This is a genomic window from Sunxiuqinia elliptica (assembly GCF_900113005.1).
Classification (GTDB): domain Bacteria; phylum Bacteroidota; class Bacteroidia; order Bacteroidales; family Prolixibacteraceae; genus Sunxiuqinia; species Sunxiuqinia elliptica.
In genome coordinates this window covers 115344-155961 of sequence record NZ_FONW01000011.1, presented here as the reverse complement: position 1 = coordinate 155961, position 40618 = coordinate 115344, and the positions used below count along the sequence as shown (strand labels likewise).

Genomic DNA, 40618 nt, shown 5'->3' with positions numbered 1-40618 from the left:
TGGAGTGATACTTCTTCGCCAAGCCATTTCATAAACCGTTTTGACCAGTGGGAGCCTGACTTTTCGAATTGAGGGGGAAATGGAATTCCATAAAAATACAAGAATGATTTTATTCGTTGCTTGAATCTTACCATGTCCTTAACCATTGTGGCCCGTATACGGACAAGTGACCGGTCTTCCAATGTCGATTGGGCAGGAACATATATTGCCGTCAATTCGCCGGCCCGTAACGAATGGGCAAGTTTCCGGCTGTCTGTCGGGTCATCTTTTTGCAACTGTTCCTTTTGTGAAGTCGGAACATCCGCAGGGTTAGTAACCATGTTATTTATTCCCATTGACTTTAATTGATAATGAGTCCAAAAACCACTATAGCCAGCTTCATAAACCGAATGGTAATCCGCTTGGGGGAAATTACGATGCAGATAATTACACAATGTCTCAGCACAAGCTGGCTGCGTAAACGTTTTGTGCATTAGAGAATCCGTTAGTATTGTGACCGTCCAGCTTTTCAGATGAACATCAATTCCGACAAAAATATTTTGTCCCTTAAAATCTAATCCCGTCTTTTGTGTTAGCATAAGTCTCTGAGTTTTATTGGTTATCACTAAATCAAAAATAATACTCATTGGCTTATGCTTCCTTTTTGGAAGCACGAATTACAAACATAGGGACTCGTCTTAGCGAAGTAGTGACGAAGGGCAGACCGGATTTTTATTGCGTTGAGTTTTTTCTACACTAAACGACTTATTTATAGTACTAAAATAATTGGGCTAAAGCCCGTTTGCCGGAGATTCTATTTATTACCCCGGCTTTAAAGCCGGGGCTATGCATACCCTATAAAAACCTGGGCTTTAGCCCAATTTTCAATTTTTTTCACGAACAGTAATAAATAAAAACCTAAAAAATTAACTTATGACCATTATGTCTTTCCTTCCGATTATCGTTACTGCGATTGTTTATTTGTCCCTAATTGTTGGAATCCTTTATTTGATTTACCGCTGGGTGAGTAAGTTTATCGCCTTAAGAGAAGAGCAAAATGACTTGTTGCGGGAAATTATCAATAAATTGGAATCGAAATAAACAAGCAGTCCCCGCTCGCCGCTGGCGCGGTTTTGTAAACCGTGCCTTGCTTGTAAAAGCAAGAAGTTATTTGTTGAAGGGCAAGGCGCAAATTGCAAATTTGCGCCAGCGGAGGATTAAAAGAGCGAGTGAATGAATGCTCTTGAATTTAACCGGACATAATTTTTTATTTGAAAATACTGGTTGAAGCGATAAAATAGGCGATCTTTGTCACTCGTATATTAAACCTAAAAAAAACACCATGATTTACCGATTCCAGAACTATCTACTATTCGCCTTGTTGGTCTTTGTTGTTTCTTGCACTGAAAAAAAGCAGCCGCCCTTTTCGTTTGTTCAGCTATGCGACACCCAGCTGGGGTTTGACGCTGATGGGTATGAACAGGATGTGAAAAAATTCAAACAGGCGGTGAAGCAAATCAATGAGCTCAATCCTGATTTTGTCGTGATATGCGGCGACCTTGTTAACACGCCTAACGACAGTTCCTTTTCCGACTTTAAAGACATTATGGGTGGTTTTACAATGCCCTGCTATCTTACTCCCGGAAACCATGACATTACAAACACGCCCGACAGTACAAGCCTGAGTTATTACCGGGAAACGATCGGAAAAGATTATTTCGAATTTGAGCATAAAGGCTATTCATTTATTGTCACCAATTCGCAGTTGTGGAAAGCAAAGGTGGAAAATGAATCTGAAAAGCACGACCGTTGGTTTAAAGAAACCTTGAAAAACCAAGGCCTTAAAAAGCAACCGGTGGTAGTTGTCGGGCATTATCCGTTATACACCAAAACGCCCGAAGAAGAGGAAGCTTATTTCAATTTTTCATTGGAAAAAAGACAGGAGTTGCTAGCCTTGTTTCAGCAAAACAACGTTCGGGCTTACCTGTCGGGGCACACGCACCAGTTAACCATTAACCAGTACGACAATATGCAATTGGTTAGTGGTGAAACAACCAGCAAAAATTTTGACCAAAGGCCTTTCGGCTTCAGGCTTTGGCTGGCTACCCCCGATACCTTAACACAAGGTTTTGTTCCCTTGCAAGCTGAACTTGCGCAATAGGATAGGCGGGCTGATCCTTTACTTTATAGCCTTGAGGAAAGCTTCCATTTTTAGCTAAGCCTAAAAAAGAAGCCATGTAATATAGCAATGAGGTGAGTCGTGCGATAGAACTCAAACTTGGTTTGATTACGCATGACTCACCTCATTGTTGTTGCCCCTTATGCCAATCAGGCTTAAAGGGTGGGGTGGAGCTTATTCCACGATTACTTCATCAATAAAAATAAATACGCCCTGATTTTTGACCCTTTGGTAAGGGGCTTTCACCCGAATGTACTGGCATTCGGTTGGTTCAAAGTCCAGTGTAAAGGTTTCTGTTTTAATATCGGGCGTTTTCGGAATGCTTGCTTCTCGTTTATTTTTCCAGGTTTTTAGCGTTTTGAAGTTTTTTCCATCGGTCGATACGGCTACTTCCATTCCTGCGGGGAAATAGATTCCGGCTCCGGTTTCTTCAATACAGCTCATGGCAACTTTCGAGATGCTAGCGGTTTCTTTCAGGTTGATGGTGGCCGAAAAGTCGCGGCCTAAAATACCCAGCCATTTGCCATTGCCCCATTTATCGCCGCCAAAGTCGGCATCCACCAAGGTGTAACCACCCTGTGCTTTGTAGTTGCCATAAGGCTCAGAATCCAGCGTGACATCGGCACCACATGCTTTGTGCAAAATAGCGTCCTTGGTTTCTGTGCTGACCATTTTGTTGCCATCCTTTACGGCAATCGCTTTTACCGGCGTCGATTGGTCAAGCGTAAAGGCTTGCGTGTAGTGCGTCGCCGTTTGCTGATCTGGCTCAGAGCCATCAAGGGTGTAATAAATATCAGCATGGAGCTCAGTCTCCAGTTCAACGTTTAGCTTTTTAGACTCTTGATCCAGCTGAAACTTAATCTCAGGACGGTAGGCACTGGGTGCATAGTTTACACCCATGGCATTGTAGCGTTCTACCATCCGATCCATTTTGTTCCGAAACTGTGTCCAGTCTTTCTTGTTTGGAGCTTGCCAGGCAATTTCCGACAAGGCCGCGATACGTGGGAACAGCATATATTCCACCTGATTTTCATCCGGCATGTATTCGGTCCAGAGGTTTGCCTGCACACCCAGTATCCGTGCTCGGGTTTCGGCATTGGCTTCCGCAGGGACCGGTTCGTAGTTATACACTTTCTTTAGCGGTGCATAACCTCCAAATGCTTTGGGCTCGTTTTGGCTTAAGCTTTGGTAATGATCAAAATATAAGATTGAGCCGGTTGTCAGTACCATGGGGTGTCCTTTTTCTAAGCTGGCAGTAACTCCTGCTTCTCCTCCCCAGTACATAATGGTAGCCGATGGCGATAATTCCCCTTCCAAAATTTCGTGCCAGCCAATCAATTTCCGGCCTTTCGATTTGAGGTATTCATCAAAGTGGTTGACAAAATGGCTTTGAAGTTCGTGAGGCGTATAGCCATTTTTCTTCATCGTGGCCTGACATTGGGCACAGGCTTTCCAGTTGCTTTTGCCAACTTCATCGCCTCCAATATGGATGTATTCTGAAGGAAACAATTCAAGCACTTCATCCAAAACATCTTCCAGTAGTTGGTAACTATCCTGATTGCTGGCACAGTAAACACCGATGTTTTTAAGGCTTTTGCCGTGTTTGTCCTTGCAAAGTAAATCGGGGTAGCATTGCATAACCACTTCCGAGTGGCCGGGCAATTCGATTTCGGGCAACACAGTAATTTGTCTTTCTTTAGCATAGGCAACAAGCTCTTTAATTTCTTGTTGCGTGTAGTAGCCGCCGTATTTGGGCCTTGAATCTCCGGTCTTCCAAACCTCAAAATCTTGCCAGGGTTTTTTACCCTCTTTTACAACCCGCCAGGCGCCGATATCGGTTAGTTCCGGATGCGATTTTATTTCAATCCGCCAGCCAATGCCGTCAACCAAATGCCAGTGAAATACATTTAATTTATGCATGGCCAGGTAATCGATGTATTCTTTCACAAAATCCAAGGGCATAAAATGCCTTGAAACATCGAGGTGGACACCACGCCAGCCAAAGCGAGGACTGTCGATGATGTTGGCAGCAGGCACGGCCAATTGCTGAAGTGTCTCTGCCTCCAGTTCTTCCGGGAGTAGTTGGCGTAAGGTTTGCACAGCATAAAATAATCCCTGAGGACCGGCTGAGCGGATCCCAATTTCATTTTTAGTGATTTGAAGCTGGTAACCTTCCTGGCTTAAAGAGTCGAGTCCGGCATCGTACTCAAAAACAACGGCCGATTTTGGTTGGCTGTTTTTGTCCCAAACAACTGCTAATTCTTTATGGAGAATTTCCTGTAACAGGCTTACGGCAGGCAGCATGGTCGAATCGTTGATAACGATAGTTGTTTTCTCCTTGAAAACAAAAGCTGGCTGATCCTCGGTTTGTATCGATAGCGGCTCAGGAATAACTTGAACCGGTTGAGTTTTGATCTCTTCTTGGCAACTATACAGAAGAAGCATAATTGCAAGAATAAAGAAGGGTTTTGTAGTAATCATAGTCGTATCTTATCGTGTGAATTTGTAGACCGAAGTTCTTTTGGCACAAAAGAATGGAATTTATTTCAAATTAGGAAACGTGAGAAAAGTACTTGTCTTGGCTCCTTAATCAATAAGCATTGCAAGAGGATTCTAAGCGGTCCGACGAATCGAATACGCTTCGTTAGAGCTACTTTTGAGTATGCGTTTTGGGCTGTGTTAGCAAAACGTTTTGAATGGATAACTCAGTAGATTCATCCGAAAGTCACTCAAAATAATTGCTAACTTTGTGGCTCGAAAAACTAAAGATATGGACTTGAATTTATTGACTGCTATTTCACCGGTTGATGGCCGGTACCGTAACAAAGTTGAAAAACTGGCTGAGTATTTCTCAGAGTTTGCTTTAATCCGATACCGGGTTTTCGTTGAAATCGAGTATTTTATCGCTCTTTGTGAGTTGCCACTGGAACAACTCAAGGCTTTTGATGCCGGGCAATTCCCTGCATTGCGCAAGCTTTATGAAGACTTTAGCGTTGAAGATGCACAACGAATTAAAGACATCGAGAAAGTGACCAATCATGATGTCAAGGCCGTAGAATATTTCATCAAAGAAGAATTCGACAAACTGGGACTTCAGGCATTTAAAGAGTTTATTCATTTTGGACTGACGTCACAGGATATTAACAATACTGCTGTGCCAAAATCGGTGCAGGATGCAATTGAAAAAGAATATTACCCAGCCATGGACGAATTGTTGGCTAAGTTGGATGCTCTGGCTACCGACTGGAAAGCTGTTCCGATGTTGGCTAAAACACACGGACAACCAGCAAGTCCAACGAACTTAGGTAAAGAAATCCGGGTGTTTATTGAACGGATTCAAATTCAGCTGGAGCAGTTGAAACAACTGGCTTGCGATGCGAAGTTTGGAGGTGCAACCGGAAACTTCAATGCGCACCACCTGGCTTATCCTGCCATTGACTGGGCTGCTTTTGGTAACAAATTTTTGAAAGACTACCTGGGATTGGAGCGTGCGCAGTACACTACTCAAATTACACATTACGATAATCATGCTGCAATTTTCGATGCTTTGAAACGGATCAACAATGTTATCCTGGATCTGAACCGCGATATGTGGACTTATATTTCCATGGATTACTTCAAGCAAAAAATTAAAGCAGGCGAGGTGGGTTCATCAGCTATGCCACACAAAGTAAATCCAATTGACTTTGAAAATTCGGAAGGAAACATCGGATTGGCGAATGCCGTTTTTGAGCACCTGGCAGCTAAATTGCCTGTGTCTCGTTTGCAACGTGACCTGACCGATTCCACTGTGATCCGGAATATTGGTGTACCCATGGGACATACGTTGATTGCCGTTCATTCAACATTGAAAGGTTTAAGCAAGTTGTTGATCAATATGGACGCAATTGATGCTGATTTGGAGAAGAACTGGGCGGTGGTTGCCGAAGCAATTCAAACCATTCTGCGTCGCGAAGCCTATCCAAATCCATACGAGGCCTTGCGTAACCTGACACGGACCAATAAAAAGATGAGCCGCGAGGTAATACACGAGTTTATTGATACGTTAGAAATCAGTGATTCATTAAAAGAAGAATTGAAAGCAATTTCGCCACAAAATTATACCGGAATTTATAGCTAATTCCGGTTTATCTGATAAATAGCCACTCTTTATGAAAGACCTTTTTGGACTGCTCAAACGATTTGTCCCACCATACAAAGGGAAAGTAATTCTGAATATGGTTTTCAACTTTCTGGGAGCTTTGTTTGGTGCATTTTCATTTGCCATGTTGATTCCTGCCTTGGGAATTCTTTTCAATACCCAGGAATTGGTTACTCAAAAGCCTGAAATCAGCTCTTTGAACCTGGATCATATCCTTGAACTATTCAATTATTACATCAGTCAAGTGGTGATTAATTCGGGTAATGAACGGGCATTGATTTATATTGGGGGCTTCATTATTGTTATGGTTATGCTGAAAGTTGGCTTCACTTATTTTGCCAGCTTCGTCATGGTTTACCTACGGAATGGGGTGGTGCGTGATATTCGCGGCCAAATGTACCAGAAGATCCTTCAACTCCCTTTGGGCTTCTTTTCTGACGAACGAAAAGGAGATATCATTGCCCGGATGACTGGAGATGTTCAGGAGGTGGAGAATTCGGTGATGAACTCCTTGGAGATGTTGTTCAAAAACCCGGTGATCATTATCATCTCGTTAGCTGCCATGTTGTATATGAGTTGGTCGTTGACCCTTTTCGTTTTTGTTTTGCTGCCAGTTGCTGGTTTTGTAATTGGCCGAATTGGTAAAAGCTTGAAAAAGACGAGTATGAGAGGGCAGAATAAGATGGGGGATATTTTGTCGATTACCGAAGAAGATATTTCTGGTTTGCGTGTGATTAAAGCGTTTAATGCTGAGGAGAAAGCTTACCAGCGTTTTGATCGCGAAAATGAGTCCTACCTGCACATTATGAACAAGCTGATGTGGCGTCGTTTCTTGGCTCATCCCATGAGCGAGCTTTTGGGAACTACGGTGATTATCATTGTACTTTGGTACGGTGGAGCCTTGGTGCTTAAAAATGAAAGTTCGCTATCAGCACAAGCATTTATTGGCTACCTGGTTTTCTTTTACAACATTATCAATCCAGCGAAAGCCTTTTCTACCGCGCTGTACAGCGTTGAAAAAGGTTTGGCATCGATGAACAGGATTGATCGTATTCTAAGCCAGGAAAACACCATTAAAGATGGGGCCAATGCTCGTTCTATAGAAAGTTTTGAAGAGTCGGTGACCTATGAAAATGTCAGCTTTCGCTATGTTAGCGAGAATGTATTGGATCAGGTGAATCTGACTATTAAGAAAGGGCAAACTATTGCTTTTGTCGGAAAATCGGGCTCGGGCAAAACAACTTTGGTTGACTTGTTACCCCGCTTCTGGGATGTGTCAGAAGGACGAATCAAGATTGATGGTACGGATATTCGGGATATTCGTTTGCATGATTTACGTAATTTGATGGGCAATGTGAATCAGGAACCAATTCTATTTAATGATACCTTCTACAATAACATCGCTTTTGGTGTTGAAAATGCAACGGAAGAGGATGTGATTCATGCGGCCAAAATTGCCAATGCACACGAGTTCATCATGAATACAGAGCATGGTTATCGAACCAATATTGGCGATCGTGGAGACAAGCTTTCCGGAGGACAGAAGCAGCGGATTTCCATTGCACGGGCAATTTTGAAAAATCCACCAATCTTAATTTTGGATGAGGCTACCTCGGCCTTGGATACCGAATCGGAGAAATTGGTTCAGGAAGCGCTGGAGAACCTGATGAAAAACCGGACTTCCTTGGTGATTGCCCATCGCTTATCAACCATTAAGAATGCAGATGTTATTTGCGTGCTGCATAAAGGAAAAATTGTGGAGCATGGAACGCATCAGGAATTGATTGATAAGAAAGGACGCTATTACAAACTGCATCAAATGCAAGTCTTTTAATCATTCTGTCGAAATCATACTTCCCCGAAAGTAAGCAAGATTGAATTCGGGGTTTAAATATTAGGTGAATGAAACAGCTTAAATTATTATTGACCGGCTGTTTGCTTGTACTAGTAGCCACAATGGTTAGCGGACAAGAAACAGTGACCTATAAAACGGTAAATGAAATTGTTTATCGGGAAGGGGAGAACCTGACTGATTACATGAAAGAACGTTGTCATTTGGATTTGTATTATCCTGAAAACAAGTCGGGGTACACGACTATCGTATGGTTTCATGGTGGTGGAATTACAGGTGGCGAGAAGTTTATTCCGGAACAATGGATGGAAAAAGGTTTGGCCGTGGTTGCCGTAAATTATCGGTTAAGTCCAAAAGTAAAAAGCCCCGAATATATTGAGGATGCTGCAGCGGCAGTTGCCTGGGTGTTTAAGCATATCGAAGAATATGGAGGCTCAAAGGATGAGATTGTCGTTTCCGGACATTCCGCCGGTGGTTACTTGGCAGCAATGATTGGGATGGACAAGAGTTACTTGAATGATTACGATATTGATGCGGATCAGATTGCAGCTTTGGTCCCATTTAGCGGACATACCATCACGCATTTTACAATCCGCAGTGAGCAAGGTATTCCCGGGACTCAGCCAATTATTGATCGTTTTGCTCCTTTGTATCATGTTCGTGATGATGCGCCTCCGCTTTTTTTAATTACCGGTGATCGCGAGGTGGAGATTCTGGGGCGTTATGAAGAAAATGCCTACATGTATCGAATGATGAAGGTAGCGGGACACCAAAGTACATACTTGTACGAATTGGATGGTTTTGATCATGGTGGCATGGCAATTCCTGCGTTTGAATTGACTTTACGAATATTGAATGAAATGGGCTTAAATTAAGCTTTTCAACTTGATAGGAAAAAGGCAGGAGTGTTCATCTCCTGCCTTTTTTTGCTTACTCTTCGTATTTCTTAAATACTGAAACAGCAATGTGTCCTCCAAAGCCAAACGTATTGTTGAGGGCAACTTGAACCTCTTTAGATACCGCTTTATTGAGTGTTAATTGCAAATTAGGATCAATCTCCGGATCGAGATTTTCCAGGTTGATTGTTGGAGGAATGAGACTGTTTTCAATGGCCTTGATGCAGGCAATTGCCTCGATAGCACCGGCAGCACCAAGCAGGTGCCCGGTCATTGATTTGGTGGCACTGACATGGACGCGGTCAAGTGATTGCGAGAAAAGCTTACTGATGGCTTTGCATTCGCTTAAATCACCAACTGGAGTTGAGGTTGCATGGGCGTTGATGTAATCTACATGCTCCGGTTTTATTTCGGCTTCGGCTAATGCTTCGCGCATGGCTTGCTCGGCACCGACTCCTTCCGGGTGAGATGCAGTAATGTGATAAGCGTCGGAGGCACAACCGCAGCCTGTTAATTCGGCATAAATTTTGGCACCACGAGCCTTGGCGTGTTCTAGTTCTTCCAGCATTAATGCACCGGCTCCTTCACCCATCACAAAACCATCACGCGATTGATCAAACGGGCGAGAGGCTGTTAAATAATTTTCATTATTGGTTGACAGTGCCTTGGAAGCATTGAAGCCACCAACAGCTGTGCGGGTAATGGGAGCTTCTGATCCTCCGGTTAGAATGGCTTTGGCTTTGCCTAACCGAATAAAGTTAAATGCATCGGCAATGGCGTTGTTGGAGGAGGTACAGGCCGAAACGGTGGCATAACTAACTCCTCTCAATCCATAGCGAATGGATAGTTGTCCAGCTGCCATATTCGGAATCATTTTGGTAATAAAGAAGGGATTAAATCTTGGCTGTTCAGGGTTTTTCGCAAAGTTGATCAATTCTTCTTCAAAGGTATGGATGCCTCCAATTCCTGAAGCCCAAATTACGCCTACTTTGCTGGTGTCCCAGTTTTCATCGAAACTGCAATCCTGCATGCAAGCATCGGCTGCTCCTACGGCAAGCTGAGTATAATCATCCATTTTGCGAGCTTCTTTTTTAGGAAGGTACGCTTCAATATCAAAATCCTCAACCTCGCAGGCAAACTTGGTTTTGAAGTTTTGAGGATCAAATTTGGTGATGAGCTTAGCACCACTTTTTCCTTCAGTCAGATGCTTCCAAAAAGTATCCACTGAGTTTCCAAGGGGCGTTATCGCTCCCAATCCTGTAATAACAACTCTTTTCATATGATTAAACTATTTGTTATTTTAATGTAATGGCTGAAATAGCAAGCAACTTAAACCTGCAAGGTGCAGATTTAAAAGACTACTTTTTCAGTATTGAAACAATATATGTACTTACTAATAGGTAAGTTTTTGCGATAAAAAAATGTTAGGCTATTAAATCGTCGATAAGCGATTGATGAATATCTTTAAACGCTTGTTTATCCAAGACACGAGCCATTTGCAGGCTGGCGATCATCGTTGAAAGAACTAGTAGCGCACGGTTGTGCGCATCTCCTTTGAAAGCAAAAACACCATTGTATCGTCCAGTTTCCAATAGTTTGGTGAGCCAGTCAATAATCCGGTTAGTCATTTTTTGAAGTTCTTTCTGAGAGGCTTCAGGGAGTGTATTAAAATCGGGGCCAAGCGATCCGATAACACATATTTTTTGTTCTCGGGCACTTTTAACATAAACCCTGAGAAAAGATTCCAATTGTTTAACTTCATCAAACTTGCGAATGTCCATATTTTCAATCATTTCTTCAAAGCGAAGAAAATTGTTTTTGACAATACTGGTTCCCAAGTTGGCTTTTGATGGGAAATAATAATGGATGGCAGCATTTTTAATGCCCAGTTCAGAAGAGATGTCCTGGTAACTGAAAGCATTATATCCCTTGGTGAGGATAAGTTCTTCGGCCAGTTCCATTATTCGTTCACGGGTTACAGACATAAATAATGCAATTTTAAAGGATCAAATATACTTACTAATTAGTAAGTATGCAACTCTATTCAGATAAACTTATTTAGGCTCTGATGGTTTGTCGGTAGAGTTTAGTGATCTTTTGTGCTGTATCTTCCCATTTGATTTTACTGGATTCTTGCTTGGCATATCGGATCATCATTTTCGATAGTGAAGGATAGGTGAGCAGTGCATGAACGGCATCAGCCATTGCATGGATATCCCAGAAATCAACCTTAATCGTGTGTTTTACGACCTCCGAGACTCCTGATTGTTTCGAGATAATGGTTGGGACATGGTGTTGCATGGCCTCTAGCGGGCAGATGCCAAAAGGTTCGGAGATGGAAGGCATGATAAAAATATCGGAGAGGGAGAGTAATTGACATACTTCATTTCCTTTTAAAAAGCCAGTAAATAGGAAGCGATCAGCAATGTGTGATTGGGCTACCTGGCAGATTGTTTTTTCATAAAGGTCACCATTGCCTGCCATGCAAAAATAGACGTTGGTCATTTTCTTTAGAATGAGTGAAGCTAGTTTTATAAAGTACTCAGGACCTTTTTGTGACGTAATTCGTCCAAGAAAAGTAACCAGCTTGGCGTTGTGGGTAAGGTGTTTTGGAAATGTGGATGTATCGGCATTCGAAAATTCAACACCGTTGTGAACGGTTTGACATTTGTCCGCCGAGATTTGATAATTATTGATAACGATTTGCCTCGTTCGATTACTGACACATATGATGCTGTCAGCTGCGAGCATTCCTTGCTGTTCAATTTCAAAAACTTGCGGATTGACACGGTTGTGGCTTCGGTCAAATTCAGTCGCATGAACATGGATGACTAGCGGTTTGCCTGACATTTTCTTAGCAGCAATTCCAGCGGGGAAGGTGAGCCAATCATGAGCATGAATTAGATCAAAATCAGTTTGTGAAGCCAGGTATTCAGCAATAACTGAAAAGTTATGAATTTCTTGCATCAGGTTTGGTCCATAAGCTCCAGAAAAAGGAATCTTTCGTTGCTGAGACGTGTTTGTTATTTTTCCTTTTGGCTTTTTCCTTTGGGTGTGATGAAATAACTCAGGAGAGGTGTATGGGCTTATTCCCGATTCTATCGCATAGCAGCGGATTGGAAACTGAAGCCGTTCCTGGTGTATTTTACTTTTAATCAAGTCTACGTTATTGGCACCCACCAAGTGAACCTCCCCTTTAGGCTCGTTGCCATATGCCTTGGGAATAACGAAGGTAATTTGAACATCCTGGGTATTGCTCAAGCTTTTAGTAATCCCATAACAGGCCGTACCCAAGCCTCCTGATATATGAGGTGGAAATTCCCAACCAAACATTAATACCTTCATGTATCATCGTTTGTAAAGTCTTAATAAAAGTCTGACTTTTTTGCTCCTGTTCTTTCCCTCAAAAATCCTTGAAAGCAGACCTGGAATGGTTTTTTACCAAAAACCTTAAATGAAGAGATGGGGTAATAATTAAAATAGTCGCTTTTTAAAGCGACCTGACTTTCTAAGTTAGTGCGGAAGCATTTTCTTCTTCATGAATTTCCCATTCAACAACATAATTGAACTGATTGCCTTCGCAATGCAATCCTCTTTGGCTGGGAATCGGTTTATACTGGCGTTTGTAAACCGACTTAGATTCAGATTTTTTGACATCAGTGTTTATTTCATGGGGTAGTTGCGGTGTTTTAAATGCTCGTGTTTTCATCGGACCAAATTTTGCTGATAACAAGTGTTCTTTTTGAAATACAGAATGGGAAATTGTGGCTTACAGGCATGAAAACCACGGGAGACCCAACGCTGAGAGATTTAGGAGCATAACCTTTCAGTATCGCAGTTAGACGATACTGGATTAAGAACTACGCAAACACGAAGAAATGGTTATTGAAAAGAAGTTAAATTTACAATTTTTAACAAAATTTTAATAGTGACATCCTCATTTATTCCCAACCACTGGCTAAAATATCGGCGATGTGAATAGGCTGAATAGGAAGCTTATTCTTTTTAATATAGCCCTCCAAATTGAGTAGGCACGAAGACTCAGTTGAGATAATGTACTCGGCTCCGGTGTTCAAGGCATGTTCCACTTTTTGCTCAGTCATGGCTGATGAAATCGCTTGAAACTTAGTGACAAAAGTTCCTCCAAAGCCACAGCAAGTATCGGTTTCTTCCATCTCAACCAACTCTAATCCTTCAACTTTTGAAAGGAGTTCTCGGGGCTCTTTTCGAATACCGTACTCACGGAGTGCTGTGCAGGCATCGTGGTAACAAACTTTATGTGGGAAGCGTGCCCCAAAATCGGTGAACTTAATTTTATTGACCAAAAAGTCTGTTAATTCAAATAGCCGTTTTTGAAGCTTCAAATGAAGTTCGTAGTCTTGATCTTCTTTGGTAAATAAATTGGAATAGTAGTTTTTTATAAATCCGGTACAAGAGGCTGATGGACTTACGATCAGTTGTTCCCCGGGAAAATCAGCTACAAATTTGTGGGCTAACTTACGTGTTTCATCCCAGTATCCGCTGTTGTATGCCGGTTGGCCACAGCAGGTTTGTTCTGGGTTATAATTAACGTCAATACCTGCTTTTTTTAGCAGTTTAATCATATTGAATGCTGTATCCGGATAAAGCTGATCAATAAAGCACGGGATAAATAAATCTACTGTCATTGTTGTGAATAGGGTTTAGGCAAATATAGCAGCTTTCTATTTACAAAAAAAGGGTTCTCGAAAAGAGAACCCTTTGCACGGGAGGAGCGACTCGAACGCCCGACACCTGGTTTTGGAGACCAGTGCTCTACCAACTGAGCTACACCCGTATTTGAATGCGTGTGCAAATATAGTAATTCCTGAAAAACTACCTAGCAAAAATGAGCTGATTCGTTAAAAAAAAGTTTTCAAAGGGCTAAAGCTCTAGAATCATTTCACTTAACTTTTCGTCATGTTCAAGGTTCATTTTCTTTCTTAGTCTGTAACGGTGATTTTCTACGCCGCGTACTGATATTCCAAGGAGTGGAGCAATCTCTTTTGATGATAAGTTCATGCGTAAGTAGGCACACAAACGAAGGTCTTTTGAGCTTAGCTCAGGATGCTGTTCTTTGAGTTTCTTCAAAAACTGTTCATGTGCTCGCTCAAAGTTGGTTTCAAAAAGCTGCCAATCATCGTCACTCGAAATATTCTGATCAATTTTCTTTGTCAGATGGTTGTAATATTTATCTGGAAAGCGCGATCCCAATTGTTCTTTCTGGTTATCAATGATGTTTTTTAAATCCATAAGGAACTCATTCTTTTTTAGCATTGACATGGTGGAGTTGGCTAACTCTTTGCTTTTATGTTGAATCTCATCGCGTAGTTTTTCGTTGCGTAAGCGGATTAGCTCTTGCTCGCGCTTTTCTTTCTCTTCTTTTTCTTTGCGCCGGGTTTGCCTTATTCCCCATGCTCTAAATCCCAGAAGAATGGCAATGAACGCAAGCAGGTAAAGGGTTCGGGCATAATTGCTTAGGTACCATGGAGGCATTACTTCGATCGTAAGTGTATTGATTTGGCTTTCGTTTCCCCATTGATCAATGGCTTTTACTTGTAGTTGGTACTTCCCAACGGGCAGACGGTCGAAATTAAATCGGGGAGTGGTTGAACGCTCTGACCAGTTTTGATCCAAGCCTTTCAGGTAGGATTGAAAGTAAATTGGATGATGCGTAAATAAAGGAAATGAGTATCGTAATTGAAGGTTGTGGTATTTGAACTGTAATTTAACCTCTTCCTGAGACGTTGGCTTGAATGTTTTTTCGCCTCGGTTGTCCGTTAGCTGCAACTCGCGCAGTTGAGGTTTGAACCCAACAATTTCGGAGAGGGAATCGGGAATGGCGGCGTCGAGCTGGGCAATTCCATTTTCAAGACAAACAATGGCTTTCGAATTCGTTATAGGTAATATGTTTTCAAAATCATCAATCAGCTCATTGTTGGCAAACAAGGTCCGCGGATAATCTTTTTTAAAGATGACTTCATTGTTAAAAATGTAGAATAAGCCAATTCGTTCTTTTGTAATAAACCAGTAGTGATGATCGGGGGCTGCTATAATTCGGTTCGCGGTTACAAATTCACCAAGGTTGTCATTTAGAAATGAGTAACTGGTAATGGAATCATTCAAATCGTCGTAGGTGAATAGCTTTTCTTCTGTGGTAAAAACAATTCGGTTTTCAACTTTAAAAACATGAATGGAGTTATCTTTTTGAAATACCGAATTGGCCCCAAAGTAAGTCGAAGAAATTACACTGTCGCGCTTGTCGTTGAGTTGTAGCTTATAAACGCCCCGGTGCATATGGCTAGCCCAAATGGCTCCCAAGTGATCAATTTCAATGTAACGGATTAAATCGAAAAAACCTTTGATTGTGCCGTCTTGAATATAAGTATTCCCTTGTTTTTTAATCCGGGTAATGTTGGAGTAAGTTGACTCAATCAGGTAGTCCGGACGATGTGGGTCTTTGCGAATGGAAAAACCTCCTGATTGTCTGGATACAAATTGTTGCTGATCATCTTTTATTACCAGTGTTCCTTCATTGTGACCAACAAACAGGTGATCGCCAATTACACGGCAATACCAAACTTGATTTTGAGTTTCGGGCACAAGTTCATAGCTTGAGTTCGGATCATAGAGCTGTTTTCTGAAAAGCCCTTGATTTGTGCCAAGGTAGATTTTGTTTTCAAAAATAGCGGCGTCATAAACGGCTCCAATGCCTGGGATTGTCTCGATCTTGAAGCCATGATTTTGGTCGTTTGAGATAAAGTCAATCCCGCTGTCGAGGGCAAGCCATATGTTATTGAAACGATCAGAGGAAATGCCTAATACGGTGTTGTTTTGTAAGCCATTTTGGTTGTTGTACTTAGCTATTTCTTCTCCTTTCGGATTGAAAATGACAATGCCGTCAAGGATGGTGCCAATAATCAAACTTCCTTTTGGGGTGAAATAACCACGGTTGATTTCATTTTCTCTGAAATAATCATTCCATGCCGGATTCCATTGGCTAAGTTTTTGGCCATCCCAAATAAAAATTCCGTTTGAGTTGGTCCCAATCATGAGTTTATCTCCTTGGTATGGAAGAATAAATCGGGGGATTGTTCCTTTTAATTCTTTGGAGGTAATAACGGGCGTGGTTTCTGTGCCGTGAATCTTAAAGATGCCATATTCGCGTGAGGCCAGGTAAATTTCATTGCCAACACGGTGCATGGTGTTGGTGAATCCAGGAAGGTTTACCCGATTGATCTGGCCGTTTTCATAGATCAGAATATTGCTGAACGAATGAAAATAAGCCTTGTCGTCAAGTATGGCAATATTCCAAAATTCCTCGTTGCTGGAAAAATAGCTTTCGGCTAAGTGGTTTAAGGAATGGTAAACTAGCTGACCATTTGCATTGGGTTTCCAAAAGCCTAATTCGCGATATCCGCTGGTATAAATTAGTGAGTCGGAAGCAACCATGACCGAACGCATAATGGTTTCGTTGGGTAGCGGGTGCAATTTCCAGGTGATTCCATCAAACTCGAGCAAACCACTGTGGTTGGCGAAATACATAAAACCATTAGGGCTGTGAGCTATCGACCAATTCTGGTTTGAAGCTTGGTAATTGTTCTTGGTAAAGTTGATGATGTTGGAAATGGGCTTTTGGGCATTAACTACCCAACAAGACAGCACGAGCTGCAATAAAATCAGCAGGCCATATAATAATGTGGTCGCAAAGCGTTTTCTCATTCCTTCTCTTGTTTGTGTAAGTGCAGCAGCAAGTTTAAACCTGTTCGTGTATCAGAATCATCTAATGGCTTGTTTAATGTTATAAAGTCATCCCAGTTTGCTGGCTGAAAAATAGCAATTCTAAGTGTCTTAACCATTTTTTTCTTGCGTAAGGAGTTGTTGTTGGACCTTATTGAAAGGGTATATTTGTTCGTTTTTAGTAAAAACATGTTTTATATCATATTCTTCGAAAGAGAATAAATGTTAAAAATAGGTCTTGTTTAAATGATTGCTTAATAGTGTGTTATTGTTTGTTTGAGCTCATGTGATGAGGTTTTGGTGAGGTGTGAAAATGACTTCATCATGTTACGAGAATTAGAAGTGTATATGAATTTTTCCTTAAGGTTTACTTCTCGTCTAGATTAGCTGCTCAAACTGACTCTAAAAAGTGTACGATGAAAAAACTAATGTTTCTATTTTACTTGATTTTTTCGGTTACTTCAGTTTTTGCGCAACAAAAAAGTGCAGTGACGGGACTAGTAACTGAAGCCGCAACGGGAGAACCGATTCCCGGGGTAAGTGTAATAATAAAAGATACCAATACAGGAACGATTACTGACTTTGACGGAAAGTATACAATTCAAGCAGCGGGAACCGATGTGCTTGTGTTTAGTTTCGTCGGGTTGGAATCAAAAGAGGCGCCTATCAACAATCGGACAACGATTGATGTGAGCCTAGAAGAATCAACGGAATTTGTTGATGAGGTTGTCGTTGTTGGTTATGGACAATTAAAAGTGAAAGACTTAACATCTTCAATTTCGACTGTCGATTCAGAAGAGTTAGGACGGACACCAACCGGACAAGCCATGCAAGCCTTACAAGGAAAGGTTGCTGGGATGCAAGTGGTGAGCAGTGGTGCTCCTGGAGATTCTCCGACAATTCGTGTTCGTGGTATTGGATCGTATCCGGGAAGCGATAACGAAGCTCCGCTTTATGTCGTTGATGGAATGTTCTTTGATAACATCGATTTCTTAAACACATCGGATATTGAATCAATCTCGGTATTGAAAGATGCTTCGGCTGCCGCCATTTATGGTGTACGTGCAGCGAATGGTGTCGTGTTGATTGAAACAAAATCAGGGAAGAACAATCAAAAGTCTGAGATCATTTATGATGGGTATTATGGAATGCAAGTTGCTCAGAATGTACTTAAAATGGCCAATGCCGAGCAGTACACAACCATGACAATGGAATCTGGATCTCAAGCTTCTATTGATAATATTTATAAGGCGATGCAACGCTATGGACGGAGCCGCATTAATCCTAACGTACCTGATGTGAACACTGACTGGTATGACGAAATCATACGTATTGCTCCTATTCAAAATCATAGTTTGAGTGTTGCTGGAGGAAGCGAGAAAGCAACTTATTCATTGGGTACTAGTTATTTCGGACAAGAAGGTGTTCTGGATATGGAAAACGAGTATGAGCGTTTTAACCTTCGTTCTAAGGTTGATTTTAAAGCAACCGACTGGTTTACTATTGGAGGTAATATGATTTTTAGTAATGCCACAAAGTACAGCCAGGAATCAAGTGCTTGGAGTATGGCGTATTGGGCAGTTCCAATTCTTCCTGTTTATGATGAAATGAATACCGATGCTTGGCCAAACAACTACGCAAGTGCTGAGGATATCGGTTATCGTGGAGGACAGAACCCGTTTTCTGCTATTGACTACAATAACAGACGGATGAAGATCCGTAAAGTCTTAGCTAACTTTTATGCGAAGGTGGATTTGATTCCGAAAAAGCTATCATTTAAAACAACTTATAACCACAATTTTACTTCCTTGAATAACAGGGACGTAGCTTTGCCTTATTTTATAAGTACCAACTTTAAGCGGGTTGATGCAACGCTGACTAAGCGAAGTGAAACCTATTCAAATCAAATCTGGGACAATGTGTTGACTTACGATGACAGCTATGGAAAGCACAAGTGGACAGTTATGGCAGGTACTTCTTTTCGCGATGAAGCTTATGATATGTTGACGGCTCAAGGGGTAAACTTCCCAGTAGATCAGGAAGAAGCTTGGTACATTAGCCAATCGGACTTAGCCAATATTCCAACGACTGCTGTTCGTGATGGTGGTAGCAGACAATACGGAATTTCTTACTTCAGCCGTATTTCATACAACTTTGACGACCGTTATTTATTGTATGGAACCATGCGTGCTGATGGAAGTTCTAAATACCAAGAGAAGTGGGGATATTTCCCAACTGTAGGTGCCGGATGGGTACTTTCAGAAGAGAGCTTTATGAGTGACGTTGATGTGGTTAATTTTCTGAAATTACGTGCCAGTTGGGGACAATTAGGAAACGATAAAATTAGACCAAGTGATGGGGCAACAACGACTGATGTTGTAACAACTGCTTTTGGCGATGTATTATACAGCGGATCAACAACTGCAAGTACGTTCTCTTCACTGGAATGGGAGGTTACTGAAGAAACAAACGTTGGTTTTTCTTCTCGTTTATTTGATAGCCGCTTATCTGTTGAGGCAGACTATTATATGCGTGATACCAAGAATGCAGCTATTAGTGTGAAGATTCCATCAACCGGAAGCAGTGTATTGCGTAACGTAGGGGTGGTTCGTAACTCCGGTTTTGAATTGGCCATGAATTGGAGTGATCAAATCAACAAAGATTTTAGTTACTCAATTGGAGCCAACATTTCAACCTTGAAAAATGAGGTTCGCGATTTATATGGACAGCCATACATCGATGGTGGTTCGGCAGAGTTCCGTCAACGTTCAATTGTAGGGGAGCCTTTGTTGGCATTCTATGGTTATGAAGTAGCCGGGGTTTATCAGAACGAAGAGCAAATTCAAGCGGATCCAATTGCTGTTGCGAATGAGCTTGTTCCTGGAGATTTTATTTACCGCGACCAAAATGGGGATGATGTGATTAATGATGATGACCGTGTGGGCTTGGGCTCATACTTCCCTAATTTTATGTATGGAGCAAACTTAGGGCTTACGTATAAAAACATTGAATTTACTACAAGTATCGTTGGTCAATCAGGCAACAAAATCCTGAACCGCAAACGAGGTGAAGTAATCTGGACTCCAGATTTGAACATGGATGCTGACTTGGCCAATAACCGTTGGCATGGTGAAGGAACAACGAATTCATATCCTTCTTCTGCGGCATTAAGAAAAGGATGGAACCAAAAGTTAAGTTCATTTTTCATTGAAGACGGATCGTTTTGGCGTATTCAGAACATTCAGCTTGCCTACAACTTGAACGGTAAAGACTTTTTCGGGGCAAAAATCCCTGACACCAAAATTACCTTCACTGCTGACCGTCCGCTAACGGTATTTAGCTACAACGGCTTTAATCCTGAAGTTGCAGATGGAATTGATCGTCAGACTTATCCAATTCCAGCAACTTATACCATTGGGTTGAATGTTAAATTTTAATCGATTTAAAAACGAAGAACTATGAAATTTAAAAAATATAGTATCAAGCTAGTTGTATTGGGGGCTGTGTTGTTCGGAGCTTCAGCTTGTCATGATTTACTAGATGAACCGGCAGAAAATAAATCCTTTACAGGAGAAACAGATTATACCAATTCAGAGGACATGATCAAGCCTTTGATTGGTGCCTATGCTGAGTTCTATCAACGAGGCTGGGAGGATTTTCCACTAATCTCTGTTCGAGGAGACGATGTGAATGCAGGAGGCTTGGGTGATCAGCAGGATTTTGCAGAAACCGATAAGTTCAAGTATAACAAGGACTACTGGATGTATAACTCAACTTGGCAAAACTTTTACGCCGATATTTTTGATGCGCATTCAGCAATCGAACAAATAGACCTTTACAAGGAATATGCTGCAAACAAATCAACAGCAGACCAGTATCAAGCAGAAGTAAAAGTATTGCGTGGATGGTTATTGTTCCAGGTTTCTCGTGTTTGGGGCGATGTATTTATCACAACAAGTTCAGACCCTTCTGATTTGTTGGTTGCAGAATTGTCTCCAAAGGCTGAAGTTATGCAACACATTTCAGATCAGATGGATGAAGCCATTGCTAATTTGCCGGCCAAGCATCCTAATGAGCGGACCGATATTCCTGGAGGAGTGACAAAATATACTGCTTTAGCCATTAAAGCTTTGGCTAATCTGGAACTAAATAACTTCCAGAAAGTAGCAGATGCAACTTCGCAAATTATTAGTTCAGGAAAGTTCTCATTGGAAGAGGATTATTACAACTTGTTTAAAATTCCTGGAAAATTGAGTGACGAAAACTTGTTGGAGATCCAAACTTCTGATTTTGGGCAAGGCACAGGTGACTTGGTTTATTATGAGTTTGCTGCTTTAGGACCACAGGGTTGGTCGCCAAAAGTGAAAGATGCTGATAGTGGTTGGGGATTTTATGAACCAAGTTTAAAGTGGATCAAATTCATGTTGGATCGTGGTGAAGAAACTCGTTTAGAAACCAGTGTACTGTTTACTAATCGTGGGATTGCTGAAATCAAAAAAGATCCGAACTATGCAACCCTTCCAGCATGGATTTCAAATACAACACCTTCAGGTGATGTGATCAACGATTTTTCGCGTGCCATGTTCTCCAGTGGAAAACACTATTTGCCATCAGATCAGTTGACTCCGGGACGTAAAAAATATGGGGCGAACAAAAATATGATTGTGATTCGTTATGCGGAAATTCTATTGATGCATGCGGAAGCACTTACAGAAGGAGCTTCTAGTTCAGCAATGACGGCTGATGCTGCAGTAAATGCTGTGCGCGACCGTGCTGGGTTATCGCCAATTTCAGGCGTTACATTAGAGCAGGTGATGGATGAAAAATTTGCCGAGCTTGGCATGGAGTGGGGAACACGTTACTACGATATGCTTCGTCAAGGGAATGCCACTGCTTTAAGTTATGAGGGCAGAACCTTCTCGAATGACAAGGCGTATTTACCTTACCCGCAAAACCAGGTAGATTTGTTGCCTCCTTTGGCAGCAGCTGCAAATAACTAACTGATCACTAAAAAATGAAGAAAATGAAAACATTAAGATTTTTATTAATAGCAGCAGTGGCCGGTTTGTTTGCTGTTAGCTGCAACGAAGGAATTGACCCAATAAGTCATGTTGCTCCGGGTGAAGATACCGAAGCTCCTGTTATACAGATCAATTATCCTTCGGATGATATTATCATTCCTTTCACAGATGAAGAAACGGATATCGCGTTTAAGTTCGAAGTAACTGATGATATTGAATTGCAATCATTTGTGGTTTCCTTAAACGGGACTCAAATAGGTGAATTCAGTGGATTTAAAGATTACCGTCGCGCCTTGGAAACATTGGCTCAGGAAGATGTAGCTGTTGGTGATTATACGCTGGAAGTGGTTGCTGTTGACTTGGCCGGAAAGACAACGACTGAGACTTTCGATTTCATAGTGAGCAATAAATATACTGCCAAATACGAAGGCGAAACATTGTATATGCCTTTTGAAGGTGGTTTCTATATGAACTTGCTAAATGAGGTAAGTGCCACCGTTGTTGGAACTCCTTCATTTGTTGAAGGAAAATCAGGAAATGCTTATGCTGGAGATTCAGCAGCCTACTTAACATTTCCTGCGGCAGAGCTGCAAGGAAATGAGTTTAGTGCAGTGTTCTGGATGAAGGTAAATGCTATTCCTGACCGTGCTGGTATTTTGGTTATGGGCCCTGAAGATACGGCTAATGCTGGTTATCCTGATACGCAAAATAACCGCAAAAATGGCTTCCGCTTCTTCCGTGAAGATGCTGGCGGAAAACAACGCTTTAAGCTGAATACCGGAAACGGTGAGGCTGACACTTGGTTTGACGGTGGTGCAGCAGCAGATGTTGACCCTGTTACTGGAGATTGGGTGCATTTAGCTTTCACAATTTCAGATGCAGAATGTGTAATCTACATCAACGGAGAAGTTGCTAAGCAAGGCGATTTCACTGGAATCGACTGGACTGGATGTGATGTGCTTTCAATTATGTCTGGAGCTCCACGCTTTAACGAATGGGGTCATAACTCTGACGAGAGTTTACTGGACGAACTTCGCTTATTCAATAAAGCACTGACTCAGACTCAGGTTCAGGAGATTATGGAGAACGAGAAATAAGGGGAAGGAATATAGTTTAGTTAGTTTTTTTGAGAACCAAAAGGCTGCTTGGAAAGTATCCGGGCAGCCTTTACTTCAACACTCAAAAAGATAGAAAATTTTTTGAGAGAGAAAAGGTCATTCAGAGTTTCAAATTCTGGATGAAAGATGAAGCGGGCCTGGCAAACCAATTGTTCTTTCAGGTCATTTTAAAATTGTATACTTTGCATTAGGCTCGCTTCTTCTTATAAGTTGAATGATTAGATAATTACCAAAATGAGATATTTAATTATTAGCAGCCTGTTACTTTTTTTTACGGTGGGCTGTTCCAATACCAGCAATAGAGCAACATCGTCAAGTCAAAAATCATGGAAAGATTTGACGGATCAGCAATTGTTGGACACCTTGCAATACCAAACTTTTCGATATTTCTGGGAAGGTGCAGAACCAAACTCAGGATTGGCCCGTGAGCGAATTCATATGGACGGAGTTTATCCACAAAACGATCAGGATGTGGTTACCTTGGGTGGATCAGGCTTTGGCGTAATGGCTGTTCTGGTGGGGATTGAGCGTGGCTACATCACGCGCGAACAAGCCTTGGAGCGTTTCCAGAAAAATGTTGATTTCCTGGCAAACGCTGACCGCTTTCACGGGGCGTGGCCTCACTGGTTGGACGGACCTACTGGAAAAGTAAAGCCATTCAGTAAAAAAGATAATGGTGGTGATTTGGTTGAAACAGCTTTTATGATTCAGGGACTTTTGACTGTTGCTGAGTATTTTAAAGGCGGTAATGAAGAAGAAAAGCAGTTGGTTGCCGACATCAATAAATTGTGGGAAGAGGTTGAATGGGATTGGTATACCAAAGGCGAGGATGTACTTTATTGGCACTGGTCTCCATCCTATGGTTGGGAGATGAACTTCCCTATTGGTGGTTACAATGAGTGTCTGATTATGTATGTTTTGGCAGCATCTTCACCAACTCATGCCATTGCACCTGAAGCTTACCATAAAGGCTGGGCACAGAATGGAGACATTGCCAACGATACAGTGTATTACGGATTAAATTCGGTTCTGAACTTCTATGGAAATGAAAATGAACCAACCGGACCAATGTTTTGGGCTCATTATTCTTACTTGGGATTGAATCCAAAAGGATTGTCTGATCGTTATGCCGACTACTGGAAGTTGAATACCAACCAGGCCTTAATGCATTATCGCTATGCAATCGATAATCCGAAGAACTATGCAGGGTATGGTGAAAAGCAATGGGGAATGACCTCTAGCTATTCCGTGAATGGTTATGCCGGACATCATCCTGGCGAGCTGGATTTAGGAGTAATTACTCCAACGGCCTCTTTGGCATCTTTCCCGTATACGCCCGAAGAATCGATGAACGTGATTCGATATTTGTATACCGAAGCAGACTCTTTGATTGGTAAGTATGGTCCTTATGATGCTTACAGTGTTGAGCACGAATGGTACTTGCCTCGTTATTTGGCAATTGATCAGGGACCAATTCCTGTCATGATTGAGAATTACCGTTCAGGCTTGTTGTGGAACCTATTTATGAAAAATGAAGATGTACGCAAAGGCTTGGATCGACTAGGATTTAGCTACAACTAAAATAATACGGGGAGGATAGGCGAAGCGTATACTGGAGTGTACCTAACGCTATGCAGTACCATAAAACCAACTAATATGCATTGCGATTTCTCTTGCTCGGGAATCAAGCTGTGCGCTGTGTTATAGGTCACGCCAGTACTTCAGAATATCCTCCCTTTTTCTTGTATTGCCGTAAGATTATTGAGAGTGGACTAAAACACCAAAAACTTGAACCAATGCAACCTAATAAATTACGACAAAAAATCATGCTGACTGCAATCACGTTATTGGCTGCAATAAATGTGATTCATGCGCAGGAAATAAGCTTTTTCTCCGAAGGAACAGCACCAAGCTTCTATGATCAAGGATTGGTTGATGTGGCTAACTTGGGAGAAAGCACTTTCGAATATACCTTCCCACCCAATGCCCCTCAGTACAATGATAAAGTTCCTTGTACAACTCCTGCCTACAAGGGCGAAACGGCATTGAAATTTAACTATACATCTTCTGACGTTGGCAACTGGATCGTTCGCATTCACCGCTCCAACTGGGGAAGTGCTGATGTCTCAACATTGGATTCAATTGCGTGCTATATCTATTCTGAAAATGAAGTTCCATCATCTGCTTTACCACTTATTGGAGTGCGGGCTGCTAAAACCACAGGAGGCGATAAGGATTCACAACTTTACGCTTTGGGTGAATACAACCCTTCAATTCCCGCACAAAAATGGACGCGTGTTACGTTTCCCATTGAAAAAATTATTGACGACCCAGAGAATAGCAGCTTGAATTTTGCACAAGTTAAGGCCATCACTTTTGGACAGTCTGAACAGAATGGACTTTCGCGTTTATTGCTGATTGACGAAATCAGTGTTTTCAAAAGCCTGGAGCAAATTCCTCCGATTGAAAATTTACAACTTGCAGGTTACGATAGCCATGTTGAGTTGAACTGGACAGCCCCTCAAGTTGGGTTGACCTATAAAATTTATGCCTCATTTGATGGCGGTGAAAACTATACATTACGACAGGAAACAACAGAAAACAATTACCTCGATTTTATCCCCGAAGAAGGGAAGAATGCAACGGTGCATTATCGGGTGACAACGGCTTACCAAGGGGCTGAATCTACTTCGGTGGGAAAATTGGTTGACTTGCGGAATTACACCGATGATCAGCTTCTTGACATGACGCAGGAGTATGCTTTCCGCTATTTCTGGGAAGGTGCACATCAAGCTTCCGGAATGGCTTTGGAGCGTTCAAATGGAGATGGTCGTACAGTGGCTTCCGGAGCTACTGGGATGGGACTGATGGCCATGATTGTTGCGCATGAGCGGGAGTATCGGCCGAAAGAGCAAGTGAAAGATCGGATTTTGAAGATTCTTGATTTCCTGGATAATTGTGAACGTCACCATGGTGCCTGGTCGCATTGGTACAATGCCAATACCATGCAAACCCGGCCTTTCACACCCGATGATGATGGAGGTGATCTTGTAGAAACAAGTTTTGTTGCTCAGGCGCTGATTGCCCTGAGGAACTATTTTCAGGATGGAGACGCTAAGTCGACGCAAATACGCGAGAAAGCGACCCAATTGTGGAAAGAAATTGAATGGAGCTGGTATCAACAAGATGGGCAGCAAGTGCTGTATTGGCACTGGTCACCAACGATTGGTTTTCAGAAGAATATGCAGGTGAGTGGTTGGAATGAAAGCTTAGTCACCTATGTGATGGCTGCTTCGTCGCCGACCTATGGCATCAACAAAGAAGTGTACGAACAAGGTTGGTCACGGAATGGTAACATGGTAAAACCCCGGACTTTCTACAATTACCCCATTAGCTTGGCGCCGGATTGGGGCGGCCCACTTTTCTGGATTCATTATTCTCATTTAGGAATTAATCCCCATGGGTTGAAAGACCAGTATGCTGATTATTGGCTGGAGCATGTCAATACGGCGCGGATTCACTACGCCTATGCCGTGGCCAATCCAATGGGCTTTAAAAACTATAGCGAAAAGTGCTGGGGACTTACAGCCAGTGACGATCCGGATGGTTATTCGGCTCATCAACCTTACTCGAACGATAATGGAACGATAAGCCCAACAGCCGCTTTGGGCAGCATGCCCTATACTCCGGAAGAGTCTTTACGGGCTTTGAAGTATTTCTACCGCGAGCGCGGACAGGAATTATTTGGAGAATATGGTCCGTATGATGCATTTAATGATGAGCGGAACTGGGTTCAGGAGTCCTACATTGGTATTGATCAAGGGCCAATTGTGGTGATGCTGGAAAATTACCGGACCGGACTTTTATGGGATTTGGTGATGCAGGATGACGATTTACAGACAGGGCTGGATAAGCTTGGCTTTGAATACCAACTTGTAACCGATGTGGATGATCCTGTTGCTCCTAAAAGCTTTCAAGTTTATCCCAACCCGGCTGATAACAAAGTGTATTTGGCAATGGGCGATTTTCAGCCCAACACCTCCCTTCTTGTCCAGGTGTACTCAATAGATGGCCGAATGGTTTGGAGTGAGCAATTGCAACGAACAAGTAATAACATGGAATTGGATTGCTCAGGATGGAAGGATGGCATCTACCTTATTCGAATGCAGAATGAGCAAGAAGTAAGACAGGTGAAGTTAGTGGTTAAGCACTAATGAGATCAGGGTTTCAGATATTAAATGAGGATATAAAATGAAGATTAGAAAAGTAATTGAGCGACTAGCCTTAGCGGCTATACTCTTTTCGGCAAGCCCCGGAACAGGGAGCGCACAGTCGGCTGGATACGATACTTATTGTAACCCCTTGGACATTGATTATACCTATATGGTTTATAATTCCAGCAAGAACATTTCCTATCGTTCAGGTGCTGATCCGGCAGTTGTCGAGTTTCGGGGAGAGTATTACCTATTTGTCACCCGTTCGTTTGGTTATTGGCATTCAACGGACTTGGTGAATTGGGACTTCATCAAACCAGCACAATGGTTTTTCGAGGGATGCAATGCGCCCACCGCTTTCAATTATAAAGACTCGGTGATATACTTTGCCGGTGATCCTGCAGGTTATGGGAGTATTTTATATTCAGACGATCCCAAAAGTGGAAAATGGACACCAACAGCATCGATTTCCAATAACATTCAGGATTCTGAATTATTTATCGATGATGACGGGAAAACCTATTTGTATTGGGGATCTTCCAATGTTTACCCCATACGGGTGAAAGAGTTGAATAAGAACGACCGCATGTTGGAAACAGGGGTGAAAAAGGACTTGATCAACCTGAATGAAGAAGAGCATGGTTGGGAGCGGTTCGGCGAAAATAATTTCCATCCAACCCTAAAAGAAGGGTACATGGAAGGGGCTTCAATGACCAAGCACAACGGTAAATATTACTTGCAGTATGCGGCTCCGGGAACACAGTTCAATGTTTATGGTGATGGCGTTTATGTTGGCGATTCTCCACTGGGGCCATTCACTTACATGAAAAACAATCCTATGAGTTTTAAGCCGGGAGGCTTCACCAATGGTGCCGGACATGGGATAACTGTGAAACAAACCAATGGGCAGTATTGGCACTTTGGAACCATGGCGCTGGCATCGAACTCACACTGGGAACGCCGCTTGTGCATGTTCCCAACTTATTTTGATGATGAAGGCCTGATGCATTCCAATACGCATTACGGTGATTATCCACGATTTGGACCAGATCACCCAACGAAGGCCGGCCAGCATTCTGGCTGGATGTTGCTGTCCTATCGCGGAAAAACAACAGTTTCTTCTTCGCAGATGCAGATCCGGAAAAGTACATCGACCGATAATGATTTTGACATCACGAATATGCCGTTGGTGAGAAATAATGCAGGAGAAATTACCTCGGAAGTTTTGACTGATGAAAGTCCAAAATCCTTCTGGGTAGCGGATGCTAACGATGATCAGCAATGGATAAAAATCGAAATGCTTCAGCCCGGAATGGTGAATGCCATTCAATTGAATTTTCATGATCATGAGTCTGGAATTTATACACGTACCGAAGGTTTACGCCATCGCTTTACCATTGAAGTGTCGGAAAATGGCAAAGAGTGGAAGACGGTGGTAGACCGAAGCAAGAGTTACAAGGATTCGCCCAATGCTTACATCGTGCTAAACCAGCCTCAAAAAGCTCGTTTCATTCGGTATAAAAACATTGAAGTACCGGGTAACAACCTGGCGATGTCTGAAATCCGGGTGTTTGGAACCGGCTTCGGTAAAAAGCCCGGTAAAGTAAAAGGTTTTGAGGTGCAGCGTCACGAGGATCGTCGGGATGTTTCAACCAGCTGGAAAGAAGTGGCTGGAGCACAGGGCTACAACATCCGTTGGGGAATTGCTCCGAATAAATTGTATCAGTCATGGCTTGTTTACGAAGATACCGAGTTGCTGATGCGCTGCTTTGATAAGAGTACAACGTATTACATGAGCATCGAAGCATTCAATGAAAATGGAATTTCAGAATCAACCAAGGTTATAAAAATTGATTAAGATGAAGCAGAATAGAAATCAGTTTCAATATTGGTTTGCTGTGTTGTTTAGTTTGCTGCTGGGAGCTTGCAGCCAAGAGTCTGAAGGAGAGATGACCATTGTTTTGTTGCCGGATACGCAAACTTATGCTGAGAAGTACCCGCATATTTTATCTAGTCAGATTGATTGGATTGCAGCAAATGCAGACAGCATCGATTTGGTGTTGCAACAAGGTGATTTAACTCAAAATAATAACGAGAAAGAATGGACTATCGTTCGGAAGGCTTTTAGCCGACTGGATAACGAAGTCCCCTATGTTTTAGCAGTAGGGAATCATGATATGGGAAGTGGTCCGGGTAAGTTTGCCGATACCCGAAATACCGAACTGTTCAACACCTATTTCCCGGTATCAACCATGGAGCAATTGCCGGCTTTTGCTGGAACCTTTGAACCTGGTAAAATGGATAACTCCTGCTACGTGTTGGATCATGAGGATACGAAATGGTTGATTTTGAGCCTTGAGTTTGGGCCGCGAAAAGCTGTGGTTGACTGGGCAAACCAGTTGGTTGAAAAATATCAAGATTACCAGGTGATCGTGAATACGCACTGCTACATGTATTCGGATAGCACGCGGCAAGGAGAAGGAGACTACTGGCGTCCTCAGGGTTATGGGGTAGGAGCTGGAGTTGGTGCTGATGCGGTTCACGATGGCGAACAACTTTGGGAGCAGTTAATCCGCAGGCATGCTAATATCCGCTTTGTCTTTTCAGGGCATATCCTGAATGGAGGAGTTGGGAATCTGGTTAGCATCAATGACGCGGGCTTTCCAGTATATCAGTTTCTGGCCAACTACCAGGAAGGTGTGAAAGGATCAAAAGAAGGAGGAAGTGGATTTTTAAGAATTCTGAAACTAAATACAAAGAATAACACACTTCGGGTACGAAGCTATTCGCCTTATACGGGTGAATACCTGGAGAAGGAAGGGCATGATTTCCTGATCCGGGATGTTGTTTTGTGATGCAAATAATTTAAGAACAGAAAATAAATAGTTAGAAGATGAAGGTGAATCGATTAATTTTTGCGGCCCTTTGGGTCTTGTTGGGAGTGCCGGTACAGGCACAAAATACAGATAAAGCTGAGATGGATGCCTACATTAATGAATTGATGGGGCGAATGACACTTCAGGAAAAAATCGGTCAGTTGAACTTGATTACTCCAGGAGGTGGAATTCCAACAGGTTCAGCAGTGAGCACCGGTGTTGAATCCAAACTGAAGGATGGTTTGGTCGGTGGAATTTTTGGGGTGAGCAGCCCTGAGAAAGTTCGTCAAACACAAGAGTTGGCTGTAGAAGAAAGTCGCTTGGGAATTCCTGTACTTGTTGGGTCAGACGTGATTCACGGGTACAAGACAACGTTCCCAATACCACTTGGTTTAGCCTCGAGCTGGGACATGGAGCTGATTGAGAAAACAGCGCGCGTAGCTGCAAAAGAAGCAACTGCAGACGGAATCTTCTGGAACTTTTCACCGATGGTTGATATTGCACGCGATCCTCGTTGGGGACGCATTGCTGAAGGTGCTGGCGAAGATCCTTTCTTAGGCTCAGAGATTGCCAAAGCCATGGTGCGCGGTTACCAAGGTGATGACTTGACCAGTCCCAATACCATGATGGCAACGGTGAAGCACTTTGCTTTGTATGGCGCATCGGAAGCTGGTCGTGACTACAACACAACAGATATGAGCCGTATTCGCATGTTCAACGAATACTTGCCTCCCTACAAAGCTGCTATTGATGCAGGAGTGGGATCGGTGATGTCTTCGTTCAACGATGTGGATGGAATTCCGGCGAGTGGAAACAAGTGGTTATTGACTGACTTGTTGCGTGATCAGTGGGGATTTGATGGTTTTGTCGTTTCAGACTATACTTCTGTTAACGAAATGATTGCTCATGGAATGGGTGATTTGCAAGCTGTTTCTGCTTTGTCTTTGAAAGCAGGCTTGGACATGGATATGGTTGGTGAAGGATTTCTGACCACGCTTGAAAAATCTTTGAAAGAAGGAAAAATTACAGAAGATGAGATTGAATTGGCATGTCGCCGGGTATTGGAAGCCAAGTATAAGTTAGGCTTGTTTGAAGATCCTTACCGTTATGCTGATGATTCACGTCCGAAAAAAGATATTTTGACGAAGGCGAACCGCCAGGTGGCACGCGAAGCTGCTGCTCGTTCTTTTGTGCTTCTGAAAAACGAAATGAATACACTTCCGCTGTCTCAAAGCGGATCAATTGCCTTGGTTGGACCATTGGCAAACAACAAAAATAACATGCTTGGAACATGGGCTCCAACAGGGAATCCACAACTTTCAATTCCCATTTTGGAGGGAATGGAGAATGTTGGTGGTCGCAAGGTGAAAGTTCGCTATGCCAAAGGAGCTAACATTTCGGATGATGTTGAGTTTGCTAAAAAAGTGAATGTATTCGGAACACGTATTGCCATTGACGAGCGCAGTCCGGAGGAAATGTTGAACGAAGCCTTGGACTTGGCTGCACAATCAGAAGTGGTCGTTGCTGTGATTGGTGAAGCTACTGAAATGAGCGGTGAGTCGGCTAACCGGACAGATATTTCGTTACCCGAAAGCCAAAAGAAACTGGTTCGTGCTTTGGCAAAAACTGGCAAGCCTTTGGTGTTGGTAATGATGAGTGGGCGCCCAATGGCGATTGGCGAAGAGTATGAGTTGGCAACTTCTTTATTGCAAGTTTGGCATCCCGGTGTTGAGGCAGGAAATGCGATTGCTGATGTGCTTTTCGGAGCATATAACCCTTCTGGTAAGTTAACGGCAACTTTCCCACACAACGTAGGGCAAATTCCAGTTCACTACCGAATGAAAAATACGGGACGTCCACAGGATGGAGATACATTTATGAAGTTTAAATCGAACTACCTGGATGCACCTAACAGCCCACTGTTTGCGTTTGGTTACGGTTTAAGCTACACCGATTTTGACTATGGCAAACCGGTGTTTAGCCAAACAAAATTGAAAGGTAACGAGAGTTTGAAAGTATCGGTCGACATTACCAATACCGGGAATTTTGATGGCGAAGAAGTGGTTCAATTGTATACACGCGACTTGGTGGCTTCTGTAACCCGTCCGGTAAAAGAGTTGAAAGGCTTTCAAAAAATCAACTTGAAAAAAGGAGAGACTAAGACGGTTACCTTCGAATTAACGGCTGATGATCTGGCATTTTACAATTTCAACCTGGAATTTGGGTGGGAACCCGGAGATTTCGAAATCATGGTTGGACCAAGCTCGGACAATGTGCAGTCAGCAGTTGTGAGCTGGGAGAAATAGTGTTGACGACAGGATGCATTTCCCGTCTTCTAATACAAAATTGAAAGAATAGATAAGCTTCGGTTGATGATTGGCTACGTGTCAGGATTCGGATGAACTCAATCAGAAGTTTATTGAGAAATACAAAGCGCGAGGGATTATCAAGAACTAAAACAAAACGGAGGTCCAGTTAATTGGCTCTCCGTTTTTATTGCGTTAGAAATCGAGTTGCTTTTCGAGTGCTCGTTTGCTTTTGTACGCTTTGCGCTTTCGGATATAAAACATGTAGTATCCTGTTAGCGGCAAGCTGGCCCCAATAAGCGATGCTAAAAAGGTGAGCACACGACCCCAATAGCCTCCATAATCTCCAACATGGAGCGCATAAGCCCAAGTCATGATCTTCGAGGAACTTAGGTCTTGCTGGTACTTCTTTACGGAGTTTATTTGCCCGCTGTTTTTGTCAAAAGTGTATTTGTCTGCCGCCCGCTTATGAACAGCATCCTTGGCAAGTACTGTTGCTGCTTGATCTTGAATTCGGATGTATTGGTAACCCGGATTTTTCTGAGCCAACTCCTGAAAAGCCTGATCCCAATGCAAGCTGTTTATCTCCTCTGTTGGTGACGATGATTTTCCTTTCTTGCCATGTCTTTGTTGTTGTTCGATGCCAAACCAGCTGAAAACTGTATTTCGGTACCAGCCAAACGACCACATCAGCCCGGTGAGAGATCAGGTGAGCAGAAGTAAGAAAGCATACATGCCAACGGTAATGTGCAGGTCTCGCCAAAATCGGTTATATCCGGAACGAATATTCACGGTGAATTGCTGGCGCCACTTTTTTTTATTGACAGGAACCCATAAAACCATGCCGGTAATTAATAGAATGACAAAAATGATGGTGCTTATTCCTACAGTTACTTTTCCCAGTTCTCGGCTTCCATCCATGAGCCAGCGGTGGAGGGTCATCATTTTATAAAAGAAACTTTCCAGAAAATAATGGTAGCCTTTAATTTCTCCGGTGTAGGGATTGACAAAAGCGCTCACGCGAAATCCTTCTTGTAAACCCACGGTGTACGTCCGATCAGGATCGGAGGCGATTTTCACGCTGGCTACTGAATTCTCTTCCAACTGCTCGTTTACCTTCTCAACCAGCTCGTGAAGCGGAAGCGGAGTGCCGATAGTCTGTTCTTCAACAAAATACCGTTCAGGATAATACCATTCCAATAGTTCTTGCTCAAAAACAAGTATTGCTCCGGTCAGGCAAACAATGGTGACAATCAAGCCCGCAGGAAGAGCCAGCCATAAATGGATTTTTTCGATAAAGTTTCTCATGAATGATCTTGTTGTTTGAATGAAAGTCCCCACCATGGGAGGGCGGGGACTTTGCTTGTTGCTATTAGAACTGGTAGGATAGCGTTACTGCAAAATTTCGAGGATCAATTTGGTTGATGTAACCACCCCGGAAATAAGCATTGTATCCTACTTGATCGAAGAGATTATTGAGAAAAGCGCGGATTGTAAAGTCTCCTGTAGCATAAGCCACTTGTGCATTTACGGTAGTGTAGGCCGGCATATTAAATGGCTTGGTTCCTACCGGCGTACCATGTCCGTCTGGTTTGATCAAATATTCATTGGAAGGTTTCTCTCCAACATAATAGGCTCCTAGGCCCAATGACAGGCCTTTTAAGGCACTTTTGTTGAAGGAGTAATAAACCCAGCCATTGGCTGTGTGCTCTGGCGCATTCATGGGAGCTGACCCATCAACATAGGATGGACTGTTTTCATAGCGGGCATCCAGGTAGGCATACCCTAGAATTACCTGAAGGTCATCAGTTAACCGTCCACTTAGCTCTGTTTCAATCCCATTACGTTTTAAATCACCGGCTTTAAAGTAATAACCAGTGGGTTGGTTGGTGCCTTCAATGTATTCGGTGTTCGAAAGGTTTTCGGTAATAATATCAAAATAGGTAAAGTTGAAACGCAGCTTATTATCCAACCAGTCTGACTTTAAACCTACCTCAAACTGCTTGGTATTTGACGGCCCAATTTCGCCGCCATCGGCCATCAACCTTGCAGCAGAACGTAAACTGGTAGTGGTTGAATAAGAGCCAAACAGGTTGATGTTTTTGATGGGACTGATCATTAATCCAAGCATCGGATTCCAGGCGTCGCCCGGAATCGGTCCTACGCTTCTTGTGTTGATGGCACTCGAATAGCTGTATCGTAATGCTAAAATGGCTCGAATGAATTCCTTGTAGCTTAAGACTTCTTGAGCTAGAAAACCATAGGAGGAGCTTTCCGATTCAACGGGGCTTTGTTTCATTAGATTGACATCGCCCAAGGTGTTGTTAATAACTGGTTGGGTAACATGAATTGTGTCGATAAAAGCCGATCCAAAGCTTGTGGTACTTAGCTTGGTCGTTTTATAGTCAAACCCGAACTGGAAGGTGTGTTTGAAGTCACCCGTGTAGATATCTTGACCAATAAAGTCGAGTTGAAAAGTGGAATTTTGGTCATCTCTTAGCGATCTGGAAAGACGCCGGGCGCGTTTGGAGTAGTCGCCATCAACAATAGTAGAAACAGAGCTTGACGTATTATTCACTTCGTAGGAAGAGTGAAAATAAGCCGCGCGCAGGCTGAAATGATCCGTTAGGATTCGATTGGCTCTTGCCGCATAGGTTAAGGTTTTGTTGTTGGCATTGTCCTTATCAAAACCCAAAAATTGGTCAAAAGGCAGATCATAGAAGTTTTCGGTATCATTTGGCGCCAAATTTACCGTGCTGGTATGTGGCGTCCGGTTGTCATTCAAATAGTCCAGTTCAACGGTGATCTTGGTTTTGTCGTTGGGCCTGAATTCCATTGATGGGTTGATGTAAACGCGGTTGCTATTTATTACAGGACGGTAATTGTCAGCACGTTGGAAGACTCCGTTGAGCCTGAAGGCCACTGTCTTTTGCTCATTCAAAATTCCCTGTACATCGAAAGCCGGACGCACATAGCCCCAGCTACCCAGTCGGAGGGAAGCTTCTCCGGAGTTTTCAAACTTTGGAGTTTTTGTTACAACGTTGATAATACCCCCGGGGCTTCCTAAATCGTTACCCAATCCTTGAGTTATTGCTGCGGAACCTTTAATCACCTGAACACTTTCTACACCCTGCATTTCGGATAGTGCTGAGCCTGTGCGGAAATCCGAATCGATACGAACGCCATTTTTGAGGACCGGTACTCCCCGGTAGCCACGAATACTCATACTTTCGCGCACTCCTCCGTAGGATCCAAAAAGGGTTACACCCGGAATATTCTGCACTGCCTCGGTAATGGTTTGAACGCCTTGCTGAGCAATCATCTTCTCCGAAATAACGGAAATACTTTGAATTTGCTCACTTGGACGTAAGGGCATACGCGTAATTGTTGCAATCTTTTCGGGTTGTTTGTAGCGGCTGCCAAATACCTCTACTTCATTAATTGAATTGGGGTCAACCTGTAAATGAAAGTCAATTGTTTGCGATGCGCCGGAATTTACCTGAACCTGCTGGCTTGCTTTTTTATAACCAATAAAGCTTACAGTTACCGTTTTGAGTCCATCATCGACTTTCGGAAACTGGAAAAATCCTGACTGATTGGTAATGGTTCCTTGTTTGGTGTGTTCAATAATAACACTTGCATAAGGGAGCGGATTGTCATTTTCATCATAAACAATACCTTTTATAGAGTGCCCTGAAGCCATGGAAAAAGCAGCGAGAATGAAATATGAAATAGCCGTTAATCTTTTATACATTTTTGATAGGATTTAAGATTGATATTTGAGATTGTATGTTGTGGAACACAAAGTAAGTGTGTTGCAGGAAGGAGGACAATCGCTAAAAATGGGTATTTCAAGAGGTGTTTCTTCCCACAAAAAGGGGACGACTTTAAGTTTTTCTCCTGTTTTTTTGGGAGAAATAAGAATCTGGAATCGTATTTTTGTGTGCTGAAAGTTGATTTTTATAGAATAGACAGGGGGGAAGTACTAAGAATAAAACCCAATGAACCAGGTTTTTTCTTTTGAAAAATAGAAGGTGCTATAAAAAGGAAATAGATAACCCTGAGATGAAGTTGGAGGATGATCGCTAATGGCATTCTCGAGTGAGAAAGTATCCTAAAGAGTATACTGAGTGTAATTAGATGGAAAGTGTTGTTGTTTTATTTCTTTTGACTTGTAGTTAGTTACGTGGTGTTTGGGGCGTTTGGGAATTTGCTTTAAAACGAAAAAGAGTTGCAAACACTTGGTTTACAACTCCTTTTTTATCTGGCGGAGAGAGAGGGATTCGAACCCCCGGATCCGTGAAGATCAACGGTTTTCAAGACCGCCGCATTCGACCACTCTGCCATCTCTCCGTGATGTGGCGGCAAAAGTAGAGGATTTTTTTAAAACACAAAAATATTAGGTGAAAAAAAACATCAAAAACCTAAAAAAAAAAAGTTGGATAAAGTGTTGCATATTTGAATCATATTTTAGAATTTTATAAAGCGTAAAATTTAAGCTTTCGAAAGTATTGATTTTACTGAGGTTCCAGAAAGTTTAAATTCTTTTTTTTTACCTTCGTATAAGAAAGTTATTAATGATAAAGTAATTTTAATCAGTTTATTTTTTTAACCCTAAACAAGTTTTCTTATGAACAAAGCTCAATTAATTGACGCAATTGCTGACAAAGCTGGTCTAACTAAAGCTGATGCAAAAAAAGCATTGGATGCTTTTGTAGAATCTACAACTGACGCCTTAAAGAATGGTGACCGTGTTGCCTTAATCGGATTTGGTTCTTTTGCTGTAGCTACTCGTAGCGCAAGAACAGGAAGAAACCCTCAATCAGGTGCACCAATCGAAATTCCTGAAAAGAAAGTTGTAAAATTCAAGCCAGGAGCTGAATTAAGTGATGCTGTTTAATCATCATGATGGAAAAAATATAAGGGAGATTTCAGCTGAAATCTCCCTTTTTCTTGCACCTAACTTTAGGTAATTACTTTTCCTTTGGCATAACATCCAAATCCAGCGCTCCGGTGATCTTGCCAATGTTTTCCGGATCAATGAGCCCTCGAATACTAATTAGCGCATTATCGTCTCCTCCTACAACAAGTAATAATTCAGAAAATTTGCCATTGCCGGCACTGCGGGCGAAGAAGCGCACGACTTCGTTTTCTTCGGTTACTTCCATCAACACTTCATAATCATGATTTTTGAAGAACCCATCGTTTTCCAGTTCTTTGTAAAAATCGACTTCACGATTTAGATCATCATCGTCAACAGCCAGGATTCTGACACCATCTAAATCAGAAAGCATTTTGGCTTCAGCAGATTGGTTATCGATCTGGCTGGCTAACCCAAGAAGTGCTCCGCTGATATTGACAGTCGTTAATCCTTTTTTATTGGCATACTTGTCAAACAGCTTATCGACCGGGCTTTTTTGTGCCATTCCTAATAAAGGAATCAGGCAAATAATAAAGATTAATAGCTTTTTCATGATATTGTATTTTTTCGTTTTTTATAATTTTTGAAATCTATAATTACCTGCGCAGTAATGTGTTTTTAGATCTGGTTGATCGTGACTCTATTCTTGTTTAATTTTCTCTTTTACTTTTTCGAGTTGCTCCACTTGTTTAAATCCCTTTTCCAAGGTTGTAATACTTTTATTTAAAGGAGTAACCGCTTCATTTAACTTCTTGACAGGTTTTAGATTGCCAATTCCTTTTTGATAGTATCCAGCTACGTATTGCAAGGTTCGTGAAGCCTCGACATAAGCTTGGTCAGGATTACTATAGGTATCTTGCCACTGGCGCGAATTGCCATAATAGTTGACAGCCAAGAGGCCAATGAGTAGAGCAGCAGCGATACCACTAACCGATTGCCATAACCAGCGGTAGTGTGTTTTCTCACGATGCTCTTGCTCCAAAATATGGTCCATGATGCTTTCCTCGAGATGGAGATCACGCTTGCTATTGGTTAGTTCCTGGAAGCCCGCAAAAAATGCTTTGTATTGAATGAGTTCAGGATCTATTTGATCAGACCTAAAGTATTCGATCAATAACTGCTCTTCCTGCTCCGTCGTTTCCCCCTCAAAATAGCTGTGCAGTATTTGTTTTATTCTTTGCTGTTCCATAATCCTGATAATTTAATAGTTCAGTTCGAATCTTTTTTCTTGCACGGGATAAGTTAACCCGAATTGCATTGATATTGAGTCCGGTATTTTCAGCTATTTCATCGTAGCTGAGCTGATCAATATCCCGCATTTGCATCACCTGTCGCTGCAGGTCTGGTAGCTCTCCAATGAGGCGTTTGATGATCGTTGCTGTTTCTGATAGCTCCAACTCTTCATTCAAATCACCTTTTCTTTTCTGTTGCCAACTGTCTGTCTGGTCTTCCAGCGAATAAGTGTGTTTTCCGCGGTACAAGTCAAGGCATCTGTTGCGTGTCATGCGCATGGCAAAGGCCTCAATATTCTCAATACCTTCCAGCGTATTGCGCTTTTGCCACAGTTTCAGAAATACATCCTGAATGGTATCGCGGGCTTCTTCTTCGTTTTTGGTGAACTGCAAAGCAAAACGTAAAAGCTTATTACTCAACGGAAGCACTATTGTCTTAAACTCTTTGGCTAACATGCTCTTGTTTTCTTCCTTGTTTGTATTCAAATTTAAGACGATGCAAACTTAATTTCATTACATCAGTTTGAGAATTTTGATCGAAGGAATAAAAAAAGCCCGGACGATTGATCCGGGCTATACCTATTTTTTGGATACCGATTAGTTTGGTGCCCACGGAAGATGTTCTCCTCCGGAGGAGCGTTTGGATCCGGATCCAGAACCGATTGGAATGGAAACACCAAATACGACTTTTGCAACCAAGGTTGAGGTAACTTCATCCTCTAACAAATTAGGAAGTGCATCTATATACTCCGATTTTGTTCCGGAAACACTAGCTGCAAGGTTGAAGGTTAATCCTTGGTTTAGGGTGAAGCGGGTACCAAGTCCAAAGCCAAACTGCAAGGCCTGTTCAGTTGAACTGTACGGGATTTTATTTTTATGTTGTTCGAGATACCATACTGACGGCAGGTTGGATATTTCACCGTCTTCAATAAGAATTCCTGTTGTATCGATATAATTTAATTCAGGTGAGTGGAAGTTAAAGCCAACATTGAGCTCCAGATAAGGCTGAAATTTTTGAGCATCGCGAGCTCTGGAAGCAAATCTTTTAAAATAATACCTAAAAAACAGGTTGGGAACCAAATTGCTTGTTTGGTATTCAATTGGTTGGGGCCATCGATCTACATTGCTAAAACTGGGTGGCAGGTTCCCCCTGGCAACTGCTCGAAGATCTTCAATGAAGAGCGAATCATCGGAACTGGAAAGCTTATAAAATTCAACACCCAGCCCAACTTCAAAATGGCTGCCAAATGTTCTGGATAAAGCCAAGTCGGCGTTGAGTCCAAAACCGTGTTTGAAATCACTATCGACAGTTGTAAAGCTCGAGTTTACTTCTCCGATCATTGTTGCGGCACCAATTCTAGGAGTCAAGAACCATTGGTTGGCTCCTTTGCCTTTTGCCTGAAGTAAGTGTGGAGTAAGTGTTAATAAAATCACTAAAGTTAGTAGTGTCCCGGCAAGATTTTTTTTCATTCGTCTAAGTTTTAGGTTTGGCGATATGTAATAATAGCAAAAAAAAATGCGACTTAACCTATTTTACATCAGACTTTTTCGACGATTACTGAATTTTTATTGGCAGGACTCAGCTGGCGTTTTAGAACACAAAACAAGCGGGGAAGGCTCCTTTTGAGTAATGGGGGAATAAAAAAAACGCCACTCAAACCTCGTTTGAGCGGCAATTTTTTGTTTATATACGTGAAGATTTGAGTGTGTGCAATGTATGTAATTGCAGGTAAAGTGCTTTTGCTATTCCTCCGTGGTTTCAGCAGCTTCCTCTTCAACAGGAGTTAGTGCCAAATCTACAGTAGTTGTTTGCCCTGCTTCTACAGCAACGTTGTCAACCCAGATGGTATCATAGTTTTCCATCGCTGCAGAAAGGTGATAAGTACCTTCTGGTAAACCAATCATTTTGTAAAAACCAGCTTCATCAGAGAATGCTGAAGTAACAACGGTATCAGCTTCCTGTGTTTCAGTAAGGCTCCAAAGCTCGATGTGTGCATTTTCAAGAATTGCTTCTGCATCATCGGTAACATGCCCTTCAACCTGTCCGGCAAAGCCAACAAAGACTGCACGAACAACTGGTTTGAAATGGAAGCCTTTGATTCCGGCAGGAGTGTTCATGTTACCC

At 42.3% G+C, this 40618-nt stretch carries 28 protein-coding genes, 2 tRNA genes and 1 pseudogene (1 of these 31 running past the window's edge); 14 read left to right on the top strand and 17 right to left on the bottom strand.

The window, feature by feature from the left end; all coding sequences use genetic code 11:
• On the bottom strand, nucleotides 1–578 hold a 578-nt coding region (locus BM156_RS17205; RefSeq protein ID WP_170846996.1), incomplete at its 3' end, for an IS110 family transposase.
• Nucleotides 579–912: 334 nt separating this feature from the next.
• Between BM156_RS17205 and BM156_RS20715 the strand changes: the two genes are divergently transcribed.
• Both BM156_RS20715 and BM156_RS17200 read left to right on the top strand, forming a co-directional pair.
• On the top strand, nucleotides 913–1080 hold the full coding sequence (locus BM156_RS20715; RefSeq protein WP_170846995.1) for a hypothetical protein: 168 nt from the start codon (nucleotides 913–915) through the stop codon (nucleotides 1078–1080).
• A 241-nt stretch (nucleotides 1081–1321) separates the two neighbouring features.
• Nucleotides 1322–2140, top strand: coding sequence for a metallophosphoesterase (locus BM156_RS17200; RefSeq protein ID WP_093921138.1), 819 nt, complete (start codon nucleotides 1322–1324; stop codon nucleotides 2138–2140).
• 192 nt (nucleotides 2141–2332) lie between these two features.
• Here BM156_RS17200 and BM156_RS17195 read toward each other — a convergent pair whose 3' ends face one another.
• The gene (locus BM156_RS17195) at nucleotides 2333–4639 is read right to left on the bottom strand and encodes a glycoside hydrolase family 20 protein (RefSeq protein ID WP_093921137.1); all 2307 of its coding nucleotides are present in this window, start codon (nucleotides 4637–4639) and stop codon (nucleotides 2333–2335) included.
• 289 nt (nucleotides 4640–4928) lie between these two features.
• Between BM156_RS17195 and purB the strand changes: the two genes are divergently transcribed.
• The 3 genes from purB to BM156_RS17180 all read left to right on the top strand — a co-directional run bounded on the left by purB (nucleotide 4929) and on the right by BM156_RS17180 (nucleotide 9026).
• Entirely contained in the window at nucleotides 4929–6278 is a 1350-nt protein-coding gene (gene purB, locus BM156_RS17190) for an adenylosuccinate lyase (RefSeq protein ID WP_093921136.1), read from the top strand.
• Between the two features lie 31 nt (nucleotides 6279–6309).
• Nucleotides 6310–8133, top strand: a complete 1824-nt coding sequence (locus tag BM156_RS17185; RefSeq protein ID WP_093921135.1) for an ABC transporter ATP-binding protein — start codon at nucleotides 6310–6312, stop codon at nucleotides 8131–8133.
• A 68-nt stretch (nucleotides 8134–8201) separates the two neighbouring features.
• Nucleotides 8202–9026: an alpha/beta hydrolase gene (locus BM156_RS17180; RefSeq protein ID WP_093921134.1), complete on the top strand. Its 825-nt coding sequence runs from the start codon at nucleotides 8202–8204 to the stop codon at nucleotides 9024–9026.
• Nucleotides 9027–9081: 55 nt separating this feature from the next.
• Here the strand turns inward: BM156_RS17180 and fabF are convergent, their stop codons facing one another.
• From fabF to BM156_RS17145, 7 genes are all read right to left on the bottom strand, one after another.
• Nucleotides 9082–10326, bottom strand: a complete 1245-nt coding sequence (fabF, locus tag BM156_RS17175) for a beta-ketoacyl-ACP synthase II (RefSeq protein WP_093921133.1) — start codon at nucleotides 10324–10326, stop codon at nucleotides 9082–9084.
• Nucleotides 10327–10471: 145 nt separating this feature from the next.
• The gene (locus BM156_RS17170) at nucleotides 10472–11032 is read right to left on the bottom strand and encodes a TetR/AcrR family transcriptional regulator (RefSeq protein ID WP_093921132.1); all 561 of its coding nucleotides are present in this window, start codon (nucleotides 11030–11032) and stop codon (nucleotides 10472–10474) included.
• 73 nt (nucleotides 11033–11105) lie between these two features.
• Nucleotides 11106–12392, bottom strand: a complete 1287-nt coding sequence (locus BM156_RS17165; RefSeq protein WP_093921131.1) for a glycosyltransferase — start codon at nucleotides 12390–12392, stop codon at nucleotides 11106–11108.
• A gap of 163 nt (nucleotides 12393–12555) precedes the next feature.
• Nucleotides 12556–12756: a hypothetical protein gene (locus BM156_RS17160; protein ID WP_093921130.1), complete on the bottom strand. Its 201-nt coding sequence runs from the start codon at nucleotides 12754–12756 to the stop codon at nucleotides 12556–12558.
• Between the two features lie 232 nt (nucleotides 12757–12988).
• A complete protein-coding gene (locus BM156_RS17155) occupies nucleotides 12989–13714 on the bottom strand; it encodes a (Fe-S)-binding protein (RefSeq protein WP_093921129.1) in 726 nt (241 codons plus the stop codon).
• A 76-nt stretch (nucleotides 13715–13790) separates the two neighbouring features.
• Nucleotides 13791–13863: transfer RNA gene (locus BM156_RS17150), tRNA-Trp, on the bottom strand.
• Nucleotides 13864–13949: 86 nt separating this feature from the next.
• Nucleotides 13950–16787 carry a helix-turn-helix and ligand-binding sensor domain-containing protein gene (locus tag BM156_RS17145; RefSeq protein ID WP_093921128.1) on the bottom strand — a complete coding sequence of 946 codons (2838 nt, stop codon included), beginning with the start codon at nucleotides 16785–16787 and terminating at the stop codon, nucleotides 13950–13952.
• A gap of 434 nt (nucleotides 16788–17221) precedes the next feature.
• Here BM156_RS17145 and BM156_RS17140 point away from each other — a divergent pair, with 434 nt between their 5' ends.
• The 8 genes from BM156_RS17140 (at nucleotide 17222) to bglX (ending at nucleotide 32340) form a co-directional block, all read left to right on the top strand.
• Nucleotides 17222–20242, top strand: coding sequence for a SusC/RagA family TonB-linked outer membrane protein (locus tag BM156_RS17140; RefSeq protein ID WP_093921127.1), 3021 nt, complete (start codon nucleotides 17222–17224; stop codon nucleotides 20240–20242).
• Nucleotides 20243–20263: 21 nt separating this feature from the next.
• Nucleotides 20264–21805: a RagB/SusD family nutrient uptake outer membrane protein gene (locus BM156_RS17135; protein ID WP_093921126.1), complete on the top strand. Its 1542-nt coding sequence runs from the start codon at nucleotides 20264–20266 to the stop codon at nucleotides 21803–21805.
• Nucleotides 21806–21828: 23 nt separating this feature from the next.
• Nucleotides 21829–22923, top strand: a complete 1095-nt coding sequence (locus BM156_RS17130; RefSeq protein ID WP_093921143.1) for a LamG domain-containing protein — start codon at nucleotides 21829–21831, stop codon at nucleotides 22921–22923.
• A 255-nt stretch (nucleotides 22924–23178) separates the two neighbouring features.
• A complete protein-coding gene (locus BM156_RS17120) occupies nucleotides 23179–24525 on the top strand; it encodes a glucoamylase family protein (RefSeq protein WP_093921124.1) in 1347 nt (448 codons plus the stop codon).
• Between the two features lie 215 nt (nucleotides 24526–24740).
• On the top strand, nucleotides 24741–27158 hold the full coding sequence (locus BM156_RS17115; protein WP_093921123.1) for a glucoamylase family protein: 2418 nt from the start codon (nucleotides 24741–24743) through the stop codon (nucleotides 27156–27158).
• Between the two features lie 37 nt (nucleotides 27159–27195).
• Entirely contained in the window at nucleotides 27196–29016 is a 1821-nt protein-coding gene (locus BM156_RS17110) for a family 43 glycosylhydrolase (protein ID WP_093921122.1), read from the top strand.
• Nucleotide 29017: 1 nt separating this feature from the next.
• On the top strand, nucleotides 29018–30013 hold the full coding sequence (locus tag BM156_RS17105; protein ID WP_093921121.1) for a metallophosphoesterase: 996 nt from the start codon (nucleotides 29018–29020) through the stop codon (nucleotides 30011–30013).
• A 38-nt stretch (nucleotides 30014–30051) separates the two neighbouring features.
• Nucleotides 30052–32340 (top strand): beta-glucosidase BglX, encoded by a 2289-nt coding sequence (gene bglX, locus BM156_RS17100; protein ID WP_093921120.1) that lies wholly within the window; start codon nucleotides 30052–30054, stop codon nucleotides 32338–32340.
• Between the two features lie 195 nt (nucleotides 32341–32535).
• Here bglX and BM156_RS20845 read toward each other — a convergent pair.
• The 3 genes and pseudogenes from BM156_RS20845 to BM156_RS17085 form a co-directional block, all read right to left on the bottom strand.
• Nucleotides 32536–33648 (bottom strand): annotated as a pseudogene (locus tag BM156_RS20845) (PepSY-associated TM helix domain-containing protein).
• 64 nt (nucleotides 33649–33712) lie between these two features.
• Nucleotides 33713–36094 carry a TonB-dependent receptor gene (locus BM156_RS17090; RefSeq protein ID WP_093921119.1) on the bottom strand — a complete coding sequence of 794 codons (2382 nt, stop codon included), beginning with the start codon at nucleotides 36092–36094 and terminating at the stop codon, nucleotides 33713–33715.
• Between the two features lie 511 nt (nucleotides 36095–36605).
• A tRNA-Ser gene (locus BM156_RS17085) sits at nucleotides 36606–36693 on the bottom strand.
• 277 nt (nucleotides 36694–36970) lie between these two features.
• Here BM156_RS17085 and BM156_RS17080 point away from each other — a divergent pair.
• A complete protein-coding gene (locus BM156_RS17080; protein WP_093921118.1) occupies nucleotides 36971–37240 on the top strand; it encodes an HU family DNA-binding protein in 270 nt (89 codons plus the stop codon).
• A gap of 73 nt (nucleotides 37241–37313) precedes the next feature.
• On the opposite strand, the gene BM156_RS17075 is transcribed toward BM156_RS17080, so the two are convergent.
• The 5 genes from BM156_RS17075 to BM156_RS17055 all read right to left on the bottom strand — a co-directional run.
• Entirely contained in the window at nucleotides 37314–37814 is a 501-nt protein-coding gene (locus tag BM156_RS17075; RefSeq protein WP_093921117.1) for a DUF4252 domain-containing protein, read from the bottom strand.
• An 87-nt stretch (nucleotides 37815–37901) separates the two neighbouring features.
• Nucleotides 37902–38450, bottom strand: a complete 549-nt coding sequence (locus tag BM156_RS17070; RefSeq protein ID WP_093921116.1) for a hypothetical protein — start codon at nucleotides 38448–38450, stop codon at nucleotides 37902–37904.
• Nucleotides 38407–38979, bottom strand: a complete 573-nt coding sequence (locus BM156_RS17065; protein WP_139218321.1) for an RNA polymerase sigma factor — start codon at nucleotides 38977–38979, stop codon at nucleotides 38407–38409. Before BM156_RS17065 ends, BM156_RS17070 begins: the two co-directional genes overlap by 44 nt.
• A gap of 111 nt (nucleotides 38980–39090) precedes the next feature.
• Nucleotides 39091–39963 carry a hypothetical protein gene (locus BM156_RS17060; RefSeq protein WP_093921114.1) on the bottom strand — a complete coding sequence of 291 codons (873 nt, stop codon included), beginning with the start codon at nucleotides 39961–39963 and terminating at the stop codon, nucleotides 39091–39093.
• 273 nt (nucleotides 39964–40236) lie between these two features.
• Nucleotides 40237–40618, bottom strand: the final stretch of a protein-coding gene (locus tag BM156_RS17055) for a DUF4382 domain-containing protein (RefSeq protein ID WP_093921113.1). It continues 536 nt past the right edge of the window; only the last 382 of its 918 coding nucleotides appear in the window; its start codon lies beyond the right edge, outside the window; it ends in the stop codon at nucleotides 40237–40239.

What these genes read in the sequence shown, in the direction of transcription:
- BM156_RS20715 (WP_170846995.1), top strand. Translation starts at nt 913, where the DNA reads ATGACCATTATGTCTTTCCTTCCGATTATCGTTACTGCGATTGTTTAT.
- BM156_RS17200 (WP_093921138.1), top strand. Translation starts at nt 1,322, where the DNA reads ATGATTTACCGATTCCAGAACTATCTACTATTCGCCTTGTTGGTCTTT.
- BM156_RS17195 (WP_093921137.1), bottom strand. Translation starts at nt 4,639, where the DNA reads ATGATTACTACAAAACCCTTCTTTATTCTTGCAATTATGCTTCTTCTG.
- purB (WP_093921136.1), top strand. Translation starts at nt 4,929, where the DNA reads ATGGACTTGAATTTATTGACTGCTATTTCACCGGTTGATGGCCGGTAC.
- BM156_RS17185 (WP_093921135.1), top strand. Translation starts at nt 6,310, where the DNA reads ATGAAAGACCTTTTTGGACTGCTCAAACGATTTGTCCCACCATACAAA.
- BM156_RS17180 (WP_093921134.1), top strand. Translation starts at nt 8,202, where the DNA reads ATGAAACAGCTTAAATTATTATTGACCGGCTGTTTGCTTGTACTAGTA.
- fabF (WP_093921133.1), bottom strand. Translation starts at nt 10,326, where the DNA reads ATGAAAAGAGTTGTTATTACAGGATTGGGAGCGATAACGCCCCTTGGA.
- BM156_RS17170 (WP_093921132.1), bottom strand. Translation starts at nt 11,032, where the DNA reads ATGTCTGTAACCCGTGAACGAATAATGGAACTGGCCGAAGAACTTATC.
- BM156_RS17165 (WP_093921131.1), bottom strand. Translation starts at nt 12,392, where the DNA reads ATGAAGGTATTAATGTTTGGTTGGGAATTTCCACCTCATATATCAGGA.
- BM156_RS17160 (WP_093921130.1), bottom strand. Translation starts at nt 12,756, where the DNA reads ATGAAAACACGAGCATTTAAAACACCGCAACTACCCCATGAAATAAAC.
- BM156_RS17155 (WP_093921129.1), bottom strand. Translation starts at nt 13,714, where the DNA reads ATGACAGTAGATTTATTTATCCCGTGCTTTATTGATCAGCTTTATCCG.
- BM156_RS17145 (WP_093921128.1), bottom strand. Translation starts at nt 16,787, where the DNA reads ATGAGAAAACGCTTTGCGACCACATTATTATATGGCCTGCTGATTTTA.
- BM156_RS17140 (WP_093921127.1), top strand. Translation starts at nt 17,222, where the DNA reads ATGAAAAAACTAATGTTTCTATTTTACTTGATTTTTTCGGTTACTTCA.
- BM156_RS17135 (WP_093921126.1), top strand. Translation starts at nt 20,264, where the DNA reads ATGAAATTTAAAAAATATAGTATCAAGCTAGTTGTATTGGGGGCTGTG.
- BM156_RS17130 (WP_093921143.1), top strand. Translation starts at nt 21,829, where the DNA reads ATGAAAACATTAAGATTTTTATTAATAGCAGCAGTGGCCGGTTTGTTT.
- BM156_RS17120 (WP_093921124.1), top strand. Translation starts at nt 23,179, where the DNA reads ATGAGATATTTAATTATTAGCAGCCTGTTACTTTTTTTTACGGTGGGC.
- BM156_RS17115 (WP_093921123.1), top strand. Translation starts at nt 24,741, where the DNA reads ATGCAACCTAATAAATTACGACAAAAAATCATGCTGACTGCAATCACG.
- BM156_RS17110 (WP_093921122.1), top strand. Translation starts at nt 27,196, where the DNA reads ATGAAGATTAGAAAAGTAATTGAGCGACTAGCCTTAGCGGCTATACTC.
- BM156_RS17105 (WP_093921121.1), top strand. Translation starts at nt 29,018, where the DNA reads ATGAAGCAGAATAGAAATCAGTTTCAATATTGGTTTGCTGTGTTGTTT.
- bglX (WP_093921120.1), top strand. Translation starts at nt 30,052, where the DNA reads ATGAAGGTGAATCGATTAATTTTTGCGGCCCTTTGGGTCTTGTTGGGA.
- BM156_RS17090 (WP_093921119.1), bottom strand. Translation starts at nt 36,094, where the DNA reads ATGTATAAAAGATTAACGGCTATTTCATATTTCATTCTCGCTGCTTTT.
- BM156_RS17080 (WP_093921118.1), top strand. Translation starts at nt 36,971, where the DNA reads ATGAACAAAGCTCAATTAATTGACGCAATTGCTGACAAAGCTGGTCTA.
- BM156_RS17075 (WP_093921117.1), bottom strand. Translation starts at nt 37,814, where the DNA reads ATGAAAAAGCTATTAATCTTTATTATTTGCCTGATTCCTTTATTAGGA.
- BM156_RS17070 (WP_093921116.1), bottom strand. Translation starts at nt 38,450, where the DNA reads ATGGAACAGCAAAGAATAAAACAAATACTGCACAGCTATTTTGAGGGG.
- BM156_RS17060 (WP_093921114.1), bottom strand. Translation starts at nt 39,963, where the DNA reads ATGAAAAAAAATCTTGCCGGGACACTACTAACTTTAGTGATTTTATTA.